The following is a 55,542-nucleotide window of genomic DNA, read 5'->3' on the forward strand; positions in this document are numbered from 1 at the left end:
AGGCAGCAGAGCTGGCCGGCATTTCCCATACCTTCCTGCGGAACATGACCGATCGCGGCGAGATACCCGTGGAATACCGCGGCAGCCACCGTCGGATTCCACGCGCAGCCATCATGAAGTGGCTGGAAGGGCAGAAGAAGGCCCAGCGCGCGCCGGAAGGCACGCAGGAACAGGACGCCTAGATCCTGGGCCGCCCCGCCCAGCGCCGCATCTTCAGTGCAGAATGAAGCTCCAGGCGGGGCATCCCCTTCAGCGGATCCACGCCGAGCAGTTGCCGGATCCTGCCCAGCCGGTTGTAGATGCTGCTGCGGTGCAGGTGCAGCCTGGTGGCCACGTCCTGGACGGAGCCGTCGTTGTCGTACAGGAGTTCCAGGACCGGAAGCAGCTCGCCGTTGCGGTCATGGTCCTCAAGCATGCGGTAGTACACAGAACCGCTGTCAGCCCAGGCGCTGGCACCTCCCCCGGCAGAGGCCAGGAGCTGGTAGACCCCGGCGGCCCGGCAGTCCACCAGCTCGCCGAGCTGCGGGTCAACCGCAGCCGCTTGGGCCGCGACCTTCGACTGCCGGTATGCCGCCGCAAGCCCCCGCGGCCGGCCAAAACCCTCGCTGATGCCCAGGATGATGCGGTCCACCGGACGGCCGGAGCGCTTGGCGAGCTCCAGCTGGTAGTGGACCAGCACCTGGGCATGGTTGGCCCTGCCGGACAATTCACGGAACAGCACCACGGAATGGGTTTCCGTCCCGGCGCTGAACAGTGCCGTGTCCACGCCGATCGTCGCCTGGAGTGCGGCTGAGCGGTGGATCAGCGTGGACGCAATGGGGTCGGATCCGCCGGCCCAGCCATCGGCGTCGAGCACTGTGACCATCTGCCAGGGACCGCGGCCCTGGATCTCCTTCCACCCGGCGACGGCGGCCACCGCGTTGGGCTCGCCGGCGCAGGCAGCCAGGAACTCCCGCTCACGCCCGCGCCGGAATTCAGACTCGGCTGTATTCGAATCCAGCAGGAGCCCGGACAGCGTTTCCAGCTCGTGGTTGACGGCCGGCAACTGGGTGAGGATCGCCGTCGGATTTTCATCGGCGGAGTCCTGCTGCACCCACAGGTATCCCACCCGGAAGCCGCGAACCATCAGCGGAACGCACACCCTGCCCAGCATGCCCAGGTCCTGGTTGGCCGGCACCACCACCGGACGGACTGCGGTGGCAATGCCGTGCGAAAGCTGCCAGGCGCTGACGTCTGCCGGGACTTTCTTGCTCAGCAGGAAGTTCACCCGGACGCGGTCCGCGTGGGACTGGTTGGAGCTGTAGGCCAGCAGCACACCGTCCAGGTCCTCCAGTGACAGGCCGCGGCCCAGCTTCTGCGCCACCTGTTCAACCAGCTGTTCCACACCCTGCTGCTGCATGGGCCAACATTACTGCTTGCACGGGTTCCGGGACGAACGGACATGAGGCGACACCTGCCGCCCCAGTGCGCGACAAACGTCTAGTCCAAGGGATCCAAAACCGCGGAATCAAGCGGTTCCCGTGCAGGCCGCTGGCCACTTCCTTGTCAGCTGGCTCACAACCGGATTTATCGTTGATACACGAAATCCTTCCGCACTTTCCGGCTCAAGAAGCCGAGAACCTGGAGCCCACGATGATCATCGGCGTCCCCAAAGAAATCAAGAACAACGAGTTCCGGGTGGCCATCACCGCCGCCGGCGTCCACGAGTTCGTTTCCCACGGCCACACCGTGCTGGTGGAGCGCGGCGCGGGGCTCGGCTCCGGCATCACCGACGAGGAATACTCCATCGCGGGTGCTGAGATCGTCAATGAGGCCGACGACGTCTGGGGCCGTGCCGACATGGTCATGAAGGTCAAGGAGCCGGTCAAGGCCGAGTACCACCGCTTCCGCAAGGGCCTGATCCTCTTCACGTACCTCCACCTGGCTGCGGAGCCCGAGCTCACCCGCGAACTCATCAACTCCGGCGTCACCGCCATCGCCTACGAGACCGTCCAGGAAGGCCGCACCCTCCCGCTGCTGGCCCCCATGTCCGAGGTAGCCGGCCGGCTCTCCGTCCAGGTGGGCGCCGCGTCCCTGATGGCACCCGCCGGCGGCAAGGGCGTCCTGCTGGGCGGCGTTCCCGGTGTCCGCCCGGCCAAGGTGGTTGTCCTCGGTGCGGGCGTGGCCGGCACGAACGCCGCAGCCATGGCGCTTGGCCTGGGCGCCGACGTCACCATCCTGGACATCAACATCAACCGGCTGCGCGAGCTGGATGCCCAGTACCAGGGACGGCTCAAGACCGTGGCGTCGAACAAGTACGAGATCGAAAAGTCCGTGGTGGACGCGGACCTGGTGATCGGTTCCGTCCTGATCCCCGGCGCCAAGGCCCCCAAGCTGGTCACCAACGACCTCGTGGCCCGCATGAAGCCCGGCTCAGTCCTGGTGGACATCGCCGTGGACCAGGGCGGCTGCTTCGAGGACACCCACCCCACCACGCACCAGGAACCCACGTACAAGGTGCACAACACCATCTTCTACTGCGTGGCCAACATGCCCGGCGCCGTGCCCAACACATCCACCTACGCGCTGACCAACGTGACCCTGCGGTACGCCGTGGCACTGGCCAACCTGGGCGTCAAGGCCGCCTTCGACCGCGACCCCGCCCTGGCCGCTGGCCTCAACATCGCCGCCGGCCACGTGGCACACCACTCCGTGTCCGAGGCCCACAACCTGCCGCTCGTCGCTGACTGGCACGAACTGGTCTCTGCGTAGCCCTCTGTGCTGCCGGAACGGCAGTCATCCAACGCGTGCTGCTTCCCCGCTCTGACGCACGCTTTCCGGATGGCTGCCGATCCGTCGTTAAGCCCTGCGGCCGGCCAGGTCGCGTGCTTCTTCTATTAGTTTGAGGGCCTCGACGGCGTCCCCCGGGTTTACGGGAAGCGGCAGGGCTGAGCCCGTGCCGCCGTCGAGGATCTTGTCCGCGAGGATCCGGTAGAACTCGGGGTAGGCGCCGCGTTCGGTGGGCAGGGCGTCGAGGTGGCCGTCGCGGCCCAGCAGCCCTGCCCACTCCGGCGCCTCCTGGCCGTATTCCGCGTCCAGGGGGCTGCCGCCCGCGGCGATGTAAGGCTCCTGCGGGTCCACGCCTTTCTTGGTGAACCCGCAGACGGAACCGAGCACGCGGAACCGCGGGCCCTGCTGGGGGCACATCATGTTCATGGTGAGGTGGCTGAAAACACCGGACTTGTGGCGCAGTACCAGGAACACGTCGTCGTCCGCACGCTCGTCAGACCTGCGTGCCTTCAACTCCGCGTGCACCACGGAAGCCGGGCCAAAGAGCTGGAGTGCCTGGTCGATCAGGTGGCTGCCCAGATCGAACAGCGTACCGCCGCCTTCCGACGCCGTGGCGCGCGCCTTCCAGGCCTTCGCAATGGCCGGCGACCACCGCTCGAAACGGGACTCGAACCGCGTGACCTTGCCCAGCGCCTCAGCGGACAGGAGTTTTTGCAGCGTCAGGAAGTCGCCGTCCCAACGCCGGTTCTGGAAGACCGTCAGTACCCGCCCCAGTTCCTCCGCCAGCGCCACCAACTCCTGGCCCTGTCCACTCGTGACGGCGAACGGCTTGTCCACCACCACATCCAGGCCCGCCTCCAGGGCCGCCTTGGCCAACGGGTAGTGGGTGGCCGGCGGTGTTCCCAGGACAACCAGGTCCACTTCATCCGCACGGGAAAGGACGGCCTGGCCGTCCGGCACCGTCCTCACCCCCGGATACCGGGCAGTGGCCGCCCGCTGCCTTTCCGCGTTGGACGTGGCGATGAGGTCCAGCGAGTAGCGGGGGTCCGTTGCCAGCAGGGGGGCGTGGAACACACTTCCGGAAAGCCCAAAACCCACGACGGCGGTGCGGATGGTGCGTGCGGCGGCTTCGGTTCCGGTCATAGGACTTACGCTACTCCCCCCAGCCGGTGAGAGAGCGTGTGGAGAAAACCCGCGTTAAGTGAGAGGGCGTGTGGGAAAAACCCGCGTTAAGTGAGAGAGCGTGTGGAATGGCAAAGGCTGGCACCTCCTGTGTCCAGGAGGTGCCAGCCTCTGCTTTAGTGGGCTGTACTGAGCCTAAGGACGGTGGGTTACTTCTTCTTTTCCCAACCGATGGTGGTCCAGTCCGGAACCTGGGAGAGGCTCTGGAACAGGGAAGGACCGTAGTTGGCCAAGCCCGTGCGGACAAAGGAGATCTGCGGGCCGTTCATGACCACACCCATGGAGAAGTACTTCGCCATGTGCTCCTTCTCCACGTCCATCGCTGCCTTGTTCCGGGCGGCGTTGTCCTCGATGGAGGCCAGATCGGCGATCTTCTTGTCCAGCTCGGCGTCGCCCAACTGGTTCTCGTTGGTCTTGGAGTCGTAGTACTGCTTGACGGCGGACGTGGCGTCCGCGCCCACGGTGTAGCCGGAGACGCTCATGTCGAACTCACGTGACCCCAGGACCTTGCCGAAATCGGCAGAGGCGCGCTGGTCGATTCCAACATCCATGCCGCCGGCCTGGAGCTGCTTCTGCAGGGTCTGCGTGAAGGCGAGCGTGGTGGGGTCGTCACCGAAGTTGCTGATCTTGAAGGCGGCCGGCTTGCCGTCCTTCTCCATGATGCCGTTTGCGTTGGCGGTGTAGCCGGCGTCCGTCAGGACCTTCTTGGCGGCGTCCGGACCGGTTTCCTTGACGGGGTAGTTGTCCTGGTAGTACTCGGAGAAGGGCAGCAGCATCATGGAACCGGAGCTGGGCTCTTCCCAGTTCAGGCCGTTGAAGCGGACCTTCCGGAGGGCCTCGCGGTCAACGGCGGCGAAGATCGCCTCGCGGACAGCCACATCGGTGATGCGCTGGGCGTTGAGGTTCATGCCGCCGGCAAACAGGCGCTGGCCGCGGCGGACCTCGGAGTCCTTGGTGCCTTCAAGCTGCTTGTAGAGCGAGATGGTGTTGGCGGACATGGCGTCGATCTCGCCGTTCTTGAAGGCGGCGATCTGGGCGCTGGTCTCAAGCTGGCGGAACACCACGTTTTCCAGGACCGGCTTGTTGCCCCACCACTTCTCGTTGGGAACCAGGGTGACGGTCTTGGCTGCGGTGTCGTACTGGTCCAGCTTGAACGGACCGGCCATCCACTCCGGGTGCAGCTCGCCGTTGAAGCCCTCGTTGAAGACCTGGGGGCTGTTCACGGCGGGGTGGATCAGGCCAAAGAACAGGTCCTCCAGCGGATACACCGGCTGGCTGGTCTTGACGATTACTTCCTTGTCGCTGCTGCCGGCCTCGACGGATTCCACGAACTCGTACGCTCCCGAGCTGACGATGTCGTACCCGGCATCGGGGCTCTTCAGGATGTTCCAGGTGTTTTGGAAGGCCTTGACGTCGATGGGGGTGCCGTCGTTGTAGGTGGCCTTCTCATTGACCTTGATGGTGATGGTCTGCTTGCCATCCTTGACGTCGTTTTCCACGGACTCGCAGAAGTCCTTGTTGGGGGACGCCTTGCCCTCGAAGTCGAGCTTCCAGCAGCCGCCGATACCGCCGCTGTTCACGGCCACCGGGTTCATCGGGATCTGCAGCGCGGAGTTGTCCGCGCTGTTGCCGTTGTTGGAGAACCCGTTGAAGTCCGGGCCGATGTTGCCCAGCGGAAGGGTGACCTTGCCGCCCTGTTCAAGATCGGCTGCAGGCTTCTCATTGATGCTGATGAGCTTGGACAGGTCGCTGCCTGCCTCCTGGCCCTTGGCCGTTTCCGGCCCGGTGGACCCGCCACCGCCGCCGCAGGCCGTCAGCGCCAGAGCCGCGGCAATGGCCGCCGCCCCGCCGATCCTGTTCAGATTCCTCATGGTGTTCCCTTCGTTGTTGCGAGTGGTGGTGCTGGTGATGGGTCGGTTAAACCTAGGGTGCGTGGTGGTCCGCAGCTTCATGGACCACCAGCATGTCCTCGTCCAGTTCCCCGTCGGGGAAGAAGCAGGCGAAGCGCTGGTCCAGGGCGGGCAGCGGGTGCGCCGCCAGCGCCTGGGCCGCTTGCGACGGCCGCACGGGTTCCAGGGGAGGTTCAAGGGTCAGGCATTTTTCCTGCTTCGCCGGGGGCAGCGCTGCGAAGACCGGGCAGCGGGTGGCGAAGTTGCAGCCTTTGGGTGCATCCAGCGGCGAGGGCAGGTCGCCCCGGAGGATGATGCGTTCCCGGGTGCGTTCCAGCTGCGGGTCCGGGACGGGGATGGCCGAGAGCAGGGCGCGGGTGTAGGGGTGGCGGGGGTTGTCGAACACGCGGTCCACCTCGCCGATTTCCACGATCTTGCCCAGGTACATGACGGCTACCCGGTTGGAGATGTGCCGGACCACCGAGAGGTCATGGGCCACCAGAAGGTAGCTGAGGCCCAGCTCAGCGCGGAGCTTGTCGAGGAGGTTGATGACGCCGGCCTGGACGGAGACATCCAGGGCGGAGACTGGCTCGTCAAGGACCACGAGTTTCGGGTTCACGGCCAGGGCCCGGGCTATGCCGATCCGCTGGCGCTGGCCGCCGGAGAACTGGTTGGGGAAGCGGTTGACGTGGTCCGGCTGCAGGCCCACCAGCTTCATGAGTTCCATGATGCGTTTCTTAATGGCCTGCCGGTCCATGCCCGCGTTCTGGAGCGGTTCGGCCAGCACTTCGTAGACCGTGAAGCGTGGATCCAGTGCCCCGGTGGGGTCCTGGAACACCATCTGGAGTTCACGGCGCATGGCGCTCTTGGTCCGGGCGTCGGCGGCCTGCTTGTTGCTGATCCCGCCAATCACCACCTCGCCGTCCTGGTCCTTGTGGAATTCCATGATTTCCAGCAGCGTGGTGGTCTTGCCGGAGCCGGACTCGCCCACAATGGAGAAGCACTCCCCCTCGCGGATATCGAAGCTCAGTCCGTCCACTGCCTTGACGGTGCCGATCCGTTTCTTGAGCAGCGCGCCCCGGGTGAGCGGGAAGTGCTTGCGCACGTCCTTGAGCTGCAGGACTGTTGAGCGCTCCTCCCGCGGTATGGCGTCGAACCGTGAGACGGGCACGGGTGGGGCGGCGAAGACGTCGCGGGCATCGACGTCGCCGCCCAGGGACTCCGACTTGATGCAGGCCGCGCTGTGGTACACGCTGCCCGGTACCGGGACGAGCGCCGGTTCGCCGTCGAGGCACGCGTCCGACGCAAGGGGGCAGCGGGGGGCGAACGAGCAGCCGGTGGGCGCGTGGACCAGGTTGGGCGGCATGCCCTCAATGGGGACCAGCGACGCCTTTTCCGCGACGTCAACGCGCGGCACGGCGCCGAGCAGGCCCATGGTGTAAGGCATCCGCGGGTTGTAGTAGAGGTCATCCACCGCGCCCGTCTCCACCGGCTTGCCGGCATACATCACCATGATGTCGTCGGCCATGCCGGCCACCACGCCGAGATCGTGCGTGATCATCACGACGGCGGCACCGGTCTCCTCCTGCGCGGTATGCAGCACCTCCAGCACCTGGGCCTGGATGGTGACGTCCAGGGCCGTCGTCGGCTCATCCGCGATAAGGACCCGCGGGTTGTTGGCGATGGCGATGGCGATCATCACGCGCTGGCGCATGCCGCCGGAGAACTCGTGCGGGAAGGCCCTGAGGCGTTCCTTGGGGCTGGGGATGCCCACCATGGCAAGGAGTTCGACGGCGCGGGCTTCTTTCGCCTGCTTGCTCATGGTGGGGTTGTGGATGGTCAGCGCTTCGATGATCTGGTTGCCGACGGTGTAGACGGGCGTCAGCGAGGACAGCGGATCCTGGAAGACCATGGCCAGCTCATTGCCGCGGTACCCGCACATCGCTTTGTCGCTGAGGCCCAGCAGCTCCTTGCCGTTCAGCCGGACGGAGCCGGTAACCCCTGCCGTCTCGGGGAGCAGGCCCATGATGGCAAGGGACGTGACCGATTTGCCGGAACCGGACTCGCCCACGATGCCCAGCGTCCTTCCGGGCATCAGGTCGAAGTCCACTCCCCGGACGGCGTGCACCACGCCGTTCTCGGTGTTGAAGCGGACGTTCAGGTCCCGGACGGACAGGACGGCGTCCGTGGGGGCGTGGAAGCCTGCGACGTGCAGCCGCTCCGCCGCTGACTGGGGCTGTCCAACCGGCCCGGCGGCAGTTTCGCTGCTCATGAGGCGTTCCCCTTCACACGGGTTTTCAGGGCGGTGCGCTTCCTGGCGCTGCCGGACGAACTGGAGCTGGGGTCGAAGGCGTCCCGCAGTCCGTCGTTCATCATGGCCAGGGATCCGGTCAGGAGGAACATAACGGTCAGCGGCACCCAGAACATCCAGGGGAAAGTCTGCACCTGGGACGTGGCTCCGCCGATCAGCACGCCGAGGCTCACGTCCGGAACCTTGATGCCGATGCCGATGAAGGAGAAGGCAACTTCCGCGAGGATGGCGCCGGTGACGCCCCGGGTGATGTCCAGGACCAGGAGTGAGCCGATGTTGGGCACCAGGTGCCGCCATACGATCCTGCCCGCCGGGACGCCCATGTACTGGGCAGCCTTGACGAAGTCCCGCTGCATCAGGGACATGGACAGCGACCGGATCAGCCTTGCCGTGCCCATCCAGCTGAAGACGAGCAGGACGATGATCAGCAGCAGCCACGAAGGCAGGTTCCGCCTGAGCCCTTCGCCTCCGCCGCTGGTGGCCACCGCCACTACCAGGAGGGCCGGCATCATAATGAGCGCTTCGAGGATGAAGAGCATCACCTTGTCCACCTTGCCGCCAAAATAGGCCATGGTGCACCCGTAGACAGCGGCGACGAGGACCGAGACGAGCCCGACAATCAGGCCAATCAGGATGGAGATCCGCGTGCCTTCCACCGTCATTGCGTAGAGGTCGATGCCCGCCTGGGAGGTGCCCAGGTAATGCTCGGCGGCCGGCGGCATGCCGATATTGAAGGGGTCGATGGTTTCCTTGTCCCACTGGGTGAAGTATCCGCCCACAAAGGAAAAGAGTGTCAGGGCAAGGAAGATGGCAAGGCCTGCCACGGCCGTCTTGTTCCGCATGAAGCGGCGGAAGATGATGGTGTTCTTGCCAATGACGACGTCGGCGTTCTCCAGGTGCGCGTCCTGGGCGACGGCGGCCGGATCCACGGCGTTGAGGTTGGTCACGGTTACTGCACCCGCACTCTCGGGTCAACAAGGGTGGTGGCGAAATCCGCCAGGATGGCTCCCAGGGCGAAAATGACCGAGCCGTACGCCAGGGTGGCGGTGGCGGCATTCACGTCCTGGAGCGAGATGGCGTCGATGCTCCACGAACCCACGCCGGGCCATGCGAAGATCTTCTCCGCGAAGAAGCCGCCGGCAAAGATGGCCGGGATGGTGAAGGCGATGCTTTGGGCCACCGGGATGAAGGAGACCCGCAGCGCATGCCGGGAGATCGCCTGGTTGCGGGTCAGGCCCTTGGCGCGGGCCGTCCGGACGAAGTCCGCGTTGACATTGTCCAGGAGGTACTGGCGCTGGGCGATCTGGTACGACCCCCAGCCCACCAGCGTGATGGCCACGGTGGGAACCGCGTAGTGCGCCAGCATGTCGATGAACTGGGCCCAGCCAGGCTCCATCCCGGGAGTGGAGATGCCGGTCACGAAGAAAATCCGCTCGCCCACGGTTTCGTTGATGTTAATGGCGCCCAGCTGCACCAGGAAGTACGCAATCGGCGCGGGCACGATGTAGGCAAGGTAGCTGTACGAGGTGATGGCCCGGTCCTGGAACTTGTACTGGCGCGCGGCCGAGTAGACGCCCAGGGCCACCCCGATCACCAGGGTCAGGATGATGGAGGCCAGGAAGAGCCGGGTGGAGATCCAGACGCGGTCCCCGAACTCGGCGTTGATGAAGGCTCCGTTGGGGCTGCGGCCCCAGTCCCAGCGCGTCACGATCGCGGTGAGCCATTCGACGTACCGTTCCCACGGGCTGAGATCCGGATCGAGGCCCTTCAGCCGCATGGAGTTTGCCACCTGCTCCGGGGTGGGACGGGGAATCCGTTCCTGCTCCAGCAGCGCGGGCTTCAGGGAGCTGACCGCCAGGAAATATCCCGCCGAGGTGGTCAGGAAGATCATGAAGATGTACGTGATGCCGCGCTTGGCGAGGTACCTGAGCATGAGGCGCTATTTCCGTTTCGCCGCCACGGGCCGGGGGAAGGAGCACAGCGGTATCCACTGGCGCGCCGGGGTGTTGGGCCTATCAACAATCACGTGCTGGATCCTTCCGTCATCCCCGGTTAAGCGGGGGTTGTGCCGCTTCATCGGGTCCTCCACCAGCGGGTAGCTGGCCTCCCGCAGCCTTGGCAGGCCAGGTCCTGGTGGACTATGTCGCGGGTCACATTCCAGAGGAAACTATCACAAGCCCGAAGCGAAAATACGGGCGCACGCGCGGAAAGTTACCCGCCCGTATCAGATCGTTATGAATAAGTTTGTGAAGTCCGTGTGACTGGACGGACGGTTCGGAAATGCCGTAATCTACGCGCCGCGGACCACCCGTGTGACAAGCTCCCGCCACGAGGCTGCCAGGCGTTCGGGCGTGACGCCGTGGACCTTGACCAGGGTCAGCAGCCGCTCCGGATCAAGGGTGGCGCTCAAGGAGCCGGCCATCAGCCAGGGCTCCGGCTCGAATCCCTCTTCCCGGAGCAGCACCTCGATGTGGCGGTGCCAGAGTGCCGCCGGGGGCGCTTCGAAGCGCCCCCTCAGTGCGTTTTCCGCGGCGAGCACCAGCTCGCCGAATTCCATCACGTATGCGATTCTTTCGGCACCGAAGGCGATGAGCCGCTCCAGTCCGGTTGCGCCCGGCCCCAGCGGCGGCGGCCCGAACATGAAGCGCGCTTGGAAGGCGGCCTCGGATTCGCTTAGGAGGGTCAGCATCAGCCCGGCCCGGCTGCCGAACCGGCGGAAAACGGTGCCTTTGCCCACACCGGCGTGTTCTGCGAGTCTGTCCATGGTCAGCCCCTGGGGGCCGCATTCCTCAATGAGCTCCTGCGCGGCCTTCAGCAGGCGCTCCCTGTTCCGGGCAGCATCGCGGCGTTCAGGGGAGGGCTCCGGGGTCAGTCCGGGCCGCAATGGGATGAAGCTCACAACAGTTATTCTACGGCCCGGGAATAATAAGCGGACCGCAGTCCGTTTAGTCTGGTGAAGGCAGCAAATGCCCCAGCTTTCAACCCGGCCGCGGCCCTCCCGCAGCCCTGACCCAGGAGTTCCCATGACCAAGAGCACCGTCCTTACCCTCGTCGGCAGCCTCCGCGCCGACTCCACCAACCAGAAACTGGCCGAAGCCATCCAGCTGAACGCACCGGAGCAGGTGGACGTGGTGATCCACGAGAGCCTGGGCAACATCCCTTTCTACAACGAGGACATCGACGTCGAGGGCCAGGTACCCGAGGCAGCGGCCGCGCTGCGCGCCGCCGCCAATGAGGCCGACACGCTGCTGCTCGTGACTCCGGAGCACAACGGCACGGTGCCCGCCGCACTGAAGAATGCCATCGACTGGCTGTCCCGCCCCTTCGGCGCCGGCGCCCTGGCCGGCAAGCCCACCGCCGTCGTCGGCACTGCCTTTGGCCAGTACGGCGGGGTCTGGGCGCAGGACGAGGCCCGTAAGGCTGCAGGCATCGCCGGCGCCCAGATCCTTGAGGACGTCAAGCTCGCCGTGCCCGGCTCCATGGTGCGCTTCGCCGAACTCCACCCCAAGGACGACGCAGAGGTAGTGGAGCAGATCAAGGGCGTTTTCGACGCCCTCGCAGCCTCCCAGCCCGCAGCCTAACCAGCTGCCCTCCGCGGTGCCCGGTGCAGGGATCTGCGCCGGGCACTTCTGTTTGCACCGGCACCTTCCACCCGCCGGCCGCGCCGGCTCTGGCTGCAGCGTACGTTCGTTGCTAGCGTGACGGAATGAGCCCGTCGAAGACCCCGGCCGAGACCCTCACCATCGCCGGCACCGAGGTCCGCATCTCCAGCCCCGACAAGATGGTATTCCCGGAACCGGGGCTGACGAAGCTGGACCTGGTGCAGTACTACCTTTCCGTCGCGGAGGGCGCACTGCGGGGTGCGGGCGGGCGGCCGATGGTCCTCAAGCGCTTCCCCAAGGGCATCGGCGCCGAGCCGTTTTTCCAGAAGCGCGTGCCGGAGAACCACCCGGACTTCATCGAGACCGCAACACTGCACTATGCGTCCGGGACGTCTGCCGAAGAGGCGGTCATCCGCGACGCCGCGGGCCTGGCCTGGGTGGTGAACCTCGGATGCCTGGACCTCAATCCGCATCCCGTGCGCGCGGAGGACCTGGAGCACCCTGACGAGCTCCGCGTGGACCTCGATCCGATGCCGGGCGTGGACTGGTCGCAGATCGTCGACGTCGCCTATGTGGCGCGGGAGGTTCTCGGCGACGCCGGCCTGGTGGGCTGGCCAAAGACCAGCGGTTCGCGCGGCCTCCACATCCTGGTGCGCCTCGCGCCGCAGTGGTCCTACCGTGACGTGCGGCTCGCCGCCGAGACCCTCGCCCGCGAGGTGGAAAACCGCGCCCCCGGCCTGGCCACCGCGCGGTGGTGGAAGGAGGAGCGCGGGGAGAGCGTGTTTGTGGATTTCAACCAGAACGCCAAGGACCGCACCGTGGCATCGGCCTACTCCGTCCGGCCCCTGCCCGACGCCCGGGTCTCCACGCCGCTGACCTGGGACGAGGTCCGCACGGCCCGCCCGGAGCAGTTCACCGTCCGAACGGTGCCGGGACGCTTTGCCGAAAGCGGTGACCCGCACGCCGGGATCGACGGTGCCGCGGGCAGCCTCGATGCGCTCCTTGCACTTGCTTCCGAGCTGGGCCCAGCCGAGAAAGCGCCGCGGGCCGGGGACGGCTCGGGCCGCCGTCAGTCCGTGATGCCGCTCATCGAGGTGGCACGGACCAGGACCAAACCCGAAGCGCTGACTGCCCTTGAGGAATGGAAATCCCGGCATGCCGGCCTCGTTCCGGCCCTCCATCCGGCAGATGTCATGGTGGACGGGATGCGCGGATCGAGCTCGCTCTGGTACCGGGTGCGGATAAACCTGCAGCACATCCCCGAGGCGGAGCGTCCGGGCCAGGAGGAACTCATCGCGGACTACGATCCCTGGGCGGGCAGGGAGTGGCCGGGCCAGCCAACTCCCTGACTGCGGCCTTGACAGCGGCCTTGAGGGCCGCAGTTCCGTGACCAACTCTTGTCCCAACCGGTACCTTCCCGGCATTCCCGCCCCAAAACCCCGGCCGTAACGTTAATCCACCGGACCGGACGATGGATTGCGGTGCAGGCATGCCAGCAGGGTGGAGCGCAGGAAGACGCAGGGCAAGGCTGCGGGCAGTAGCCGCCAGCCTGATGCTTCCGTTGTGGCTCGGCGCCTGCGTGGTCCAGGGTTCCCAGGAGTCCACACAGCCTTCATCCGCCCCGCTGCCCCTCAACGGGAGCGCGCCGGCAGCAGGCCCGCAGTCCCTCACCCCGGCACCGCAGCCCCAGGATGCCGCGGGGCAGGAGACCACTCCCGCCCCACCCGTGGACGAACCCCCTTCCAGCAACGGTGCGGGGACAGATGCGCCGGCCACACCTGCGCCCGCAACCGCCAGCACGCCCGGGAAGAGGGCAGCGAAAGGATCCCTCCCGGAAGGCCCCGCCACCGGCGAAGCGCCGGGAGGCACGGTGACGGCGTACTACGTCCTCGTGGACGACGGCGGCAGGAACGGAGTGCGTTTTGGCTGCAATGACAGCCTGGTGGGCATAGCCCAGGCGAGCTCCGCCGACGAGCCGCTTCCTTCTGCGATCGGCGCGCTGTTGGATTCTTCGGACGGAGCAATGCGGACGCACGAACCGGAGGCCTACAACGCCCTGGACCAGTCGCGGCTCAGGTTCCTTTCCGGCAGCTTCGACGGCACTACCGTCACTGTTTACCTCGCCGGGGTCCTGAGGCCCGGCGGAACCTGCGACGTGCCCCGCATGGAAGCCCAGCTCACGCAAACGGCTGTGGCTGCCACGGGCGCCATCAGGGCGGAAATCTACGTGAATGGTCGCAGCCTCGCGGAAGCCTTGAAGCTCGGCCAGGGCTGACTTACTTCCTGCGGCAACTACCCAAGGTGGCTCATAGATATACAGGTGTTGCTTTTTAGGCAACACTCCGCGGTATCCTGATGATGTGAGCCACGAAACACTTGACGCCGCAGCAGGGACGCTGCCGGCCGAAGCCATTGATGCCATTGAGCGGGCAGCAACCTCCGCCCACCGCCACGACGAGCTGTTCTCAGAGCGCGCCGCGAATATCCGCCAGTCAGCGGTGCGGGATGTCTTTGACATCTCCATGCGCCCAGGCCTCGTCTCGCTCGCTGGCGGCAGCCCCTACCTGCAGTCCCTCCCGCTGGAGCGGCTCGCCGCGACGGCCGCCCGGATCATCGCGGAAGACGGACTGACGGCCCTGCAGTACAGCAGCGGGCAAGGATCCGAGGAACTCCGCGCCCAGATCTGCGAACTGATGGCCGTCGAGGGCATCCTCGATGCCAGTCCGCAGAACGTGGTAATCACCGCCGGCTCGCAGTCCGCGCAGGATATCGCCACGAAGCTCTTCTGCAATCCCGGCGACGTGGTCCTCGTGGAGGATCCCACCTACGTGGGTGCATTGAACACCTTTGAGGCGTACCAGGTGCAGGTGGAAACCGTCGAAATGGACGAGTCCGGCCTGGTGCCGGACCTGCTGGAGGCACGGATCGCGGCGCTCCAGATGGCCGGAAAGAACATCAAGTTCCTGTACACCATCCCCAACTTCAACAACCCCTCCGGAATCACCCTGGCGAGGGACCGGCGCCAGCAGGTGGTGGATATATGCCGCAACGCGAATATCCTGGTGGTCGAGGACAACCCCTACGGCCTGCTTCGCTTCAGTGGTGAGCCGCTGCAGCCGCTCCGCGCCGAGAACCCGGACGACGTGATCTACATGGGTTCCTTCTCCAAGATTTTCGCTCCGGGACTGCGTATCGGCTGGGCCCTGGTTCCGGAGCACCTGCAGCGCCGGTACTACCTGGCGGCCGAATCCGTGACACTGTGTCCGCCGGCCTTCAACCAGATGCTCATTTCGGCGTACCTCCGCGACTACGACTGGCGGGGCCAGATCGAGACCTACCGGAGGCTCTACGCCGAACGCTGCAGCGCCATGCTCGCTGCCCTGGCGGAAGACATGCCGGCCGGAACCACGTGGACCAGCCCCGAGGGCGGGTTCTTCGTGTGGGTGACGCTGCCGGAAGGCGTGGACACCTATCCCCTGTTGCACAAGGCGATCGACGCCGGAGTGGTGTTCATCCCGGGGGCCGCCTTCACGCCGTCGGACGAGCCATCCAACAAGCTGCGGCTGGCCTTCAGCGCCGTGCCCCCGGAAGCCATCGCCGAAGGGGTGCGCCGCCTGGCGCCGGTGCTTCAGGAAGCCATCGCCGCGCTGTAGCCTTGGCCTGACCAGCGCCAACGAAACCAAGCAAAGGAGCAACATGAGCGGAATCATCGTCGTCGGTGTGGACGGCAGCGCAACTGCAAAGAAGGCCGCAGGGCAGGCCCGGGACCTCGCGGCAGCCCTCGGTGCTTCCCTCCATGTAGTGTCCGCTTTCGACAGCGACCGCACGGAGGTCTTCGGCAGCGGCAGCGACCGGTGGATCGTGTCCGACGCTGACGCCGCCGAGCATGTGGCACGGACCGTGGCGGAGTCCCTGGGCCGGGACATCAAGATCACGTACTCCGCCGCCCGCGGCAGGCCGGCCGACGCCCTCATCAAGGAAGCGCTGCGCACTGAAGCGCGGATCATCGTGGTGGGAAACCGCAGGATGCACGGGATTGGCCGCGTGCTTGGCAGCGTAGCCAACAGCGTTGCCCACAACGCCCCCTGCGACGTGTACATCGCCAACACCTACGACGCCGACTAGCAGTTACCGCCGACACTCCCCCTGGTGGCGCATATCGCCAAGGGGAGTGTCTGTTCTCACGGACTTTCCGGGGTTCCCGCCCGAGGCGCAAAGATAAAATTGGAGAAGCCCCCAATGGTGCGGACACCCCCACCCGCCACCAGCAAAGGGCTCCAATGATCACCCTCCAGCGCCGCCATCTGGCAGGCCACGACATTCTCCTGGCCCGCCACGGCAACCACATCTGCTCCATGCGGGTTGACCGGACCAATGACCGGGTGGTTGCCCTGCTGGACGACGGCAGCGTGGACAGCGCGCCGAACCTCATCGCCCCCGGCCTGAGGCTTCCCGAGACCGTGGGCAGCGTGCTGCGCGAGGACTGGAAGCTCCTCACCGCCTGGGCCGGAATGGCGGCGGCCATGGCAGTACTCCTGACGGGCGCGGCAGTGGTTCTGGGGACCACCGCGGACCCCGCCGCCCTGGAGATGCTGGCTGCGTACACGTCCTACTAGGGGCGAAACCCACCTCCTGCGGGACGTCGGCCTAGGGCACCATCCAGCCGTCCAGCGCCCACCAGATCCCGGCCATTACCACACCGCCGAACAGGGATCCGGCTATTACCTGCGCCCGCGAATGCGCCCGCAACACCACGCGGGACCAGCACACGGCAGGCACCAGGAGCAGCAGCGGAAGCCACGCCGGGCCGAGCATAAGCACCGCGATCACGGCTGAAGAGGACACCGCCGCCGCATGCCCGCTGATCTTCCAGAAGGGGCTCACGGCGGCCAGCACCACCACCCCCGCCACCACGGCAAGGACCATTGCCACCACGCTCTGCGGCGCCCCGGCCGCTTCCAGTACCAGGAGCCCGGCCAGGATAGACACCAGCGCCATCAGCAGCACAGGCGCACGCTGCCGGCGGTCACTGACGTGGTGGTCCGTCACCTTCCCCATCCGCACCAGCAGGAGAAGCAGGAACAGCGGGAGCACGCAGACAAACAGGGCGGCCAGCGCGCCGTAGCCGAGGGTTCCTGGGAATCCCGGCTGCGTCATGGGGCTGATCAGCAGCTGGAGGCTCACCACCACGGGCGGCTGGAATGCCTCCGTCAGCCATCTCGCGGCCCGGTTTTTCAGCCGGATGGTGCTGCTGTTGACGGCCATGTGGTTGCCCTAGTCCAGGAGGAGCGCCGGCTCCTCCAGGATGGCGGCGACGTCGGCCATGAAGCGGGCGGACAGGTCGCCGTCCACCACGCGGTGGTCGAAGGACCCGCCTAGGGTGGTGATCCAGCGCGGGATCACTTCCCCGTCCAGGACCCAGGGCTTCTGCTTGATGGTTCCGAAGGCCACGATGGCTACCTCGCCCGGGTTGATGATGGGTGTGCCGGTATCGATCCCGAGGGCACCGATGTTGGTGATGGTGAGCGTGCCGCCCTGCATTTCAGCGGGCTGGGTCTTCCCTGCCCTTGCGGTCAGGGCCAAATTGTTGAGCGCCAGGGCCAGTTCCTTCAGGGACAGGTCCTGCGCGTTTTTGATGTTCGGCACCATCAGCCCGCGCGGTGTTGCTGCCGCAATACCAAGGTTCATATAGTGCTTGACCTGGATTTCCGCGGCATCTGTCCCGTCCACGTTGTCCACCCACGTGGCGTTGACGCTGGGATTCCGCGCGGCTGCCCAGATCACAGCCTTGGCCAGGATGAGCAGCGGCGAGACTTTGATGCCCTCAAAGTCCCGTGAGGCCTTGAGCCGCTTGACGAATTCCATGGTGCGGCTGGCATCAACGTCCACGAAGATGCTGACGTGGGGTGCTGCGAACGCGGAGTCCACCATGGCCTTCGCCGTGGCCTTGCGGACGCCCTTGACGGGGATCCGTTCGATCCGCTGGTCCTGCGGCTTGCCGGCCTTGCCCCAGAAACCGTCCGCCTTGTCCAGTTCCGCGTCCCGCTGGGCCTGGTAGCTGACCAGGTCCTCCCGCGTGACCTCGCCGCGGGATCCTGTTGCCACCACGTCGGCCAGGTCGATGCCCAGGTCCCGGGCGATCTTGCGCACCGGCGGCTTCGCCAAAACCTTGTTCACCAGGCCGGTGATGGTGCCGCCCAGCGTAGGGCGGTTGTCCACGGCACCGCCGGCAGTTTGGCCGGGCATCTGCGTCGCACTGCCTGCCGGCGTCCCCGGCCCTGCGGACACCTCTGCCGGCGTACGGGGCTGGACCGGCTCCACCTCCGGGGCATTGACGGACAGCGAGCCCGCCGGGCCGCTGGTGGTGGAGCTCGCCGAAACCCTTGGGCGCCGCTTGACGGCGTCCGCCTTCGGTCCCGAGCCAACCAGGGGGCCCCCGGCCAACGCACTGTCCGCGCCCGTGGCACTTCCTGTTGTGCCGCCGTCGGACGCCGGAAGCTTTCCGTAGAGCGGCTGGACGGGAGTCTCAGGCGCAGGGACGTCGGCGGGCGTGGGGTCCCCGGAGACGTCGTCGCTGACGCTGATGATGGCCGTGCCGACGTCGATGGTCACCCCTTCCGGCACCAGCAGTTCCGTGACGGTCCCCGCAAAAGGGGAGGGCAGTTCCACCAGGGACTTGGCCGTCTCGATCTCGCACAGGACGTCGTTAATGGCGACGGCGTCGCCCGGCTTGACCTTCCAGGAGACGATTTCGGCCTCGGTGAGGCCCTCGCCGACGTCGGGCAGGTTGAACTTGTTGAGAGTCATGGTGTCCTCGGTTGGAGAGCCTCAGTAGGAGAGGGCGCGGTCCAGCGCCTCCAGGATGCGGTCGATGTCCGGAAGGTAGTCTTCCTCCACCTTGGCAACCGGGTACGGCATGTGGAATCCGCCCACGCGGATCACCGGGGCCTCAAGTGAATGGAAGGCGCGCTCACTGATCCTTGCCGCAATTTCGCCGCCGATGCCGCCGAAGGTGGGGGCCTCATGGGCCACGATCAGGCGGCCCGTCTTCTGCACGGAGGCCGTGACGGTATCGAAGTCCAGCGGTGAGATGGACCGGAGGTCGATCACCTCCACGCTGTGCCCGTCCTCCTCCGCCGCGTTGGCAGCGGCCAGCGCAACCGGGACGAGGGGGCCGTAAGCCACCACGGTGGCGTCCGTGCCGCTTCGGAGGACGTGGGCCTTGAAGGGGTCCCCTGCCTGGCCCGGCGCCGCGACGTCCACCTCGCCCTTAAGCCAGTAACGGCGCTTGGGCTCGAAAATAATGACCGGATCCTGGCACGCCACGGCCTGCTGGACCATCCAGTACGCGTCATGCGCATTGGACGGCGTGATGATGCGCAGGCCGGCAGTGTGCGCGAACAATGCTTCCGGGGACTCCGAGTGGTGCTCAACCGAGCCGATGCCGCCGCCGTACGGGATGCGGATGACCACCGGGACGGTGAGGTTGCCGTTGCTGCGGGCGTGCATCTTGGCCAACTGCGTGGTGATCTGGTTGAAGCCGGGGAACACGAATCCGTCGAACTGGATTTCGCAGACCGGCCGGTAGCCGCGCAGCGCAAGGCCGATGGCGGTTCCGATGATCCCGGATTCCGCCAGCGGGGTATCAACCACCCTGTCCGGGCCGAACTCGCCGATCAGTCCGTCCGTCACCCTGTAGACGCCGCCCAGGGGCCCGATGTCTTCACCCATCAGCAGTGATTTGGGATTTTGGGTGAGGGTCGCGCGGAGGCCTTCGTTGATGGCCTTGGCGATGGTCATGGTGGTCATCAGTGGCCTGCCTTTGCTGCTGCCCGGGCCTCTTCGCCAGGTTCCCCGTCTGCGAACCCTGCGCTGTATTGCTCAAACCATGCAAGTTCCTCCGCCACCAGGGGGTGGGCTTCGGCGTAGGTGTTGGCGAACGCGGAGCGGATGTCCGGGGTTTCGAGGTCGTGGGTGGTGCGCCGGACGTAGGCGGCGAGTTCATCGCCGTCGGCCTTCACCTTCGCGAAGAAGGCGTCGTCCGCCAGGCCCTCCGAGCGGAGGTATTTCTCCACGCGGGCCAGCGGGTCCTTGGCCCGCCAGGCGTCCTCTTCTGAGGACTGGCGGTACTTGGTGGGGTCGTCGGCAGTGGTGTGGGCGCCCACGCGGTAGGTGAAGGCCTCGATCAGGACCGGGCCCTTGCCTTGGCGGGCGTGCTCCAGGGCCCATTCCGTGACGGCGTGGACGGCGATCACGTCATTGCCGTCCACGCGGATTCCCGGGAAGCCGTATCCCTTGGCGCGGTTGGACAGCGGCACGCGGGTCTGGACGTTGGTGGGCACCGAAATTGCCCAGTGGTTGTTCTGGCAGAAGAACACCACCGGGGCGTTGTAGGAGGACGCGAAAACCATGGATTCGTGGACGTCGCCCTCGGAGCTGGCGCCGTCGCCGAAGTAGGCGATGACGGCGGCGTCCTCCCCCGCACCGGCCGCGCCCGTTGCTGCTGCCAGCTTCTGGTCGCGCTGGATGCCCATGGCATAGCCGACGGCGTGAAGCGTCTGGGCGGCAAGGACCAGTGTGTAGAGGTGGAAGTTGGTGTCCTTCGGGTTCCAGCCGCCGTTGGAGACTCCGCGGAACTGCCTGAGGAGTTCGGCCAGGTCCACGTCGCGGGTCAGGGCCACGCCGTGCTCGCGGTAGGTGGGGAAGATGTAGTCCTGCGGCTGGCTGGCACGGCCGGAACCGATCTGCGCCGCTTCCTGTCCGGTCAGCGGGACCCAGAGTGCCAACTGCCCCTGGCGCTGCAGGGCCGTTGCCTCGACGTCGAACCGGCGGATGGCCGCCATGTCCGCGTACAGGCCGCGGAGGGCCTCCGGAGTGATCTTCTTCGCATACTCGGTGAAGACGGGATCGAAACCCAGCTTTCCGTCCGGGCCCAGGAGTTGGACCATCTGCGCCGGAGGCTCGCCCATGACTGCCTCGGCATCAGCCTCGCGCTGGTCGTCTACCGCTGTTTCGTCGAACTCGGTGGAAGGCAGATGTGTGCCCATACCGTCTCCTCGCTTGCCGCATGCGGATGCAGTGCAATGTCGCTGGGATATATGCCTCAAGAGGAATAGATTCCCGGCGCGGCATATATATTGCTGTACTGATCCTAACTTTATCTTCAGTAGGTAGCCGCAGAGCTACTTGTTAAGCGCTAGGAACCCCGTGGCGCCTTTGTATAGTTCGCACACAGCTGGAGGAACCGGGTGTTCGCCTCGACCTCGCCGATGCTCACCCTGACCCCTTCGCCGGGGAATGCGCGGACGGAAAGGGCCCGAGACCCGGCCAGCTCGGCGAACTCGGCACTATCGGCGCCCATGTCGAGCCAGACGAAGTTCCCCTGGGCGTCGGGAACAGCCCAACCCAGGCTCCGCAGTCCTGCCGTGACCCGCTCGCGCTCATCAACCAGGCTTTGTACCCTTTCTACAACCTGGGGGTAGTTCTGCAGCGAAACAATCGCGGCCTTTTCGGCAATCTGCGACACGGCAAAGGGGGTTGCGGCCACCCTGAGGTGCTGCGTCAGCCCGGGGTTGGCCACGCTGTAGCCCACCCGCAGCCCGGCCAGCCCGTGCGCCTTGGAGAAGGTCCGGAGTACCACCACGTTGGGGTACTTGCGGTACATGTCGAGTCCGTCCACCGCTTCGTCGTCCCGCACGAACTCCTGGTAGGCCTCGTCAATCACCACCACCACGTGGGGTGGGACGAGCCGGATGAATTCCTCGGTCTCGGCTGTGCGGAGGGCTGGGCCGGTGGGGTTGTTGGGTGTGCAGAGGAGGACCATCTTGGTCCGGGCTGTCACTGCCGCGGCCATCGCGGGGAGGTCGTGGCGGCCGTCCGGGGTGACGGGGATGCGCACGCTTTCCGCGCCGGAGAGGCCCACGCTGATGGGGTAGGCCTCAAAAGAGCGCCAGGCGTAGACCACCTCGTCCGGCGTGCCGTCGTCGTTCCGTCCCGCGAACGTGGCCAGGAGCTGGTTCAGGGCGCCAAGGCTGCCCGCGCCGGTGACGATGTCCTCCGCGGGGACCCCCAGGAACGTGGACAGCTCGCCGCGCAGCCTGCTGCTGAGCGGGTCCGGGTACCGGTTGAAATCGGTCTGGTGGGCAATGGCTTCCAGGACCGCGGGAAGCGGGGGCAGCGGATTCTCATTGGAGGACAGCTTGTAACTGGCCAGCCCGTCAACGGCGGCGGGGGGCTTTCCGGCGGCGTACCGGGGCAACCGGGCCACCACCGGACGGGGCTGGACACCGCCCGTCACAGTCTCAGATGACGTCATGCAGACCAGCCTACTTCGCAGCACCCGCCTCCCGAGGGCCCTCCGGGGTTCACCGCCCCTTAACCGCTGGGTCATCCGTCACTGGTGGGCTGGGAATCCCACGTGGACCAAGCAGAAAGACAACCTCAATGATGCGAAAACTTGCCGCAACGCTCTCCGCGGCCGCTCTGGCCGTCACTGGCATACTCAGCGCCGGCTTATCTGCCACTGCCGCCGAGGACGAGGTGAAAAGGACCGGGCTTAGCGATCTCCGGGTCATGTCCTACAACATCCACCACGGTGCCAGCGGCCGTGACGTGCTCGACCTGGACCGGATTGCGGAGGAGATCGAATCCAGTGGCGCGCAGATCGTCGGCCTCCAGGAAGTGGACAGGCACTGGTCCGCTCGCAGCAATTACCAGGACCAGGCCGCGTGGCTCGCTGAGCGCCTCGACATGCACTATGCCTACGCAGCGAACCTGGACCTTGGCCCGGAGCCGGGACGTACTGACCGGCGGCAGTACGGCACGGCCGTCCTCAGCAAATACCCAATTCTCAGTTCGCAAAACCACCTGCTCACCAACATCCAGTACGCAGAGAAGCCGACAGAGCAAAGGGGCCTGCTGGAAACGGTCATCAATGTCGAGGGAAACCACATCGGCTTTTACAACACGCACCTGGACCACCGCCGGAGCGAGCAGCGCCAACTGCAGGTCAAGGAAATCCTGGACATCACATCCGAATCCGCCCGTCCCTCGTTACTCGTGGGTGACCTGAACGCCGTTCCGGCCTCCACCGAGATGCAGCAGCTTATGACACGCTTCACGGACGTTTTCGCAGCGCTCGGCCAGGACCAGGCCTACACGATGCCAGTGGAGAATCCTGACCGGCGGATCGACTACATCCTCGGCAGCGGTGACATCCAGCCTCGTTCCGCAGAGGTCATCAGCAGCATGGCGTCCGACCACCTGCCAATAGTCGCCGACGTTTCGGTGGCACAGAAGCCGAACGGCCTGATGCGCTAACAACGGGTTGCATGGCAGGGCCACGACGCTCGCCCGGTGGTGTGGCCGTCCGCGCCACCGGGCGTTTCCGTTTGTGGGCGCGGCTCACACGCTGGTGCTGTGACAGCATAGGACCATGCGTTCATTCATTGGCCGGGTCCTTATCAACGCACTCGCTTTGTGGATTGCCAGCTGGGTTCTTCCCGGCTTGGACATCACCACCTCGGCCGCCACAGACGCGGTAGCCAAAACCGGTGTTGCAGAAGGAACGGACGTCGCAGGAACTGCCCTGGCGTACTTGTTCATCGGCCTGATCTTCGGATTAGTCAATGCGTTCATCCGCCCCTTGGTGAGTTTCCTGTCCCTCCCGATCACCATCCTGACGCTGGGCCTCTTTACCATCGTCATCAGCGCCGCGATGCTGTATGTGACGTCTTGGATCAGCAGTTTCACGCCCGTGCATTTCACCATTGATTCGTTCTTCTGGACAGCAGTGCTCGCGGCCATCATCATTACCCTGATCTCGCTGGTGGCCGGGCGGCTTACCGGCATCCGCCGGTAGCCGGCACTCTCCCTTGCCGAACCCGGCGCACCTAGCGCCCGGCATAACCACGTGCTGGTTTTTTGTCATCAGCGGGAGCCGGGGCAGGACCCGGTGCCGGGGCGGCCTTCATCCGCGACAGGGAAAACCGGGTGGCCGTGGCGGCGCCTCCCGTGCCGAGTATGGCGCCGAGAGCGGCGGTGGACTCCACAAGCGAAGGGTCGCCACTATGTGACACCAGCCGGGCACCGTCCTGGTAGGTGCTGAGCGCGTGGCCGGGTCCGATCCCGCCCTCCCCCTCCGCGACCCTTGGGGTGTTGGTCAGGGTAACTGTCACACGGTCCTTCGTGTCCGGATTAGGCGCCCCGTCCGAACCCGGCACCCAGTCGCCACGGTGCTCAAGATGCAGCGACTGCACCCCCGGCACGGGAGTGATCCCAGCCACGGGGGAACCGGCGGTCAGGACATACTGAAGGTCGTAGTTGCCGAGGAAACGGGGATCCGCTGCGAGGTTCATGGCATGGATGCCGCCCTGGCTGTAACCTACTGCCACCACGGCAGATCCGTGCTCCGCCCCAGCTGCCTGGAGGGCCTGGAGCGTCGCAACGCTCACTTCGTCGGAGTTGTACACCATTGCCTCCGTTATGCCCACCTCATCAAACGGGTTCTCCCCACCGGCGCCGTAAAGGGCAGGCTGGGTGCCGGGCACCAAAAGCACATACGCTTTGTTGCCGCCATTGGAGATTTCGACAATCTCAATAAATCCTGCACCCCGCGCATCCAATTGCCGGATGCGCTCAAGCAGGCCGGCCGGAGAGGAGTCCAGGTCCACTTGCACTGACTCTTCCTGATGCACGGCCAAGGGGCGGCTGAAGACACCGGCCTGCTCTAGAGCGTCCCAAGCCCAGGGTTCCATCTCAGCCCGCCGCTTCACATCTGCGGCCTGAAGACCAAGACTGGCCACGATGGTTTCCGTCATCTTGCCGTCGGGGAAGCGGGTGGCGGCTATATCGGTCATGGAATGATGGATATCTTCGAAGCTGACTATTCCAAGCGACCGCGCAGCGCCCGCCAACCACTCCGCCATTTCATACTCGTGCTTGGAAGCCCGGACCTGGCTGCTGATGCGCTGCAGTTCGGTCCGGACCGCCCGGACGCTCCGCTCGGCTTCCCCCACCGCGGTCAGGGCCATGGTTCCCGTCCACCTGGGCAGGTCCTGGTAAGGAGTGAGGTCCTCCCAGATGCGGCGGACCTGAACCTCGATCCCGGCCAGCCTGCCTGCGAGGCCATCCAGCTTCTCGGCACCTCCGGCGAGCTCCTCCAGCTGGAAGCTGATACCGCCCACACCTCCCCGGATGGCCAGGGCTCCATCGTCTGCCGGCCCGGAAACCCGGATGGGGCCGCCGCTGCCTGAAGGGGTTGCCTCGGCCATTACGGCGTGCCGCCGTAGGAACAGGCAGCCACCAAGGTCTCCTGGCTGTGCCTGGCCACGGCGGACCTTGCCTCAACAAGGGATTCGAGCGAACGGCGCAGGGCAGCGGCCTGGAGTGATACAGAGTCCCGGTATGCCCGGCCAGCCGGTGATTCCCACTGCAGCAACTGGATATCCCTGAACCCTGCAAGGACTTCCTCTGCGCCGACCAGGCAGGCCGCCACGCGATCCGCCAGCTGGTCCACCTGGGAAGCGCGCAGCATGCCCGCCCGCAGGTCGGTGCCTGCCAGTTCGCTGCTCATTGTCCTTCCCACCACACCTTTGCCCGTTGCATCGATGAGTCCCCCGTTCCGCCCGGCGTTGCCCTTCCCTGCTCCGACGCTACGGAGGGACTGCCCCTGACCTGAAGAACCGCCGTCGGCTATGTGGACAAGTAACGCGGAGGCAGCCGCTTAAGGGGCTGCCGGACTTCGTGAAAGAATCAGCACATGCCTGAAACTGCCGCCACAGCTGACACCCGTACGCCCTCAGGACGCCTGGCCCTTGCCGCGTCCCCGGAAAGAATTGCGCTCGGCCCGCTGGACGGCCGCTACCAGTCGGCTGTCGCACACTTGGTTGACTACCTCTCGGAGGCTGCCCTCAACCGGGACCGCGTGGCAGTGGAAGTTGAGTGGCTCATCCACCTGACCAGCAACAGCGTCCTTCCCGGCGCCGGCCCGCTCACCCCGGAACAGCAGGAGCAGCTGCGTGCGATCGTCACCGAATTCGACGCTGCCTCCGTGGCCGAACTTGCTGAAATCGAAGCCGTCACGGTCCACGACGTCAAGGCCGTGGAGTACTACATCGGCCGGCGCCTGCCCGCCATCGGGATCGAAAACCTGACCGCCATGGTCCACTTCGGCTGCACGTCGGAGGACATCAACAACCTTTCCTACGCCCTGGGCATCAAGGGGGCTGTGGAGGACGTGTGGCTGCCCGCCGCCCGTGCCCTGGTGGCCCAGATCAGCAAGATGGCTGAGGAAAACCGGGCCGTTCCCATGCTGTCCCGCACCCACGGCCAGCCTGCCACCCCCACCACCCTGGGCAAGGAGCTGGCGGTCATCGCGCACCGCCTCACCCGCCAGCTGGACCGGATCGCCAAAACCGAATACCTCGGCAAGATCAACGGCGCCACCGGAACCTACGCCGCGCACGTGGCATCGGTCCCCGGCGCCGACTGGCAGCAGGTGTCCAAGTCCTTCGTCGAAGGGCTGGGGCTGGCCTGGAACCCGCTGACCACGCAGATCGAAAGCCACGACTGGCAGGCAGAACTGTACGCCGACGTTGCGCGCTTCAACCGCATCCTGCACAACGTCTGCACGGACATCTGGAGCTACATCTCCATCGGCTACTTCGCGCAGATCCCGGTGGCCGGCGCCACCGGTTCCTCCACCATGCCGCACAAGGTGAACCCGATCCGCTTCGAGAACGCGGAGGCCAACCTGGAGATCTCCAGCGGGTTGCTGGACGTCCTGGGCTCCACCCTGGTCACTTCCCGCTGGCAGCGCGACCTCACCGACTCCTCGTCCCAGCGCAACATCGGCGTGGCGTTCGGCCACTCCCTGCTGGCCATCTCCAACGTCGCCAAGGGCCTGGAGCGCCTGGATGTGGCCGAGGACGTCCTGGCCGGGGACCTGGACACCAACTGGGAAGTGCTGGGCGAGGCGATCCAGATGGTCATGCGCGCCGAGGCGATTGCCGGCGTCGAAGGCATGGAGAACCCCTACGAGCGGCTCAAGGACCTCACGCGGGGCCAGCGGGTGGACGCCGCCCGCATGCAGGAATTCGTGCAAAGCCTCGGCCTGTCACCGGAAGCCGAGGCCCGGCTGCTCGCCCTGACGCCCGGGAAGTACACCGGCATCGCGGAGCAGTTGGTGGACCACCTTAAGTAAAAGTACGACGACGGCGCCGGCACCGAAGGGGTCCGGCGCCTTTGTTTATGGTCATCCGGGCCCGCCGGGAGTGCGAAACTGGAACCATGAAGCTGCTGCTCATCCGCCACGGCCAGACTCCCGGCAACGTGCTGGGCCAACTCGATACGGCGCATCCGGGCCCCGGGCTTACGGAACTCGGCGAACGGCAGGCCGAGGCCATGGCCCGCTCGCTGGCGAACGAGCCCATCGGTGCCCTGTACGCGTCCACGCTGATCAGGACCCAGATCACGGCCGCACCGCTGGGCCGGGTGCACAGCCTGGACGTTGAGATACTGGACGGCCTGCACGAAATCGAAGCCGGCTCCCTTGAGAAGCTGACGGACCAGGAAGCCCACAAGCGCTACATGGGGACCGTCTTCTCCTGGGCCGCCGGGGACCTGGACCGGCGGATGCCGGCAGGTCCGGACGGGCACACATTTTTTGACCGTTTCGACGCTGCCATCCGCCAGGTTGTGGACCGGGCACTGGACCAGCGGCATGAAGCCGCTGCCGTTGTCAGCCACGGCGCGGCGATCCGCACTTGGGCGGGACGCCGGGCCGAGGATGCGGACCACGAATTCGCCGCGCGGCATGTGCTGGCCAATACCGGGATCGTGGCGCTGGAAGGCGATCCGGACCGCGGGTGGAAGCTTATCCACTGGGACGGAAGCCCGGTGGGCGGACTTTCCCTCGCGGACCCAACCGCGGAAGACCCCACGGGCCGGGACGTGGCCTAGGCCAGCTGGCGGATCCGCCGGGCCGGGAAAACCGCCATCCCGCGGCAGGGGATGGCCGCTTCGCCGGCGGGAACGGGAACGAGTCGAGCGGCCATGCCCGCCGCCTCCCCCGCCGTCGGACGTTCTCCGCTGTCCATGGCCGTCAGGGACCGGAGGAAGGAACACCAGCCGGGACCCAGGGACTCCGGCACTTGCGGACTGCGGAGGGTCCTGGCCACAAGGGACTCGATGGCAGTGCCGGGAAACGCCTTGGCTCCGGTGAGCAGCTCCAGCAGGACCAGTCCCATGGCGTAGACGTCCCAGGAGGCCCGCGCCGGCCCTCCCGATGCCTGCTCCGGGCTCATGTAGTGCACAGTTCCTGATGAGATGCCTGGTTCCGGCGCCGAGCCGGCAGGCGCCACGATGCCGAAATCGATGATGCGGACAGGGCTCCGCCGCAGGCCGCTCAGCATCAGGTTGGCGGGCTTGATGTCGCGGTGCACCAGCCCCTGCCCGTGCAGGTGGGCCAAGGCTTCGAAGAGTCCCCGGGCCCACCCCGCAACAACGTCGGGGTGGTACTGGCTGGTGCGGGCAGCCTCCGAGAGGCTGGGTCCCAGGGCAAGTTCCTCAACAAGGAAAGGGCGCCCGGCGAGGGCAGAGCTGCCGGGCACCACGCCCTGGCCGATGAACCGGACAATTGAAGGATGCTGCAGGGATGCCAGGATGGCCGCCTCGGTGTGGATCCTCTCAAAGTGTTTGGCTGACACGCCCACTGCCACCTTCACCGCCACATCGGCCCCGCCTTCGAGGTCCGCAGCGCGGAAAACCTGCGCGAGCGCACCGCGGCCCAGCAGGTCCCTGAGTTCGTAGCGTCCCGCCACCACGGGCTTGGCGGCGTGGAGTGCCGCAGCCGATCGAAGGAGCACGGGCGCGGTCATGCGGGGAGCGCCGCGGAATGTGCTGGGCCCGCCACTGTCCCGTCCTGCGAACCGTAGGCATAAGGGGACTGGATCCAGGCATCCAGCTGGAAACCGCACCCGCACCGCCACACGGGCGGCAGGTACACGGGGCCGCCGTCCTCGGCTTCGAAGGAATAGCCGACGGCGGCCGGCCCCACGGCGGGGGTGACAAGGTCCATGGCGGAGCCGCAGTGGGTGGCGGGGTCGCCGACGGCCGCGCCGTCGCGGGGCGATGGGTGGAAGGACGCGCTGGGCGGAAGGGGTTCCAACGGGAACAGCTCAGTAAAGGTAACCAACACGCTCACGACTCCGGTGTAAGGATGACGGGGAATAATCGTAAGCATACATATTGCTAGCCGGTCTAGCTAGCTAGCCTAGTTACTTTTCTTCGTGTTGCGCCCGTTGCAGGGCGTCGGTCATCCGCTCGAGGAACTTGACCACCACGCGCGCCTCCTCCGCCGTCAGTCCTTCCGCCACGGACATCATCTCCCGGTGCATGGCGCCGAGCGTTACGCGGACTTCCTTGTCAGACTCGACGGTGGGAACCACCACCACTGAGCGCCTGTCCGTGGGATGCGCCTCCCGGCGCACATGTCCGCTGGCCACAAGCCTGTCGATAAGGGACGTGGTGGAGGCGCTGGTGATGCCCAGGAACTGGCTGATGTCTTTGGGAACCACGGCCTTGCCGGATGCCTGGACGCGCAGCAGGTAGCGCAGGGCGAGGATATCCGTTTCGCCCATCCCCATGGAGTCCCGGGTGGACCTCCGGACGGCCGTTTCAGCGGTCCGGTAGTCCCGCAACGACTTCAGCACCGCCGCGCTGTAATCCAGTTGACCGTCCGGCCCATACCAATACCCGGAGCCTTCGTTACCCGTAGAGCGCATGGAATCATACTAGACCAGCTGATAACTAGACAGCCAAGTGACTTGCCCTGGCCGGCGTGAACGGGACGTTATCCCGGAGCTAACCGGCAAGAAACACCGGCGTAACGGCTGCCTCTTACTCTAGGTTTGCATAACCCTTCGGCGAATCGAGGCAGAATGCAGACCAACCCCCGCCTTAACATCAGGCAGGTCCCCTGGTCCAACCCCGTGGGCGCCGACCTGCGCCGGGCCCAGCAGGCCGAACTGGACGCCCGCTTCGGCACCCCGGACCACGAACCGGGGCCGCCGCCGTCGGGCGCCGACTGCGCAGTGTTCCTGGTGGCGTACGACAAGGGCTCGGGCCAGCCGGTGGGTTGCGGCGGACTGCGGATGCTGGACTCGACCACGGCGGAGATCAAGCGGCTGTACGTCCTTCCCTACACCCGGGGTTCGGGCGTGGCCAGTTCAATCCTGGCAGCCCTTGAGGCGGAGGCCTTCAAGCAGGGGATCACGCGGATCAAGGCGGAAGCAGGGTCGGCGCAGCCGGACGGGCGGAACTTCTACGAAAACTCAGGCTTTGAGGCAGTTCCGAACTTCGGACCCTACATCGGGGTTGCGCACTCCTACTGCTACGCGAAGAGCATCAACGCGCGCAGCGCAGCCCACACCGCCATGGCCTAGGCCGCGCCGGTCCCCTGCCGGATTCCCCGGCAGGGTGCGGCTGCGTCACACTCGGTGCGCCTGCGCTGCCTTCCGCTAACCTCGCCCTATGGAAACAGCAGACATCACTTTCCGCACACGCAAGTGGGTCCGGCCCGAGGACCTCAACGCGAACGGGACGCTGTTCGGGGGCAGCCTGCTGAAGTGGATTGACGAGGAAGCGGCCATCTACGCCATCCTCCAGCTCGGCAACGGCCGTGCCGTCACCAAGTACATCTCGGAAATCAACTTCGTCAGCTCCGCGGTGCAGGGCGACCTGATCGAGATGGGGCTGACCGCCACGCGCTTCGGCCGGACCTCCCTGACCATGCGCGCCGAAGTCCGCAACATGATCACCCGCCAAAGCATCCTCACCATCGAGGAGATCGTCTTCGTGAACCTCAACCCGTCCGGCAAGCCGGAGCCGCACGGGTACACCGAGATCACGTACGACCGGGACAGGATCCCCACGCACCACCTCACGGAGACCCTGAGCCAGGACTGACCGGGCAACTTTTACTGCCCGTTCACCCGCAAACCCCCGATCGTTTTCCCATCTGGACCAGAGTGGACAGCCGGGCTGTTTATCGAATCGATAGCCATAACAGCCGTGAATTCCGCATGCCCGGCGTTAGGCTTGCCGGACATGCTCCGATTCCAGTCCAGAAATGAGTCCTGATCGTGCGTAAATTCCAAGCTTTGGTCGCCGCCGCCGTCGCCGCCACCCTCCTTGCCGGATGCGGCGGAGGATCAGCTACCCCCGCCGCTTCGGGCGACGCCTCCTCGGCGCCTGCCGCCAGCGGCGAAACCCTGGTTGTTTACACCAACTCCAACGGCGAGGGCCGCGGGGACTGGCTGACCGCTAAGGCAGCCGAGGCGGGCTTCAAAATCGAGATCGTCGGTGCCGGCGGCGCAGATGCCACCAACAAGCTGATTGCCGAGAAGAACAACCCGATCGCCGACGTCGCGTTCGGACTGAACAACATGTACTTCTCGCAGGTCAAGGCTGCAGACGCCCTGGAACCCTACGAACCGGCCTGGGCTGGCGATGTGGACAAAGAACTGGGCGACGGCGAGGCCTACTGGCCCCTGGTAAAGCAGGCTATTCTCCTTGGCTACAACTCGGACAAGATCTCCAAGGACAAGGCCCCGCAGGACTGGACCGACCTGTGGACCAAGGACGAGTTCAAGTCGCGCTACGAGCGGGTGACCGGCCTTGGCACAGCAACGGCACAGCTCGTCTTTGCAGGGATCCTGAGCCGCTACCGGGACGATTCCGGCGACCTTGGCATCTCCGATGAGGGCTGGAAGCAGGTGGAGCAGTACTTCCAGAACGGCAGCCCGGCGGTGGCAAAGACGGACCTCTTTGCCCGGATTGCTTCCGGCGAAGTGGACATGGGCCAGATGCCGTCCTCGATCATCGCCGAGCGCGAGAAGTCCTTCAAGGTGAACGTCGAAGCAGTGGTCCCGTCCGTGGGTGTCCCCCTGGCCGTGGAACAGATCGCCCTGGTGAAGGGAACGAAGAAGGAGGAGCAGGCCAAGAAGTTCATCGACTGGTTCGGCAGTGCCCAGGTCCAGGGCGAGTTTGCCAAGCAGTTCAACTCCATGCCGGTCAACAAGCAGGCCGAAGCCCAGGCAAACCCCGAGGTGGTGGACTTCTTCGCAAGCGTCAAGCAGCAGGACATCGACTGGGAGTTCGTGCGGGAGAACATGGGCGCCTGGGTGGAGAAGATCGAGCTCGAATACATGACGTAACCGGTCCGCTCCCGGCCCCGTCAACCCGATCCTCGCTTCCCCAGACAGGTTTGCCATGATCCGCTTGGACAACATCGAAGTTTCCTTTGGTGATTTCACCGCCATCCCCAACCTTGACCTGCACGTGCGCCCGGGGGAGTTTTTTACTCTCCTGGGGCCGTCCGGCTGCGGGAAAACGACGGCGCTCCGCACCCTGGCGGGATTCATCCAGCCCACCAGGGGTACGGTGCACGTGGACGGCAAGGATGTCACCCGGCTTCCCAGCGACAAGCGGCAGGTGGGCATGGTGTTCCAGAACTATGCCCTCTTCCCCAGCATGAGCGTGTGGGAAAATATCGCCTTTGGCCTCCGGGTCCGGAAGGAGAAGCCGGCGGACAGTGACCGCCTGGTCCGGGACATCGCGCGGCGGGTAGAGCTCAGCGATGAGCAGTTGTCCAAGAATGTGGCGGAGCTGTCCGGCGGGCAGCAGCAGAGAGTCGCAGTGGCCCGGGCGCTGGTGCTGCGGCCCAAGATCCTCCTGCTGGACGAGCCGCTGTCCAACCTGGACGCCAAACTGCGCCACCAGCTCCGGCAACAGCTCAAGGACCTGCAGAGCGAGTTTGGGATCACCACTGTGTACGTCACCCATGACCAGGACGAAGCCCTGGCCATGAGCGACCGTGTGGCCGTGTTCAACAAGGGCGTGGTGGAACAAGTGGGGACGCCGCAGGAAATCTACGACCACTCCGCCACTGAGTTCGTCTGCAACTTCATCGGTGACAGCTCGGCCCTGACGCCGGAATTCGTGGCCGAACTCAACCGGCTCGCCGGGGCGGACCTTAGCACCGATGCAAAGTCCTACCTTCGGGTGGAAAAGGCGTCCCTGGCCCGTGGGGCTGAAGGAGGCGGCGCCGTCGGACTTTCCGGCGCGGTAATCTCACGCACCTACCATGGCCTGCACAGCCGCTATGTGGTGCGCAGCCATGGCGCGGAGATCCGCCTGCTGGTGAAGGAGGACGGGGCTGCCCACCCGGAACCGGGCACAAACACCACGGTCTACCTCCAGCCTGGGCACGTCCTGCAGTACCACCCGGAAACGGGCGCCGCCCTTCGGCAGCAGGACCCGGCAGCAGTCCTGCCATGAGCGGCACCGGAGTCCGGAGCATGGCCCGCTCCCCGTTCGTCCTGGTGGTCGGCGCGGTCCTGACCTGGTTCATTGCGGCGTTCCTGGTATGGCCCAACATCAACGTCCTGATCGCCACGTTCTTTCCGGACGGCAGCTTCTCCGGGCGGGCAGCAGAAAAGCTCTTCACGTCCCAGCGGGCCATGAAGGCGCTCGGCAACAGCTTCCTGCTGGCGCTGGCCCTGTCCATCACCGTGAACCTGGTGGGCGTGTTCATCGTCCTGGTGACGCACTATTTCCGGATCCGGGGTTCGCGGATCCTGTTCCTGGGTTATGCGTCCACTTTCATCTACGGCGGCATTGTCCTTGCTGCCGGGTACAAGTTCATCTACGGGGACAAGGGAATCGTCACGTCACTGCTGGTGAGGGTGTTCCCCGGGATGGACCCGGGCTGGTTCTCCGGATTCTTGGCCGTCCTGGTGGTGATGACCTTCGCCACCACCACCAACCACATGCTGTTCGTGGCCAACGCGCTGAAGGGCATCGACTACCAGACCATTGAAGCGGCCCGGAACCTGGGGGCCTCAACCTGGACCATCCTCCGGCGGATCGTGCTGCCCATGCTCACGCCCACCCTGTTCGCCGTCACCATCCTGTCCTTCCTCACTGGGCTGGGTGCCCTGAGTGCACCCCAAGTGCTCGGGGGGCGCGACTTCCAGACCATCACCCCGATGATCCTGACCTTCACCAACAGCCCCACCTCACGGGACCTGGCCGCCCTGCTGGCCGTGATCCTGGGCCTGGCCACCATCCTCATGCTCGCCGTCATGTCCCGCCTGGAAAAGGGCGGCACCTACTTCTCGGTATCCAAGGTGTCCTCCGCACTGCAGAAGCAGGAGATCACCAACCCCATGGTCAATGTGGTGGTGCACGTCGTGGCTTACCTGCTGTTTGCTGTGTACACACTGCCTGTAGTGCTGATTGTGCTGTACTCCTTCGCGGACGGTGCCGCTATCCAAACCGGCCAGCTCTCGCTCGGCAGCCTGACGCTGGAGAACTATGAGCGGGTTCTCACCCAACAATCGGGACTGCGGCCGTTCATCGTGAGCGTGGTGTACAGCGCCCTGGCTGCAGTGATCGCCGTGGGCGGCCTGCTGTTTGTGGCCCGGCTCCTGCAGAAGTACAAGAACTGGGTGGCTGCGGCCTTCGAATACCTGCTCCACATTCCGTGGATCCTGCCGTCCGCACTGCTGGCCCTGGGCCTGATCATCAGTTACGACCATCCCAATCCGCTGGTGGGCGGCGCTGTACTGACCGGAACCACAGTGATCCTGCTGATTGCCTTCGTGACGGTGAAGATCCCCTTTACCCTGCGCATGCTCAAAGCGTCCTTCGCCTCAGTGAACTCCTCGTTGGAGGAAGCAGCGGCCATCATGGGCGCCAAGACGCTGTATGTGTTCCGGCGGATCCTGCTGCCGCTGGTACTGCCGGCCGCCGCTGCCATCACTGCCCTGAACTTCAACAGCCTGCTGGACGACTACGACACCGCAATCTTCCTGGCCCACCCCCTGGTTCAGCCGCTGGGCCTGGTGATCAAGGCGAACACGGACGGCGCGGAAGGCGTTGACGGGATTGCCAACACGTTCGTCTACACCGTGCTCTTGATGGTCATCACCGGCGTGACCATGTACCTCGTCTACGGACGCTCCAGCAGGGGCCGCTCCAAGCGGAAGCGGCTGCCTGCCGTTCCACCGGCCGCCCCGGTTCCCGGTCCGGGGCTTGCCGGAACGCCGGTTTCCGGGGAGGACGCCGCGCAGCCTGCAGCTCCCGTCCGCTGATCAGCCGGCGGAACCGCTGACGACGGCGGCACGGCGGTTCCGCCGTCGGGCCAGCTTCAGGAGGCCGTCACGGAGCGGCTGGGCGCCGTCCGCGAAGGCGATGCGCCCCATCGCCGAGGAGGCCAGGCTCAAGGCCCGGGTCCGCATCCGCCGCTGCCGGTCGTAGGCGCGCAGCGCCTGCTCCTCCGGCAGCGTGTTGAGAAGGTCAGCCAGTGTTACGGCATCCACCAGCGACTCGCAGGCGCCACGCCCCAGGGTGGGCAGCATGGCGTGGGCGGCATCGCCGATGAGCACGGTCCGCCCGCGGACGTAGGAGCCCAGATGCGGAACTGTCCAGATCCGCTGGACCAGGCATGCTTCGGGCGTGGCTGCGGCCAGCGTGCGGCGGATGGCGGGCGCGTGGCCGGCATACCGCTTCCGGGCGTATTCCAGGGCTGATGCTGCGTCAATCCCGTACGGGCCCATGCCGGAACGGTAGCTGGCCCACCAGAAGGACCCTCCCCGGGCGGCAGCCATGCCGAACAGGTCGCCGCGGCCCCAGTATTCGCCCACCTCGTCGTGGCTGACCGGAACAGGCAGGATCCCTCGAAGGGCAAGGTACGGGGTCAGGCGGGCGTCCGTTCCGGCGCCCCAGACCTCTCTGCGCACGGCGCTGTGCACGCCGTCAGCGCCGACCACCAGGCTACCGTCGTCGGGGCGTGACCGGACGTTGCGGGTGACCCGGCGGACTGTTGCCGGGACGGCCCCGTCCAGCAGCCCCAGCAGGTCAACCCGGGAGATGCCGAACATCTCCCCCGCGTTCACAGTGACCCAGGGCTCACCTTGGGCGTCACGGACCGACCCGCTGCCGATCACCGGGCTGACAGCCCGTGCCTGCTCAAGGATTCCCAGCCGCGCCAGCGCACGCTGGGCGTTGGGCCACATCCCCAGCGCGTGGCCCACGGCCGGCAGCTCGGGCCGCTTCTCGTACATTGTCACCTGGAAGCGGCTGGGGTCCAGGCTGGCGGCCAGCGCCAGGCCGGCAATACCGCCGCCAACAATCGAGATTGTTTCCATACAGGCGATTTTACTACTTTTGTAGTGATCCGGAAGGGTTCAATTACACTGGGCCCATGCCTGACCGCCGGACCCAACTCCTAGATGCCGCCCTGGCCGTCGTGGCGGATAAGGGCATGAAAGGCCTTACCCACCGGTCCGTGGACGCCGCCGCCCAGGTGGCGGAAGGCACCACCTCCAACTACTTCCGCAGCCGCGCCGCCCTCGTTGAAGCGGTGCTGGAGCGCCTGGAACGCCTTGACGGCCAGCTGCTCCGGGACCAGGGAATGGGTGGTCCGCCACGCACCCTTGAGGAACTTGCCGGCCAGCTGGCCGGCATGGTGCTGGCGCTGGCCGGCGAGCACGCGGGCCTGACCCGCGCCCGGCTGGCCCTCTCGCTGGACCGGCCGGAGTCGGTGACGGCCGGGCATTTCCGGCTGGTGGGCGGCCTGGAGCAGGCCCTCACCGCTTTGGGGGTTGCGGACGGGTCCGCCCGCGCCCGGGACGTTGCGGACTACGGCGACGGCGTCCTGCTCCACCTGCTCACCGTCAGGCGGGACGAACAGCCCGACGCCGCGGCCATCGCCGCAGCGGTCCGGCGGCTGCTTGCGCCCTGAGGCCAAAGTCGCCTTCAACCCCCGGCACGACGGCGGCCTGCCGCCTCAGCCGGCGCCGCACCGCCGTCGTACTCCCGGCAGTCCTTGTCAGGGCTGTCCCGGCCAGCCGGTGTAGGCCTCGGCAAGGTAAGCCATGCCGTGCCTGGATGATACCACCGAGTTCAGCTCACCCAACTGCCGGGCACGGGAGAAGTCATCCGCATCCGCAGGGGTGTGCAGCATGGTGGTCATCCAGTAGGAGAACTGCTGCGCTTTCCACACCCGCTCCAGGGCGCGGTCGCTGAAGGTATCCAGCAGATGGTCAGAGCCGGAGTTGTAGTGGGTGTCCAGCCCCTCGAAGAGCATTTTGACGTCATGGATGGCCAGGTTGAGGCCTTTGGCACCGGTGGGCGGGACCGTGTGGGCGGCGTCGCCGGCCAGGAACAGGTTGCCGTGGCGCATGGGCGTGTGGACGAAGCTCCGGAAGGGCAGGACCATCTTGTCGATGACGGGGCCTTCCTTGAGTTCAAACCCGTTGCCGTTCACCCGGCTGCGGAACTCGGCCCAGATCCTGTCGTCATCCCACTCCGCCACGTTCTCCTTGGGATCGCACTGGAAGTACATCCGCTGGACCGTCTCGGTGCGCTGGCTGATCAGGGCAAAACCGTTCGCGGAGTTGGCGTAGATGAGCTCGTCCGCGCTGCGCGGGGCCTCGGCCAGGATCCCGAACCAGGCGAAGGGGTACTCGTGGAAGTACCATTTGCGGTGCGCCTCCGGGATCTGGAAGCGGCAGTGGCTGCGGGAACCGTCGGCCCCCACCAGGAAGTCGGCCTGGATCTCGAACTCCACGCCGTCCGCGTCCGTGAACCAGACCTTCGGCCTGCCCTCAAGGTCATGCACTGTGGTGTCCGTGACGCTGTACCGGACGTCCCCGCCGTCGGCCTTCCTGCGGGCGGCGAGGTCCAGGAAAACGTCCGTCTGCGGGTAGAGCCACACGGATTCGCCCACGAGGTCCTTGAAGTCCACGCGGTGGCTCTCGCCGTTAAATCGCAGCTCAATGCCGTCGTGCCGGTCGCCGTCGCGCAGCACGCGGTCCGAGACGCCGCTTTCCACCAGCAGGTTGACGGTGCCGTGTTCCAGGATGCCGGCCCGGACGGTCTCGGAGATCTCCTTGTGGCTGCGGACTTCGACGACACTGGACTCGATCCCGGCCTTTGCCAGCAGGTGGGACAGCATCAGGCCGGCCGGGCCTGCGCCCATGATGGCCACCTGGGTGGTGATGATCTTCCGTGGCATGGCATTCTCGCTTCGTTGCGGGGCCGCTGCCGGCCCGTGGGTGCTTCTGCCTCCAGTGTGCGCGCGGGCCGTTCAGCGCGGTACATCGATTCCGTTGAACGGAATCAAGATTCCTCCGCTTTACCGTTCCGCAAGCCTCCGGGCAATGCCCCTGGCAGCTGTCTGCAGGGCGGGCACCAGGGCCTGCAGGCGCATCTCCTGCAGGGGAACCACGACGCCTAGCGAGGCCACCGCACGCTGGCGCGGGTCAAGGACGGGGACGGCGATGCCCCAGGTGTCCGGATCCACAACGCCCTTCAGCTGCGCAAAGCCCTGGTGGAAGGTCTCGCTGAGCAGCATCCGGACGGCGTCGGTGCTGACCTTCCCTTCGGGGTCTTCGAACTGGTCGAGATACAGGCTTTGCAGCAGCTTGTCCTGGTGCGCCATCAGCGCCAGGCCGGCGGACGAGGTGTGGACGGGCATCCGGCCCGCCACCTTTGCCCGGTTGGCGACCGAGCCGCGCCGGGACAGCCGCTCGACGAACAGGGCTTCCCAGCCATCCAGCACGGCCAGGTTCACGTTTTGGTTGAGGACCTGCTGGATATCCTCCATGAACGGCATGGCCGCCTGGCGCAGGGCAAGGGTGGGGGCGGTGCGGTTGACCAGCTCCCACAGCCGCAGGCCGGGCCGCACCAACCCTCCCGGAGCAGCCTCCAGCAGGCCGTGGCCGGCAAGCTGGCGGACCAGCCGGTGGGCGGTGGTAAGCGGCAAGCCCGCGCGTTCGGCGAGGTCCGCCAACTGCAGGGCGCTGACGTCCTCGGGAAAGGCGGAGATCAACCGGACAATCCGGTCCACCACCGAGTCACCCGAGGCAGAATTGGCCACCGCACACCGCTCTTCCGTTGAATGGGTAGTACAAGCCTACCCATGCCGCGGTTCAGGTGGGCCGCGCGCCCCTGCCAGGCGCCGTCGTCGTGCGTTCCCTTAAGCGGCGCCACGCTCCGGGGGCAAGCACCACGGCAATGCCGACGACGGCTCCGATCACCGTCTCGACGATGCGGTCGCGGAGGAGGATGCCGGGCGAGGACGGGACCACCAGCAGCGTGGACACCAGTGCGAGCGGCGTGACGAAGACTTGGGCCAGCAGGTACTGGCGGATGATGAACATCTCGGCGCCGAACTGGCACAGGGCCATGACCAGCACGGTCTGCCACGGCTGTAGGCCCAGCACCAGGATCCCAGCCATCAGCACCAGCCCGAGCACGGTGCCGATGATCCTCTGGACGCCACGGCGGACGCGGTGCCGCGTGGTGTGCCCCACGAGCGGAACGACGGCGGCAACCATGGCCCAGTAGTTGTGGCCAAACCCGAGGCGGCTGCCTGCCCAGGTGGCAAGTGCGCCGGCCAACCCGGCGGCCACCAGGTAGCCGAGGCCCTCAAGCCGGGCCGCACGCTTTTCTTCCGCGGTGCGGCGGATGGGCCGCGGCCGCACCCACGGCGTGCGTCGGCTGGGCAGCACCCGTGAGGAGAAGCCGACCAGCAGGGAAAAAGCCGTGGTGGCGACGGCGACCAGCATGCCCTCCCACAGCGGCGGCTGGTTGGGGATCGAGGCAATGGCCGCGAAGGCGAAGATGTGGAAGAGGGATCCCGCGGGCCGCAGCCGGAACCAGGAAATGGCAACGGAGCAGCCGCCGGCCACCAGCGTGGTGGCAAGGACCAGGAGCCAGGTGGCGCCGGCGTCATCCAGCCCCCAAGCCGCGCCGGCGCGGGCAGCGAGCGCAGCGAGGAGGATCACCAGCAGCATGAGCACGCCCGCCCGCAGCTGCAGCGCAAAACGGGTGCCGTGCGGTTCGCCGCGGCCGTAAATCCCGGTGAAGGCACCAAAGGACGCGAAAATGGCCAGGTCCAGCCGGCCCAGCAGCACCAGGGTGAAGAGCGGAACGAAGACGCCCACCGCGCACCTCAGGGCCGGCTGGTGGTCCTTATTGCCGGGAGCAATGCTGAACATCTCAGCGAGCAGCTTCACGTGGAATAGCGCCTTTCCTGCGGGACAGTGTGCCTGGGGAGGCCCAGTTTCCGGTTTGACGGGCGGCCGCGCTGACGTTCCTCCAGAATCCTACGCCCGGCACGCGTCGCGAAATCGGAACGGCCGGGCAACACCCCTGAAACAGCGCCGCGCAATCCTTGGACCATGAAGTCCCCTGCAAGGACCACCCCCGAGGCTGAGCTGAGTTGCGAGGTCTGCGGCCTGATGCCGGAGCCGACCCGGACGCGGCTGACCTTGGCCAACGTGGCCGTGATGCTTCCGATCGAGCTCCTGGTCCATGCCCTGGTGGTGGGCACCGAGCTTCCCTACCTGGCCAAGGTGCTGGTGCTGACTGTCACCGCCACCGTCCTGGTCATCTGGGTGGCGGAGCCCTCCGCCGCCCGGGTGCTCCGCGGATGGCTGCATGCTCCGGCCCTGCGGCAGCGGCGGCGGCTCGCCGTGGCCCCCGCGTTGTGGCGGGCCCGCACCGTCCTGCGGGATGAGCCGGGATCATTGCAGAAGGTCACCAAGGCTCTGGCCCGGCTGGACACGAATATCCTGAGCATCCACGTGCACCCGGTGGCCGGCGGCGTGCTGGACGAGTTTGTTCTGTCCACGCCCGGCGACGTGGATGAATACCAGCTGCTCGAGGCGCTGCAGCAGGCCGGCGGTACCCGGTCCCGCGCCTGGCCCACAACAGCGCTGGCCATGGCGGACGGGCAGACGAAGGCGCTGAGCCTCGCGGCCCGGATCGCCGACGCGCCGGATGAGCTTCCGCTCGCGGTGGCGGAACTGCTGCGGGCACGGATCCTTTCCCCGTCGGAGGCGCTGTTGGAAAGGCACGACGCCGGCACGCGGCTCAAGATTCCCACGGCCTGGCACGGCCCCATCACCTTTGCGCGTCCCGGGGAGCCGTTCACCCCGGCGGAATCCGCCCGCGCCCACCGGCTGGCCGAGCTCGCCGAGATCCTGGCTCACCGCCCGGCCCCGGGCCTCCCCAGTTAGGTAGCGCAGTTCCGGGCGGGGGCTACATGCGGACGGTCAGCGCGGACGGGTCCATGGTCATCAGGACGTGCTTGCCCTGGCCTTCGTGGTCGCCGTCCAGCTGGTAGTCGTCGTTGTGCTCGAGGGTGATCTCCACGGTCTTGCCCTGGAAATACTCCACCGCCGTGTCCTTGCCACGGCCCTTGCCGATCATCCCGGCAACCACGGAGAGCCAGCCCAGTTTTCCGTGGTGCGGGGCCAGCACGGCCACATCCAGCAGGCCGTCGTCCATTTTGGCTTCGGGGAAGATCTCCAGGCCGCCCTGGACCTTGCCACAGTTGCCCACCATGACGCTGCGCACCCCGCGGTGCACGGCAGTCTTCCCGTCAATCACAATGGTGGCCTTCACCGGTTTGCCCGGAAGGTTGCGGATGCCCGCGTCCACATAGGCCAGCCAGCCCACTTTGTCCTTCAGGTCCTCGTTGGTGTCGGCCATGATGGTGGCGTCGTATCCAACCCCGGCCATGACCAGGAACAGCTGCTCCTTGTCGGGGTCGCTGCGGCGGGCCCGGACGACGTCGATCTTCCGCTCGGTCCCAATCAGGGCACCGGCCATGGCGCCGTCGTAGTCCGTGACGTCCATGCCCAGGTTGCGGGCCAGGAGGTTGCCCGTGCCGAGCGGGAGCAGGCCCATCGGGACGTCGCCACCGGACAGGACCTCGGCGACGCACCGCACGGTTCCGTCGCCGCCGGCCGCGATGACAATATCGGCACCCTGGGCGAGTGCTTCCTTGGCCTGGCCGACGCCGGGATCCTCCTTGGTGGTTTCGAACCAGAGCGGTTCGCCCCAGCCGTTTTCCACGCAGTGCTTTGCCACCAGGCCGCGCACGTCGATGTCCACGGGCTTGGCAGGATTGACGATGATTGCGGCGCGCTGGAGTGAAGTGGAGCTGTTGGCAGTCATGGCGTCCTTTGGTGGCGAATGGAAAGGCTACTTCTGAAAGAAGACTAGCCTGCCCCGCGGCGGGTTCGAAGCAGGCGGGCAGCGGGACGGTAGCTACAGCGCCTTGACCGCCCCGAGCACCTGCGCCAGTGAGTCCTTGGCGTCGCCGAACAGCAGCGAGGTCTGGGGCTCGTACAGCAGGTCGTTCTCGATCCCGGCGAAACCCGGCCGCATGGACCGCTTGAGGAAAATCACCTGACGGGCCTCGGCCACTTCCAGGATGGGCATGCCGTAGATGGGGGATCCCTGGGACGTCTTGGCCGCGGGGTTCACCACGTCGTTGGCACCCACCACCAGGGCAACGTCCGCGGTTTTGAACTCCGGATTGATCTCGCCCATTTCCTTGAGCGACTCGTACGGCACGTTCGCCTCGGCCAACAGCACGTTCATGTGCCCGGGCATCCGGCCCGCCACGGGATGGATGGCGAAGTCCACCTCGATGCCCCGCCCCTCCAGGGCCAGAGCCAGTTCGGCGGCGGTGTGCTGGCCCTGCGCCACCGCCAGGCCGTAGCCCGGAACAATGATCACCCGCTGCGCGTAGCCCAGGAGCACCGCCACGTCCTCGGCGCTGGAGGACCGCACCGGACGCTCGCTCACGGCGGTGGATCCCGCCGTCGAACCTCCCCGGAAGGCACCGAACAGGACGCCCGCGACGCTCCGGCCCATGGCGGCGGCCATGGCACGGGTGAGGATGGTACCCGACGCGCCCACCAGGGTGCCGGCGACCACCAGCAGCACGTTGCCGAGCACCACGCCGGAGGCCGCCACAGCCAGGCCCGTGAAGGCGTTCAGCAGCGAGATGACGATCGGGACGTCGGCCCCGCCCACGGGCAGCACCAGCAGGATGCCCGCCGCGAGGCCAAGCACCAGCAGCAGCACCGCCAGCGCCAGCGAGCCGGTGACAACGACGGCAGCGGCGGACGCGACAGCGGCGAGCAGCACCGCGGCCATCACCACGGGGAGGCCCGGGAACAGTACCGGGCGGGTGGTCATCAGTTCCTGCAGCTTGGCGAACGTGACCCCCGACCCTGCGAAGGACACGGCGCCCACCAGGAGCGTGAAGACAATTGCCAGCCGCATCCAGGGGTCACCGGCATGGCTGAGTTCCAGGAGCGCCACCAGCGCCGCCGCCCCGCCGCCCACGCCGTTGAACAGCGCCACAAGCTGCGGCATCTGGGTCATCTTGACCCGCCGCGCCACCGGGGCGGCAACGGCTGACCCCACGGCGATCGCAGCGATGATCCACGGGATGTTCTCCAGCCGCGCGGACAGGAACACCGTGACGACGGCGATCAGGGCGCCCGCGGCACCGACCAGGTTGCCGCGGCGGGCCGTCCGGGGGGAGCTGAGCCCGCGCAGCGCCAGGATGAAGAAGACGGCGGCAATGAGGTACAGGAGCGAGGTCCAGACGGGATCGAGGAGGCTCATCTGCCGTCCACCTTCCCCGCTGCTTCTTTGGTGTCCACCTGTTTCTTCGCGTGGAACATGTGCAACATCCGGTCCGTCACCACGAAGCCGCCCACCAGGTTGGCAGTAGCGAGGACGACGGCGAGGAGGGCCACCGCGAGCACCCACGGGTCCGCTGCCTGGCCGGCCACAATGATGGCGCCCACCAGGATGATCCCGTGGATGGCGTTGGCGCCGGACATCAGGGGCGTGTGCAGGGTGCTGGAGACCTTGGAAACCACCTCGAAACCGACGAACACGGCCAGTACGGTAATGGTCAGCAGACTGATTCCGTCCATCAGAGCACCCCTTCCCGCCGGCTGCCGGCCCGCTCCGCCAGCAGATCCGCCGTCGGCCGGTGCCGCACTTCCCCGTCGTGCGTCAGGCAGGCGCCGGCCAGCACTTCGTCCCCAAAGTCGGGGACCAGGGCCCCTTCCCGGACCAGGAGCGCCACCAGGTTGGCAACGTTCTTGGCGTAGAGGCGGGAGGCGTCGGAGGCCATGGCCGAGGGGGCGTCCTTCAGGCCCACCAGCGTGACGAAGCCGGAACCGTCCGCCGTGGGCACCGGGATGTCCTGGCCTGGAACCACTGACTCCACGTTGCCGCCGGACTCTGCGGCGAGGTCCACGACGACGGATCCGGCCCGCATGCCCTGGACCATCTCGGTGGTGACCAGGAGGGGTGCGCGCCTGCCCGGGACGGCCGCCGTCGTAATCAGCACGTCCGCCTGGGCCACATGCGGGGCGATCAGCTGCCTCTGCCGGGTGCCGGCGTCCGAACTGAGCTGGCGGGCATAACCACCGGCTGCTTCCGCGGTTTCCAGGTCCAGCCGGATGAAGGTGCCGCCCATGGAGGCCACCTCGTCCGCTGAGGCGGGGCGGATGTCGTTGGCGAAGACGCGGGCGCCCAGGCGTTTGGCGGTGCCGATGGCCTGCAGGCCGGCCACGCCGGCGCCGAGCACCAAGACCCGGGCGGGCGGGACGGTGCCGGCGGCGGTCATGTACAGCGGGAAAAACCTGGGCAGCCGGATGGCCGCTTCCAGGACGCAGCGGTAGCCGGCCACCAGGGCCTGGGAACTGAGGGCGTCCATGGACTGGGCGCGGGAGATGCGGGGCACCAGTTCCAGGGCGAAGGCCGTGACGCCGGCGTCTGCGAGCGCCTCCACCGTTGGGAGTTCGGACGACGGCGACGCGAGCCCCACGGTGACGGCGCCCCTTTTCAGGGACCGGGCGGTTTCCGGGTCGAGGGGCCGGACGTGGGCGAGGACGTCCAGTTGGGCGAGGTCGAGGTCATGGACGAGGTGCGCCCCGGCCTGGGTGTATGCCAGGTCCGGGTATCCCGCCGCCGCGCCGGCGTCTTCCTCCAGGAGTATCTCGACGCCGAGCGCTGCCAGTTGCTTCACCGTTTCCGGTGTGGCGGCCACGCGGCGTTCGCCCTCCCGCCGTTCCCGCGGTATGCCCAGTTTCACCCGCCGTCTCCCCTCGTTGCACGGGTGCGGCAGCGCCGCCCTGCTGGGACGTTGGCCTGTGTGGACCGTGGGTCTTCGCGGAGCGGCGCTGCTGCACGTAGTTGGCTAGAGTCTATGGCCCGCACCGCTGCCGCGGGAGTGGGGCGGCATTCTTGGTGGTAAACAGTTACCTTACGGGTCCCCCGCGTGCCGGCGGCTGCCTTGTTCCCCGCCCGCCAGCCGGTAGGAATCCTGGAGCAGTTCCGCCAGCAGCTTCCCGTCGATCCGGTCCAGCCGCACCAGCACCAGTTGGGGAGAGCGTTCGTGATGCGGGGTCCAAAAGAAGGTTTCCGGCTCCGTTCCTGCCAGGGCCTCGCGTTCTTCGGTCTTGACGGTGAGGACTCCCGGTTCCCAGATCCGGCCCATCAGGGTCTTGGCGAACCAGGCGGGCCGGCCCCAGCTCAGCCGCTCCGTGACGCCCGGGAGTGCCAGGGAAATCCTGCGGACGTCGTCTTCCGTTGCCATGGGCCACAGTCTGCCTGCGCGCCAGCCGCCGGACAAGAGCCGGCGTGGCAAAGCGTTTTTGTCCAGATATGCCGGCTTCCGCACGTCTGAGGCCTGCATACGTGCACAAAACCCCAGCAGACCCGCCTACCCCCGGGCGGTCAGGTCGGCCGAGACGAGTTCCGCCGTCGCCACAATCTCCTGCGCCACCGAAGCCAGGAAGGCTTCCGGGTCCGGCTTGGCGGCCACGGCCTGCGCCTGCAGGGAAACGTTCACGGCGGCCACCACCTTGGATCCGTCATAGACCGGCGCGGCCACGGACATGAGCCCGAGCTCCAGCTCCTGGTCCAGCAGGCACCAGCCCTGGGCCCGGACCGTGTCCAGGACGGCCAGGAGTTCTTTGGCGCTGCCCAACGCGCGTGGGGTGAGCGGCTTGATCTCCGCCTCCGCCAGGTACGCCTTGAGGTCGGCAGGAGGCAGCCCGGCAAGCAGTACCCGGCCCATCGACGTGGCATAGGCGGGGAAGCGCGTGCCCACCGTAATGCCCACGTTCATGATCCGGCGCGTGGTCACCCGGGCGATGTAGGCGATGTCCGTCCCGTCGAGCACGGCCGCGGAGGTGGATTCGCCCAGCTTCAGTGACAGTTCCTCGAGGTGCGGCTGGGCAAGCTGCGGCAGCGACAGCCCGGACAGGTACGCATACCCGAGCTGGAGCACCTTCGCCGTCAGCGCGAATGTCTTGCCGTCGGTCCTGACATAGCCCAGCTCCACCAGGGTGTGCAGGAACCGCCGGGCTGTGGCCCGCGTCAGCCCAGTGCGCGCAGCCACTTCCGTCAGGGTCATGACCGGATGGACCGTGTCGAACGCACGGATCACGGCGAGCCCGCGGGCCAGGGACTGGACATACTGGTCACTGGCCTGCGGGGCAGGCTGGCTGTCTGAACTGACGGCGTCGGTCATGGTTACCAATCCTAGGGCCGCCGGCTATGGCGTGGCAGCCGCCGCCTTGAGCGGGACGGGCACAAGTTCCTGCAGCTCTTCCAGGGTGCAGCCGAAGGTCTCGCGGACGGTGACGCCCTCGGGTCCGGTGAGGAACACGGCCTTGTCCGTGTAGACGCGGGTGACGCAGCCGACGCCGGTGAGCGGGTAGGTGCAGGACTCCACGAGCTTGGAGGCGCCTTCGCGGGTGAGGAGGGTCATCATGACGAAGACGTCCTTGGCGCCGGTGGCGAGGTCCATGGCGCCTCCGACAGCGGGGATCGCCCCGGGTGCGCCGGTGTGCCAGTTGGCGAGGTCGCCGGTGACTGATACCTGGAACGCGCCGAGCACGCAGATGTCCAGGTGCCCGCCGCGCATCATCGCGAAGGAGTCGGCGTGGTGGAAGTACGAGGCACCGGGGAGCTCCGTGACGGGGATCTTGCCGGCGTTGATGAGGTCCTCGTCGATCTGGTCCCCCTTGGCTTCGGGGCCCATGCCGAGCATCCCGTTCTCCGTGTGCAGCGTGATGTTCTGCTCCTCGGTGAGGTAATTGGAGACAAGGGTGGGCTGGCCGATGCCCAGGTTCACAAAGGATCCCGGTGCGATGTCCCGGGCCACCAAACGGGCGAGGTCGTCCCGGCCCAGCGGGGTGGCGGAGGTCTGGAGGGTTGTTGCGGTGCTCATTGTCAGGCCACCTTCTCGCTCGTGCCGGCGGTGCTGCCGGCGGCGGTGTTGTCGGCGGCCACGCGGACCACTGTGTTGACGTAGATGCCGGGGGTGACTACGTTTTCCGGATCCAGCGCCCCGACGGGGACAATCTCGGAGACCTGGACGATGGTCTGCTTCGCTGCAGCGGCCATGATCGGGCCGAAGTTCCGGGCCGTCTTCCGGTAGACCAGGTTGCCCTTGCCGTCGGCCTTGAGCGCCTTGATCAGGGCGACGTCGGCGTGGATGGGCGTTTCGAAGACCTGGCCGCGGCCGTCAATGATGCGGGTTTCCTTGCCCTCGGCGAGCATGGTGCCGTACCCGGTGGGGGTGAAGAACCCGCCGATCCCGGCCCCTGCCGCGCGGATCCGCTCCGCCAGGTTGCCCTGCGGTACGAGTTCCAGTTCGATCTCGCCGGCCTTGTACTTGGCATCAAAGTGCCAGGAATCGGACTGGCGCGGGAAGGAGCAGATCATCTTCTTCACCCGGCCTTCCTTGATCAGCAGGGCCAGGCCCTGGTCGCCCTGCCCGGCGTTGTTGTTCACCACCGTCAGGTCCGTGGCGCCGCATTCCAGCAGTGCGTCGATCAGTTCAAACGGTTGCCCGGCGTTGCCGAACCCGCCGATCATCACGGTGGAGCCGTCCTTGATGCCGGACACGGCCTCCCGGACAGTATCTACAAAAGTCAGCATTCGCTTAGGCCTTTCCTGTGTTGTTTCCGGAGGCGGTGACGTTTTCGAGGACCACGGCCAGCCCCTGCCCGACGCCGATGCAGATCGCAGCGACACCCCAGCGTTCGCCGGAGGCCTGCAGCGACCGCGCCAAAGTGCCCAGGATCCGGGTGCCGGACGCGCCGAGCGGGTGGCCCATGGCGATGGCCCCGCCATGCCGGTTCACGATCGAGGGATCGATGCCCCAGGCGTTGATGCAGGCCAGGGACTGGGCGGCGAACGCTTCGTTAAGTTCGACGGCGCCCACCTGGTCCCAGCCAATCCCCGCCTTTGCGAGGGCTTTGTTCGCCGCCTCGACCGGCGCGTAGCCGAAGTACTGCGGATCGTTCGCGTGCGCCCCGCGTCCGGCGATGCGGGCCAGGGGCTCCAGCCCCAGCAGCCCGGCGGCAGCCTCGGACCCCACCCAGGCCGCGGAGGCGCCGTCGGACAGCGGCGAAGCATTGCCCGCAGTGACGGTCCCGTCCTCGGTCCGGAAGACCGTCTTCAGCCCGGCGAGCTTCTCTGCCGACGAACCTGCCCGGATGCCTTCGTCCCGGACCAGGTCCGTGCCCGGAACCGGGGCCACGAGGTTGTCGTAGAAGCCCTCATCCCAGGCGGCGGCGGACAGGTTGTGGGAGTTCGCGGCGAACTCGTCCTGGGCCTCACGGGTCACACCGTACTTCTCCCGCAGCCGTTCGGTGGCCTCGCCCAGGGAAATGGTCCACTCCTTCGGCATGGCCTTGTTCACCAGACGCCAGCCGAGCGTGGTGGAAGCCAGGGTCATGTCCCCGGCCGGGTAGGGCTTCTCCGTCTTGGGCAACACCCAAGGGGCCCGGGACATCGACTCCGCCCCGCCCACCAGCATCAGGTCGGCGTCGCCGGCGTTGATCTGGCGGGAGGCGATGATCGCGGCGTCCAGCGAGGAGCCGCAGAGCCGGTTCACCGTGGTGCCCGGGATGGACACCGGCAGGCCGGCCAGCAGGGTGCCCATCCGGGCGATGTTCCGGTTCTCCTCGCCGGCGCCGTTGGCGTTGCCGAACACCACCTCGTCAATCCGCTCCGGATCCAGCGCCGGGGCGCGCTTCACGGATTCCTTGATCACGTGCGCGGCAAGGTCGTCGGGGCGGACGGCGGCAAGGCCGGAGCCGAATTTGCCGAACGGGGTGCGCACGGCGTCGTACACAAAAGCCTGGTTCATGGTGCTCCTCTTAATTCTGTCGGTGCCCCTCCCAACTAGGTAGCGCTAAGTGTCGTTTTGGAGGCTCATAACGACACTTGGCGCTACCTAGTTGGGCGGGCGGGGTTTAGTCGGTGTGGGTTGTGTCCAGCTCGCGGAAGACTTCTTGGGCTGTTTTGAAGGCGGTGTTGGCCGAGGGCACTCCGCAGTAGATGGCGGTCTGGAGCAGGATTTCCTTGATCTCGTCCCGGCTCAGGCCGTTCCGGACGGCGGCGCGGATGTGCATGGCCAGCTCTTCCCAGTGCCCGTGGGCTACCATCGCCGTGATGGTGACGGCGGAGCGCATCTGGCGGGTCAGGCCGGGCCTGGTCCAGATGCCACCCCACGCGATCCGCGTGATCATGTCCTGGAAGTCCTCGGTGAACTCGTCCTTGTTGGCGTTGGCCCGGTCAACGTGAGCATCGCCCAGGACTTCGCGCCGGACCTTCATGCCGCCGTCGTAAATGTCCTGGCTGGTGGCGTCCGGCCGGACCACACCGTGCCGCTCCGCGCCCGCCTGTCCAAAGCTGCTCACTTGGCTGCCCCCTGCGATTCGGCCCAGGAGATGAGGCCGCGCATCAGTTCCGCCACGTGGGCCGGCGCCTCGGCGGGGGCCAGGTGCGCCACGCCCTCCAGCGTGACGGCGGTTGCGGTGCCGCCCCCTGCGGTGATGCCCGCGGCCACTTCCTCCGCGAAAGACGGCGGGGCCACCCCGTCCAGCGCGCCGGCTATGACCTGGGTTGGGACCTGGATGCTGCCCAGTTCGCCACGCACGTCAAAGGCGGCAAGGGCCTCGCAGCAGAACGCGTAGCTGAAACGGTCGGCGTCGCGCAGGGCGTGCAGGAGCCGGCTGCTGAGTTCGGGCTCGCGCTCCATGAAGCCCGGCGCGAACCAGCGCTCCGCCGAGCCCTGGATCATCACGGGTGTGCCCTGGCTGCGGACGGTTTCGGCGCGCTCCAGCCACCCCTCCGGGGTGCCCAGCTTGGCGCCGCTGCACTGCACGGAAAGGCTCTTGAGCCGCTCGCCATGCTTGATGCCCAGCTGCAGGCCGGTGGCGCCGCCCAGGGAGACGCCGGCGTAGTGGAAGGACGCGCCGGGGGCGATGGAATCGACGAGGTCCACCACGGCGTCAGCCAGCGCGGCGACGTCGAACGTTTCGGTGGCGGCGGGCGAGACGCCGTGGCCGGGCAGGTCCCAGGCCACCACGTCGTAGTCGTCGCCCAGCACGGAAGCAGTGCGGTTCCAGAGGATGGTGGAAGTGCCCAGGGACGGACCCACCACCAGCAAGGGGTGGTCTCCAAGGGGACGTTGGGGTGACAGCAGCGCTGCCTTCAGGGCCGGCTTAGCCACGGGAAGCTCCATTCGGATCGGTGTCTGCAGATGGGTTGGCGGCGAAGTCCGGGTAGGCGGCCAGGATCCGCCGGGAAATCTCCGGAGCCTCGCCGAGGTAGCTGCCCGGGTTGAGGAGTTCCTCGAGCCGGAGGTCGCTCAGGATCCCGGCTGGAACGGCTTCGCGGAGCAGCTTGCGGTACGTGGCGGCCTGGTCCGCGGGCGGCGCCTGGAGCGTCCGGTCCACAACAGCCTGGAGCTGCTGCTTCCCGCTGGTCCCGCCCTTGTCCGAAAGCAGCGGGGCCACAGCGGCACCCACGCCTTCCGCCAGCAGCAGCGGACCGGCAAGGTCCAGGTTCCGGCGCATCGCGTCCGGGAAGACCTGCAGGCCCTCGGCCAGCTCACGGATATGGCCGGCCGCGCCGAGCGCCAGTGCCAGGAGCTGCCGGAGCGCAGGCCACTCGGTGTGCCACGCGGCGTCCGGGCGTTCATCGTTGAAGCTGGCGGCGGCCAGGTGCAGCTGGGCGGCCAGCGCCGGGGCCTGCAGCGCCGCGCTGCGGACCAGCACGGACAGTACCGGGTTCTGCTTCTGCGGCATGGCCGAGGAAACCCCCCGGCCGGCGGCCCGCGGCTCAGCCAGCTCGCCGACCTCGGGCCGGCTCAGGAACAGGACATCCGCCGCGATCTTGCCGAAGGCGTCCAGCACCGCAGCCAGGGCGTTGCCCAGCGACGTCACGGCCAGCCGGTTGGTGTGCCACGGTGCGGGCGCTGAAGCGAGGCCCAGCTGGGATGCCAGGGCGCCCGCGAGTCCAAACGGAGTGGCGGATGAGCCCGATGTCAGGACAGTTCCCGCAGCCAGCGTTCCCGCCGCGCCGCCGAACTGGACCGGGAAGTCCAGGCCCGCCAGCTGCCGGCCCGCAGCGGCCGTGCCGTGGAACCACTGGGCGGCCCGCAGGCCAAACGTGAAGGGCAGGGAATGCTGCGTCAGGCTCCTGCCCACGCACAGCGTGTCCGCATGCCGTTCCGCCAGGGCCGCGAGCGCCGCCGTCGCGCCTCTTAAGTCACCCAGCACCGCCTCCCCGGTGTTGCGGGCCACCAGCATCAGCGCCGTGTCCAGGACGTCCTGGCTGGTCAGGGACGTGTGCACCGCTTTTCCTGCCCCGACATTGGCCGCATCCAGCGCCGCGACCTGCGTCCGCAGGTCCGCCAGCAGCGGGATGACCGGGTTGCCGCCGCCCTGGGCACGCCGGGCGATGGCTGCCACGCTGTACCGGCCGGGCTCCGCGGCAGCGGACACGACGGCGGCGGAACCGGCAGGTGCCAGGCCCGCCTTCTCCAGCACGGCGGCCCAGCCGGACTCGACGGCGAGGATCGCCGCCAGGACAGCGCGGTCCCCCGTCAGTGCCCCCACAAGGGGCGACGCTGAGACGGGACTCAGCAATCCGGCGTCGCCCTCCATCTCGAAAGCGGACGGGGATCCCAGGCTGGCGGCTCCGGTCACTGGAAGTCCAGGAAGACTGTCTCGCCCTGACCCTGCAGGCGGATGTCCCAGGTGAGGCCGCCATCGGGGTCGCGGCGGGCGATCAGCGTCTTGCGGCGCTGCGGATCCAGGGAACTCAGCAGGGGATCGTTGGCCAGCGCCTCGGTGTCCTCCGGGAGGTAGATCCGGCTGAAGAGGCGGTTGGTCAGCCCGCGGGCAAAAAGCGCCACGGAAATGAACGGTGCCGCCGCTCGTTTTCCAGGGACCGGCCTGGTGGGCCCCGGGTTGACGGTGGTGAAGGTGAAGACGCCCGTGTTCCCGACGGCGCCGCGGCCCCAGCCAGTGAAGGTGTAGCCGTCCCGGACCAGGGAACCGGTCTTTTGGACCACGTTGCCCTCGGCGTCGGGCTGCCAGATTTCCAGGATGGCGTCGGGGATGGTGTGGCCGGCTCCGTCATAGACGGTGCCCTGGAGCCGGATGGAGCCGGGCGAGCCCGGGGCCACAAGCTCGTTGTCCTTCTCGAAGGGCAGGGCGTAGCCGTAGAACGGGCCGACGGTCTGGCCGGGCGTGGGTACCAGTTTGGTGCTCATCTTTCCTACTCCTCGTCGCCTGCGGCGCCGAGCGCCTCGTTTTCGGTCCAGGTGCGCTTTGGCCCGGTGAGGACGATGTCCCAGTTGTAGCCCAGGGCCCACTCCGGCTCCGTGATGCTGTGGTCGTACGTGGCCACGAGCCGGTCGCGGGCGTCCTGGTCCACGATGGTCTGGTAGATCGGGTCCAGCGGGAAGAGCTGGTCGCCGGGGAAGTACATCTGGGTGATGATGCGCTGGGTGAACTCGGTGCCGAACAGGGAGAAGTGGATGTGCGCGGGGCGCCAGGCGTTCAGGTGGTTCTTCCACGGGTACGCGCCGGGCTTGATGGTGATGAACCGGTAGGAGCCGTCCGGGCCGGTGATGCAGCGGCCGATGCCCGTGAAGTTGGGATCGATCGGCGCGGGGTGCTGGTCACGCTTGTGGATGTAGCGGCCGGAGGCGTTGGCCTGCCAGATCTCCACCAGCTGGCCTGCCACCGGGCGGCCGTCGCCGTCCAGGACCTTGCCGGTCACGATGATCCGTTCACCCTGGGGCTCGCCGTTGTGCTGGATGGTGAGGTCGGACTCGAGTGCGTGCACGTCCTGGTGGCCGAACGCGGGCGAGTAGAGCTCGATGGTCTCCGGGTCCGCGTGCTGCAGGCTCTTGGTGGGGTGCCGCAGGATGCTGGAGCGGTAGGGCGGATAGTCCAGCCGGGGCTGGGTCTCGGCGGACGCACCGTCTTTGAGGGCCCGCGCGTAGGCCTCGCCCAGGGCATTGATCTCCGCGCTGAGGTCGGCCTGGGTTTCGATGGCGAGGTCCAGGGGCAGGTGGGCGGCCTTCGGCTCGGCGGGCGGTACGAATTCGTCCGTTTCGAGCTCGGCGCTGGTGTCTTCCGGCACGGCTGGCTCCTTTCTGGTTTTTCGGATGGATGGGGTTGTCAGGTGTACAGGGAGCGATTCAGGTGCGGTGCAGCGAGTCGTACTGCACTGCGTGGCGGACCGGGGCGTTGGGCGCCCCGTAGCCGTCGTAGCTGCCGCGGCGCTCCACCATCTCGAAGAACACGCTGCCAACCGTGGCGGTGTAGAAGTGGAGGAATTCGCCGTCGGCGTCGCGGTCGTACAGGAGGTTGAGGTCCTTGAGGGTGGCCAGGAATCCGGGGTCGAGGTCGAAGCGGGCGTCCAGGTCCTCGTAGTAGTTCGCGGGGATCTGCAGGAATTCCAGTCCCCGGTCCCGGGCGGCCAGGGCGGCAGCCACGAGGTCGTCCACGGCGAAGGCGATGTGCTCCTGGTAGGTCTTGCGGACGCTCTGCGGACCCTGTTCGGCGGCCTGCTGCACCGGTGCCAGGTTCAGCACCAGCCGCACGGCGGCGTCGGACGTCTGCATGACCTGCGAGCGCACCAGCCCGCTGGGGCTGGGAACCTCCGCGAACGGCTGCGGCTCAAGTGCCAGGGCGCTGGTGTAGAAGAGGACGGCTTCGTCGAAGTGCTGCCAGGGCTGGGCCAGGTTTACGTGGTCGATCACGGCGGCAGCGGCGGCGGACGGGTGTTCCAGCCCTTCCCCGGAGTCCCGCGCCTGGCCGAATTCAGCAGTCCACGCGGCGGTGCCGTCCGGGCTGCCCTGGCAGAGGAAGATCTCGGTGGAGTCCGGGGCCGAGATGCCCTGGAACACCTCCTCGTCGGCCTGCACCTTGCGGGCCACCACAGGCGCCTTCAGCTGCTGCGCCCGGGCTGAGGCAATTACGGGGGAATCGACGTCGAACCCCAAAGCGGCGATGGCAGGCTCGGCGTGCTGCGCCGCCTGCTCGTTGATGATCACGCGGGCCTGGCCCATGGTCCACAGCTGGACGTCCTTGGTGCGGTGCCGGCCCTCGAATCCGAAGCCGAGCTGGCCCAGGAGCTTCTCGAGCTGCGCCGTGTCGTCCGCCTTGACCTCGGCGAAGTTGAAGCCGGCGGGTTCGTTCACCTTGGGCAAGGTGGCCAGTTCCATGGGATAACGACGGCGGCGCGCGGCGACGCTGCCCTCCGTACCGTCCGTGTCGTTCACGGCCAGCCATGTGGCGCTCTGCTCCTCGAGCCAGATCAGCGAACGCATGGCGTCAACGGCTGTCCGTTCGACGTCGGACTGGCGGAAGACGTCATTGAAGACTTCCAGGGAGACCGGCCCGGTGTAGCCGGCGCGGACCACGTGGCCCATGAACTTGGCGAGCTCGAACTGCCCTTCGCCGGGGAACACGCGGTAGTGCCGGCTCCAGGACAGGACGTCCATGGAGAGCTTGGGGGCGTCTGCCACCTGGACAAAAAAGATTTTCTCCGCGTTGATCTTCTCGATGGGAGCCGTGTCCCAGTCGCGGGAGAGGATGTGGAAGGAGTCCAGGCAGGTGCCGAAGTTGGGGTGGTCCACCATCTCCACCAGCCGGTAGGCGTGCTCGTAGTCGTTGACGTACTTGCCCCAGGCCAGGGCCTCGTAGGCCACCTTGACGCCGTGGTCCCCGGCGAGGTTGGCAAGTTCGGCAAGCTGGGAGGCGCGGAGGCCGTCGTCGTCGATTGTTGCCGTGGCCACGTTCGAGCAGACGAGGATGGTGTCCATGCCCAGCCGGGACATCAGCTTGAACTTTGCCTCGGCCCGGCGGAGGTTGGCTTTGAGCAGGTCCGGCGTGACGCCGTCGAAATCCCGGAACGGCTGGTAGAGGTCCAGCCCCAGGCCGAGGTCGGCGGCCATCTTGCGGACGTCCTCGGGGCTCAGTGGCGAGGTGACCAGGTCCTGCTCGAAGATCTCGATGCCGTCGAAGCCCGCGATGGCGCAGGCCTGCATCTTTTCCTTCAGGGTGCCGGAGAGGCAGACCGTCGCGATTCCGGTGCGCATCAGGCGGCCACCTCCTCGGCGGCCACAAGTTCCAGGAAGTGGCTCCGCATGCGGTCCGGGTCCGCTTCGAGGCCGGTGAAGATGCGGAAGGCGTCGGCGGCCTGGCCCACGGCCATCCGGCCGCCGTCCAGCACGTCGCAGCCCCTGGCGCGGGCACCGCGGACCAGTTCGGTGTCGATGGGGCGGTAGACGATGTCCGCAACCCAGTGCCGGGGCTCCAGCAGGTCCAGGTCCAGGGGGACGCCGGGGTGCGCGGCCATGCCCACCGGGGTGCAGTGCACCAGTCCGTCAGCCAGCCGCATCAGCTGCGGCAGCTCCGTCGTCGTCCGTGCCGCCACGGTGCTGTCCGGAAAGAAGCCGGCCAGTTCAGCCGCGCGGGCGGCGCCGCGCGCTGCGTCCATGTCCACGAGGTCCAGGTGGCGGACGCCTGCGGTGAGCAGGGCGTAGGCGACGGCGGACCCGGCACCG

Annotated in this window: 56 protein-coding genes (2 of these 56 only partly in view); 19 read left to right on the top strand and 37 right to left on the bottom strand. The window is 66.9% G+C overall.

Going from position 1 to position 55,542, the window contains the following annotated elements; genetic code table 11:
• Positions 1-182: the end of a helix-turn-helix domain-containing protein gene (locus tag FHJ30_RS19580; protein WP_120692758.1), read on the top strand. 223 nt of this gene lie to the left of the window's left edge; 182 of the gene's 405 nt are visible here — the last part of the coding sequence; its start codon lies off the left edge, out of view; the stop codon is at positions 180-182.
• On the opposite strand, the gene FHJ30_RS19585 is transcribed toward FHJ30_RS19580, so the two are convergent.
• Positions 179-1,399, bottom strand: coding sequence for a CdaR family transcriptional regulator (locus FHJ30_RS19585; protein WP_139030927.1), 1,221 nt, complete (start codon positions 1,397-1,399; stop codon positions 179-181). The genes FHJ30_RS19580 and FHJ30_RS19585 overlap by 4 nt on opposite strands.
• 233 nt (positions 1,400-1,632) lie before the next feature.
• Here FHJ30_RS19585 and ald point away from each other — a divergent pair, with 233 nt between their 5' ends.
• Positions 1,633-2,751: an alanine dehydrogenase gene (gene ald, locus FHJ30_RS19590; RefSeq protein WP_139031018.1), complete on the top strand. Its 1,119-nt coding sequence runs from the start codon at positions 1,633-1,635 to the stop codon at positions 2,749-2,751.
• 87 nt (positions 2,752-2,838) lie between these two features.
• Here the strand turns inward: ald and FHJ30_RS19595 are convergent, their stop codons facing one another.
• From FHJ30_RS19595 to FHJ30_RS19620, 6 genes are all read right to left on the bottom strand, one after another.
• A complete protein-coding gene (locus FHJ30_RS19595; protein WP_139030928.1) occupies positions 2,839-3,912 on the bottom strand; it encodes a Gfo/Idh/MocA family oxidoreductase in 1,074 nt (357 codons plus the stop codon).
• Between the two features lie 188 nt (positions 3,913-4,100).
• Positions 4,101-5,822 (bottom strand): ABC transporter family substrate-binding protein, encoded by a 1,722-nt coding sequence (locus FHJ30_RS19600; RefSeq protein WP_139030929.1) that lies wholly within the window; start codon positions 5,820-5,822, stop codon positions 4,101-4,103.
• Between the two features lie 52 nt (positions 5,823-5,874).
• Positions 5,875-8,112 carry an ABC transporter ATP-binding protein gene (locus FHJ30_RS19605; protein ID WP_139030930.1) on the bottom strand — a complete coding sequence of 746 codons (2,238 nt, stop codon included), beginning with the start codon at positions 8,110-8,112 and terminating at the stop codon, positions 5,875-5,877.
• Positions 8,109-9,098: an ABC transporter permease gene (locus tag FHJ30_RS19610; RefSeq protein WP_139030931.1), complete on the bottom strand. Its 990-nt coding sequence runs from the start codon at positions 9,096-9,098 to the stop codon at positions 8,109-8,111. The genes FHJ30_RS19605 and FHJ30_RS19610 overlap by 4 nt, the downstream gene beginning before the upstream one ends.
• Positions 9,099-9,100: 2 nt before the next feature.
• Positions 9,101-10,084: an ABC transporter permease gene (locus FHJ30_RS19615; RefSeq protein WP_139030932.1), complete on the bottom strand. Its 984-nt coding sequence runs from the start codon at positions 10,082-10,084 to the stop codon at positions 9,101-9,103.
• A 357-nt stretch (positions 10,085-10,441) separates the two neighbouring features.
• Positions 10,442-11,050, bottom strand: coding sequence for a TetR/AcrR family transcriptional regulator (locus FHJ30_RS19620; protein ID WP_139030933.1), 609 nt, complete (start codon positions 11,048-11,050; stop codon positions 10,442-10,444).
• A gap of 124 nt (positions 11,051-11,174) precedes the next feature.
• Here FHJ30_RS19620 and FHJ30_RS19625 point away from each other — a divergent pair, with 124 nt between their 5' ends.
• The 6 genes from FHJ30_RS19625 to FHJ30_RS19650 all read left to right on the top strand — a co-directional run bounded on the left by FHJ30_RS19625 (position 11,175) and on the right by FHJ30_RS19650 (position 16,369).
• Positions 11,175-11,732: an NAD(P)H-dependent oxidoreductase gene (locus FHJ30_RS19625; protein WP_139030934.1), complete on the top strand. Its 558-nt coding sequence runs from the start codon at positions 11,175-11,177 to the stop codon at positions 11,730-11,732.
• Positions 11,733-11,857: 125 nt separating this feature from the next.
• A complete protein-coding gene (gene ligD, locus FHJ30_RS19630; protein WP_139030935.1) occupies positions 11,858-13,102 on the top strand; it encodes a non-homologous end-joining DNA ligase in 1,245 nt (414 codons plus the stop codon).
• Positions 13,103-13,242: 140 nt separating this feature from the next.
• Entirely contained in the window at positions 13,243-14,028 is a 786-nt protein-coding gene (locus FHJ30_RS21790; RefSeq protein ID WP_240793772.1) for a hypothetical protein, read from the top strand.
• 85 nt (positions 14,029-14,113) lie between these two features.
• Positions 14,114-15,406: a PLP-dependent aminotransferase family protein gene (locus FHJ30_RS19640; RefSeq protein WP_139030936.1), complete on the top strand. Its 1,293-nt coding sequence runs from the start codon at positions 14,114-14,116 to the stop codon at positions 15,404-15,406.
• Between the two features lie 43 nt (positions 15,407-15,449).
• Positions 15,450-15,878, top strand: a complete 429-nt coding sequence (locus tag FHJ30_RS19645) for a universal stress protein (RefSeq protein WP_139030937.1) — start codon at positions 15,450-15,452, stop codon at positions 15,876-15,878.
• Positions 15,879-16,033: 155 nt separating this feature from the next.
• The gene (locus tag FHJ30_RS19650; RefSeq protein WP_139030938.1) at positions 16,034-16,369 is read left to right on the top strand and encodes a hypothetical protein; all 336 of its coding nucleotides are present in this window, start codon (positions 16,034-16,036) and stop codon (positions 16,367-16,369) included.
• Positions 16,370-16,400: 31 nt separating this feature from the next.
• Here FHJ30_RS19650 and FHJ30_RS19655 read toward each other — a convergent pair whose 3' ends face one another.
• The 5 genes from FHJ30_RS19655 to FHJ30_RS19675 all read right to left on the bottom strand — a co-directional run bounded on the left by FHJ30_RS19655 (position 16,401) and on the right by FHJ30_RS19675 (position 22,068).
• Entirely contained in the window at positions 16,401-17,018 is a 618-nt protein-coding gene (locus FHJ30_RS19655) for a phosphatase PAP2 family protein (RefSeq protein ID WP_139030939.1), read from the bottom strand.
• A gap of 9 nt (positions 17,019-17,027) precedes the next feature.
• A complete protein-coding gene (locus FHJ30_RS19660) occupies positions 17,028-18,560 on the bottom strand; it encodes a dihydrolipoamide acetyltransferase family protein (protein ID WP_139030940.1) in 1,533 nt (510 codons plus the stop codon).
• Positions 18,561-18,581: 21 nt separating this feature from the next.
• A complete protein-coding gene (locus FHJ30_RS19665; protein WP_139030941.1) occupies positions 18,582-19,562 on the bottom strand; it encodes an alpha-ketoacid dehydrogenase subunit beta in 981 nt (326 codons plus the stop codon).
• On the bottom strand, positions 19,562-20,800 hold the full coding sequence (gene pdhA / locus FHJ30_RS19670) for a pyruvate dehydrogenase (acetyl-transferring) E1 component subunit alpha (protein WP_139030942.1): 1,239 nt from the start codon (positions 20,798-20,800) through the stop codon (positions 19,562-19,564). The genes FHJ30_RS19665 and pdhA overlap by 1 nt, the downstream gene beginning before the upstream one ends.
• Positions 20,801-20,949: 149 nt before the next feature.
• Complete coding sequence (locus tag FHJ30_RS19675; RefSeq protein ID WP_139030943.1) at positions 20,950-22,068, bottom strand: histidinol-phosphate transaminase; 1,119 nt, start codon at positions 22,066-22,068, stop codon at positions 20,950-20,952.
• Between the two features lie 128 nt (positions 22,069-22,196).
• Here FHJ30_RS19675 and FHJ30_RS19680 point away from each other — a divergent pair, with 128 nt between their 5' ends.
• Both FHJ30_RS19680 and FHJ30_RS19685 read left to right on the top strand, forming a co-directional pair.
• On the top strand, positions 22,197-23,072 hold the full coding sequence (locus FHJ30_RS19680) for an endonuclease/exonuclease/phosphatase family protein (RefSeq protein ID WP_139030944.1): 876 nt from the start codon (positions 22,197-22,199) through the stop codon (positions 23,070-23,072).
• Between the two features lie 115 nt (positions 23,073-23,187).
• Entirely contained in the window at positions 23,188-23,613 is a 426-nt protein-coding gene (locus FHJ30_RS19685) for a phage holin family protein (protein ID WP_139030945.1), read from the top strand.
• Between the two features lie 31 nt (positions 23,614-23,644).
• Here FHJ30_RS19685 and FHJ30_RS19690 read toward each other — a convergent pair whose 3' ends face one another.
• Together FHJ30_RS19690 and FHJ30_RS19695 are read right to left on the bottom strand one after the other, a co-directional pair.
• On the bottom strand, positions 23,645-25,024 hold the full coding sequence (locus FHJ30_RS19690; protein ID WP_179997650.1) for a hypothetical protein: 1,380 nt from the start codon (positions 25,022-25,024) through the stop codon (positions 23,645-23,647).
• A complete protein-coding gene (locus tag FHJ30_RS19695) occupies positions 25,024-25,326 on the bottom strand; it encodes a hypothetical protein (RefSeq protein ID WP_139030946.1) in 303 nt (100 codons plus the stop codon). Before FHJ30_RS19695 ends, FHJ30_RS19690 begins: the two co-directional genes overlap by 1 nt.
• 186 nt (positions 25,327-25,512) lie before the next feature.
• Here FHJ30_RS19695 and purB point away from each other — a divergent pair, with 186 nt between their 5' ends.
• Positions 25,513-26,955 (top strand): adenylosuccinate lyase, encoded by a 1,443-nt coding sequence (gene purB, locus FHJ30_RS19700; RefSeq protein ID WP_139030947.1) that lies wholly within the window; start codon positions 25,513-25,515, stop codon positions 26,953-26,955.
• A gap of 86 nt (positions 26,956-27,041) precedes the next feature.
• Positions 27,042-27,713, top strand: coding sequence for a histidine phosphatase family protein (locus FHJ30_RS19705; RefSeq protein WP_139030948.1), 672 nt, complete (start codon positions 27,042-27,044; stop codon positions 27,711-27,713).
• Here the strand turns inward: FHJ30_RS19705 and FHJ30_RS19710 are convergent.
• The 3 genes from FHJ30_RS19710 to FHJ30_RS19720 form a co-directional block, all read right to left on the bottom strand.
• Positions 27,710-28,630: a serine/threonine-protein kinase gene (locus FHJ30_RS19710; RefSeq protein WP_139030949.1), complete on the bottom strand. Its 921-nt coding sequence runs from the start codon at positions 28,628-28,630 to the stop codon at positions 27,710-27,712. The genes FHJ30_RS19705 and FHJ30_RS19710 overlap by 4 nt on opposite strands.
• Entirely contained in the window at positions 28,627-28,956 is a 330-nt protein-coding gene (locus FHJ30_RS21795) for a hypothetical protein (protein ID WP_240793773.1), read from the bottom strand. Before FHJ30_RS21795 ends, FHJ30_RS19710 begins: the two co-directional genes overlap by 4 nt.
• A 73-nt stretch (positions 28,957-29,029) precedes the next feature.
• Entirely contained in the window at positions 29,030-29,536 is a 507-nt protein-coding gene (locus tag FHJ30_RS19720) for a MarR family winged helix-turn-helix transcriptional regulator (RefSeq protein WP_139030950.1), read from the bottom strand.
• Positions 29,537-29,692: 156 nt separating this feature from the next.
• Between FHJ30_RS19720 and FHJ30_RS19725 the strand changes: the two genes are divergently transcribed.
• The 5 genes from FHJ30_RS19725 to FHJ30_RS19745 all read left to right on the top strand — a co-directional run bounded on the left by FHJ30_RS19725 (position 29,693) and on the right by FHJ30_RS19745 (position 34,909).
• Positions 29,693-30,196, top strand: a complete 504-nt coding sequence (locus FHJ30_RS19725) for a GNAT family N-acetyltransferase (protein ID WP_139030951.1) — start codon at positions 29,693-29,695, stop codon at positions 30,194-30,196.
• Positions 30,197-30,284: 88 nt separating this feature from the next.
• Positions 30,285-30,719, top strand: a complete 435-nt coding sequence (locus FHJ30_RS19730; protein WP_139030952.1) for an acyl-CoA thioesterase — start codon at positions 30,285-30,287, stop codon at positions 30,717-30,719.
• A 176-nt stretch (positions 30,720-30,895) separates the two neighbouring features.
• Positions 30,896-31,969, top strand: coding sequence for an extracellular solute-binding protein (locus tag FHJ30_RS19735; RefSeq protein WP_139030953.1), 1,074 nt, complete (start codon positions 30,896-30,898; stop codon positions 31,967-31,969).
• 55 nt (positions 31,970-32,024) lie between these two features.
• Positions 32,025-33,092, top strand: a complete 1,068-nt coding sequence (locus FHJ30_RS19740; RefSeq protein ID WP_139030954.1) for an ABC transporter ATP-binding protein — start codon at positions 32,025-32,027, stop codon at positions 33,090-33,092.
• Entirely contained in the window at positions 33,089-34,909 is a 1,821-nt protein-coding gene (locus FHJ30_RS19745; RefSeq protein WP_139030955.1) for an iron ABC transporter permease, read from the top strand. Before FHJ30_RS19740 ends, FHJ30_RS19745 begins: the two co-directional genes overlap by 4 nt.
• On the opposite strand, the gene FHJ30_RS19750 is transcribed toward FHJ30_RS19745, so the two are convergent.
• Positions 34,910-35,965: an FAD-dependent monooxygenase gene (locus tag FHJ30_RS19750; RefSeq protein ID WP_139030956.1), complete on the bottom strand. Its 1,056-nt coding sequence runs from the start codon at positions 35,963-35,965 to the stop codon at positions 34,910-34,912. It lies immediately after the preceding gene.
• 56 nt (positions 35,966-36,021) lie between these two features.
• On the opposite strand from FHJ30_RS19750, the gene FHJ30_RS19755 reads away from it, so the two are divergent.
• Entirely contained in the window at positions 36,022-36,561 is a 540-nt protein-coding gene (locus tag FHJ30_RS19755) for a TetR/AcrR family transcriptional regulator (RefSeq protein ID WP_139030957.1), read from the top strand.
• 87 nt (positions 36,562-36,648) lie between these two features.
• Here FHJ30_RS19755 and FHJ30_RS19760 read toward each other — a convergent pair whose 3' ends face one another.
• From FHJ30_RS19760 to FHJ30_RS19770, 3 genes are all read right to left on the bottom strand, one after another.
• Positions 36,649-37,836: a 4-hydroxybenzoate 3-monooxygenase gene (locus FHJ30_RS19760; RefSeq protein ID WP_139030958.1), complete on the bottom strand. Its 1,188-nt coding sequence runs from the start codon at positions 37,834-37,836 to the stop codon at positions 36,649-36,651.
• Positions 37,837-37,956: 120 nt separating this feature from the next.
• Entirely contained in the window at positions 37,957-38,700 is a 744-nt protein-coding gene (locus tag FHJ30_RS19765; protein WP_139030959.1) for an IclR family transcriptional regulator, read from the bottom strand.
• Between the two features lie 52 nt (positions 38,701-38,752).
• Positions 38,753-39,841, bottom strand: coding sequence for an FUSC family protein (locus tag FHJ30_RS19770; RefSeq protein ID WP_139030960.1), 1,089 nt, complete (start codon positions 39,839-39,841; stop codon positions 38,753-38,755).
• Between the two features lie 165 nt (positions 39,842-40,006).
• Between FHJ30_RS19770 and FHJ30_RS19775 the strand changes: the two genes are divergently transcribed.
• Positions 40,007-40,846 carry an ACT domain-containing protein gene (locus tag FHJ30_RS19775; protein ID WP_139030961.1) on the top strand — a complete coding sequence of 280 codons (840 nt, stop codon included), beginning with the start codon at positions 40,007-40,009 and terminating at the stop codon, positions 40,844-40,846.
• A gap of 22 nt (positions 40,847-40,868) precedes the next feature.
• Here the strand turns inward: FHJ30_RS19775 and FHJ30_RS19780 are convergent, their stop codons facing one another.
• From FHJ30_RS19780 to FHJ30_RS19855, 16 genes are all read right to left on the bottom strand, one after another.
• Positions 40,869-41,789, bottom strand: a complete 921-nt coding sequence (locus tag FHJ30_RS19780) for a diacylglycerol kinase family protein (protein WP_139030962.1) — start codon at positions 41,787-41,789, stop codon at positions 40,869-40,871.
• Positions 41,790-41,882: 93 nt separating this feature from the next.
• Positions 41,883-43,256, bottom strand: coding sequence for an NAD(P)(+) transhydrogenase (Re/Si-specific) subunit beta (locus FHJ30_RS19785; protein ID WP_139030963.1), 1,374 nt, complete (start codon positions 43,254-43,256; stop codon positions 41,883-41,885).
• Complete coding sequence (locus FHJ30_RS19790; protein ID WP_139030964.1) at positions 43,253-43,573, bottom strand: NAD(P) transhydrogenase subunit alpha; 321 nt, start codon at positions 43,571-43,573, stop codon at positions 43,253-43,255. The genes FHJ30_RS19785 and FHJ30_RS19790 overlap by 4 nt, the downstream gene beginning before the upstream one ends.
• On the bottom strand, positions 43,573-44,742 hold the full coding sequence (locus FHJ30_RS19795; RefSeq protein ID WP_139030965.1) for a Re/Si-specific NAD(P)(+) transhydrogenase subunit alpha: 1,170 nt from the start codon (positions 44,740-44,742) through the stop codon (positions 43,573-43,575). The genes FHJ30_RS19790 and FHJ30_RS19795 overlap by 1 nt, the downstream gene beginning before the upstream one ends.
• A gap of 171 nt (positions 44,743-44,913) precedes the next feature.
• A complete protein-coding gene (locus tag FHJ30_RS19800; RefSeq protein ID WP_139030966.1) occupies positions 44,914-45,246 on the bottom strand; it encodes an MmcQ/YjbR family DNA-binding protein in 333 nt (110 codons plus the stop codon).
• Between the two features lie 126 nt (positions 45,247-45,372).
• Positions 45,373-46,185, bottom strand: coding sequence for an IclR family transcriptional regulator C-terminal domain-containing protein (locus FHJ30_RS19805; protein WP_139030967.1), 813 nt, complete (start codon positions 46,183-46,185; stop codon positions 45,373-45,375).
• Between the two features lie 24 nt (positions 46,186-46,209).
• On the bottom strand, positions 46,210-46,887 hold the full coding sequence (locus FHJ30_RS19810; protein ID WP_139030968.1) for a 3-oxoacid CoA-transferase subunit B: 678 nt from the start codon (positions 46,885-46,887) through the stop codon (positions 46,210-46,212).
• A 2-nt stretch (positions 46,888-46,889) separates the two neighbouring features.
• Positions 46,890-47,600, bottom strand: coding sequence for a 3-oxoacid CoA-transferase subunit A (locus FHJ30_RS19815; RefSeq protein WP_139030969.1), 711 nt, complete (start codon positions 47,598-47,600; stop codon positions 46,890-46,892).
• Positions 47,601-47,604: 4 nt separating this feature from the next.
• Positions 47,605-48,816, bottom strand: a complete 1,212-nt coding sequence (locus FHJ30_RS19820; RefSeq protein ID WP_139030970.1) for a thiolase family protein — start codon at positions 48,814-48,816, stop codon at positions 47,605-47,607.
• A gap of 106 nt (positions 48,817-48,922) precedes the next feature.
• Positions 48,923-49,369 carry a 4-carboxymuconolactone decarboxylase gene (gene pcaC / locus FHJ30_RS19825; RefSeq protein ID WP_139030971.1) on the bottom strand — a complete coding sequence of 149 codons (447 nt, stop codon included), beginning with the start codon at positions 49,367-49,369 and terminating at the stop codon, positions 48,923-48,925.
• Entirely contained in the window at positions 49,366-50,184 is an 819-nt protein-coding gene (locus FHJ30_RS19830) for an alpha/beta fold hydrolase (RefSeq protein WP_139030972.1), read from the bottom strand. Before FHJ30_RS19830 ends, pcaC begins: the two co-directional genes overlap by 4 nt.
• Entirely contained in the window at positions 50,177-51,622 is a 1,446-nt protein-coding gene (locus FHJ30_RS19835; RefSeq protein WP_139031021.1) for a lyase family protein, read from the bottom strand. The genes FHJ30_RS19830 and FHJ30_RS19835 overlap by 8 nt, the downstream gene beginning before the upstream one ends.
• A 38-nt stretch (positions 51,623-51,660) precedes the next feature.
• Positions 51,661-52,233, bottom strand: coding sequence for a protocatechuate 3,4-dioxygenase subunit alpha (gene pcaG, locus FHJ30_RS19840; protein ID WP_139030973.1), 573 nt, complete (start codon positions 52,231-52,233; stop codon positions 51,661-51,663).
• 5 nt (positions 52,234-52,238) lie between these two features.
• A complete protein-coding gene (gene pcaH, locus FHJ30_RS19845) occupies positions 52,239-53,111 on the bottom strand; it encodes a protocatechuate 3,4-dioxygenase subunit beta (protein WP_139030974.1) in 873 nt (290 codons plus the stop codon).
• Positions 53,112-53,169: 58 nt separating this feature from the next.
• Positions 53,170-55,074, bottom strand: a complete 1,905-nt coding sequence (locus FHJ30_RS19850; RefSeq protein WP_139030975.1) for a sugar phosphate isomerase/epimerase and 4-hydroxyphenylpyruvate domain-containing protein — start codon at positions 55,072-55,074, stop codon at positions 53,170-53,172.
• Positions 55,074-55,542, bottom strand: partial view of a shikimate dehydrogenase gene (locus FHJ30_RS19855; protein WP_139030976.1) — the 3' portion only. Its footprint extends 413 nt past the window's final position; only the last 469 of its 882 coding nucleotides appear in the window; the start codon falls outside the window, past its right edge; the stop codon is at positions 55,074-55,076. The genes FHJ30_RS19850 and FHJ30_RS19855 overlap by 1 nt, the downstream gene beginning before the upstream one ends.

Source organism: Arthrobacter sp. BB-1, assembly GCF_006151685.1.
Lineage (GTDB): Bacteria > Actinomycetota > Actinomycetes > Actinomycetales > Micrococcaceae > Arthrobacter.

What these genes read in the sequence shown, in the direction of transcription:
- FHJ30_RS19585 (WP_139030927.1), bottom strand. Translation starts at nt 1,399, where the DNA reads ATGCAGCAGCAGGGTGTGGAACAGCTGGTTGAACAGGTGGCGCAGAAG.
- ald (WP_139031018.1), top strand. Translation starts at nt 1,633, where the DNA reads ATGATCATCGGCGTCCCCAAAGAAATCAAGAACAACGAGTTCCGGGTG.
- FHJ30_RS19595 (WP_139030928.1), bottom strand. Translation starts at nt 3,912, where the DNA reads ATGACCGGAACCGAAGCCGCCGCACGCACCATCCGCACCGCCGTCGTG.
- FHJ30_RS19600 (WP_139030929.1), bottom strand. Translation starts at nt 5,822, where the DNA reads ATGAGGAATCTGAACAGGATCGGCGGGGCGGCGGCCATTGCCGCGGCT.
- FHJ30_RS19605 (WP_139030930.1), bottom strand. Translation starts at nt 8,112, where the DNA reads ATGAGCAGCGAAACTGCCGCCGGGCCGGTTGGACAGCCCCAGTCAGCG.
- FHJ30_RS19615 (WP_139030932.1), bottom strand. Translation starts at nt 10,084, where the DNA reads ATGCTCAGGTACCTCGCCAAGCGCGGCATCACGTACATCTTCATGATC.
- FHJ30_RS19625 (WP_139030934.1), top strand. Translation starts at nt 11,175, where the DNA reads ATGACCAAGAGCACCGTCCTTACCCTCGTCGGCAGCCTCCGCGCCGAC.
- ligD (WP_139030935.1), top strand. Translation starts at nt 11,858, where the DNA reads ATGAGCCCGTCGAAGACCCCGGCCGAGACCCTCACCATCGCCGGCACC.
- FHJ30_RS21790 (WP_240793772.1), top strand. Translation starts at nt 13,243, where the DNA reads ATGCCAGCAGGGTGGAGCGCAGGAAGACGCAGGGCAAGGCTGCGGGCA.
- FHJ30_RS19645 (WP_139030937.1), top strand. Translation starts at nt 15,450, where the DNA reads ATGAGCGGAATCATCGTCGTCGGTGTGGACGGCAGCGCAACTGCAAAG.
- FHJ30_RS19650 (WP_139030938.1), top strand. Translation starts at nt 16,034, where the DNA reads ATGATCACCCTCCAGCGCCGCCATCTGGCAGGCCACGACATTCTCCTG.
- FHJ30_RS19655 (WP_139030939.1), bottom strand. Translation starts at nt 17,018, where the DNA reads ATGGCCGTCAACAGCAGCACCATCCGGCTGAAAAACCGGGCCGCGAGA.
- FHJ30_RS19660 (WP_139030940.1), bottom strand. Translation starts at nt 18,560, where the DNA reads ATGACTCTCAACAAGTTCAACCTGCCCGACGTCGGCGAGGGCCTCACC.
- FHJ30_RS19665 (WP_139030941.1), bottom strand. Translation starts at nt 19,562, where the DNA reads ATGACCACCATGACCATCGCCAAGGCCATCAACGAAGGCCTCCGCGCG.
- pdhA (WP_139030942.1), bottom strand. Translation starts at nt 20,800, where the DNA reads ATGGGCACACATCTGCCTTCCACCGAGTTCGACGAAACAGCGGTAGAC.
- FHJ30_RS19675 (WP_139030943.1), bottom strand. Translation starts at nt 22,068, where the DNA reads ATGACGTCATCTGAGACTGTGACGGGCGGTGTCCAGCCCCGTCCGGTG.
- FHJ30_RS19680 (WP_139030944.1), top strand. Translation starts at nt 22,197, where the DNA reads ATGATGCGAAAACTTGCCGCAACGCTCTCCGCGGCCGCTCTGGCCGTC.
- FHJ30_RS19685 (WP_139030945.1), top strand. Translation starts at nt 23,188, where the DNA reads ATGCGTTCATTCATTGGCCGGGTCCTTATCAACGCACTCGCTTTGTGG.
- FHJ30_RS19690 (WP_179997650.1), bottom strand. Translation starts at nt 25,024, where the DNA reads ATGGCCGAGGCAACCCCTTCAGGCAGCGGCGGCCCCATCCGGGTTTCC.
- FHJ30_RS19695 (WP_139030946.1), bottom strand. Translation starts at nt 25,326, where the DNA reads ATGAGCAGCGAACTGGCAGGCACCGACCTGCGGGCGGGCATGCTGCGC.
- purB (WP_139030947.1), top strand. Translation starts at nt 25,513, where the DNA reads ATGCCTGAAACTGCCGCCACAGCTGACACCCGTACGCCCTCAGGACGC.
- FHJ30_RS19705 (WP_139030948.1), top strand. Translation starts at nt 27,042, where the DNA reads ATGAAGCTGCTGCTCATCCGCCACGGCCAGACTCCCGGCAACGTGCTG.
- FHJ30_RS19710 (WP_139030949.1), bottom strand. Translation starts at nt 28,630, where the DNA reads ATGACCGCGCCCGTGCTCCTTCGATCGGCTGCGGCACTCCACGCCGCC.
- FHJ30_RS19720 (WP_139030950.1), bottom strand. Translation starts at nt 29,536, where the DNA reads ATGCGCTCTACGGGTAACGAAGGCTCCGGGTATTGGTATGGGCCGGAC.
- FHJ30_RS19725 (WP_139030951.1), top strand. Translation starts at nt 29,693, where the DNA reads ATGCAGACCAACCCCCGCCTTAACATCAGGCAGGTCCCCTGGTCCAAC.
- FHJ30_RS19730 (WP_139030952.1), top strand. Translation starts at nt 30,285, where the DNA reads ATGGAAACAGCAGACATCACTTTCCGCACACGCAAGTGGGTCCGGCCC.
- FHJ30_RS19740 (WP_139030954.1), top strand. Translation starts at nt 32,025, where the DNA reads ATGATCCGCTTGGACAACATCGAAGTTTCCTTTGGTGATTTCACCGCC.
- FHJ30_RS19745 (WP_139030955.1), top strand. Translation starts at nt 33,089, where the DNA reads ATGAGCGGCACCGGAGTCCGGAGCATGGCCCGCTCCCCGTTCGTCCTG.
- FHJ30_RS19750 (WP_139030956.1), bottom strand. Translation starts at nt 35,965, where the DNA reads ATGGAAACAATCTCGATTGTTGGCGGCGGTATTGCCGGCCTGGCGCTG.
- FHJ30_RS19755 (WP_139030957.1), top strand. Translation starts at nt 36,022, where the DNA reads ATGCCTGACCGCCGGACCCAACTCCTAGATGCCGCCCTGGCCGTCGTG.
- FHJ30_RS19760 (WP_139030958.1), bottom strand. Translation starts at nt 37,836, where the DNA reads ATGCCACGGAAGATCATCACCACCCAGGTGGCCATCATGGGCGCAGGC.
- FHJ30_RS19775 (WP_139030961.1), top strand. Translation starts at nt 40,007, where the DNA reads ATGAAGTCCCCTGCAAGGACCACCCCCGAGGCTGAGCTGAGTTGCGAG.
- FHJ30_RS19780 (WP_139030962.1), bottom strand. Translation starts at nt 41,789, where the DNA reads ATGACTGCCAACAGCTCCACTTCACTCCAGCGCGCCGCAATCATCGTC.
- FHJ30_RS19785 (WP_139030963.1), bottom strand. Translation starts at nt 43,256, where the DNA reads ATGAGCCTCCTCGATCCCGTCTGGACCTCGCTCCTGTACCTCATTGCC.
- FHJ30_RS19790 (WP_139030964.1), bottom strand. Translation starts at nt 43,573, where the DNA reads ATGGACGGAATCAGTCTGCTGACCATTACCGTACTGGCCGTGTTCGTC.
- FHJ30_RS19800 (WP_139030966.1), bottom strand. Translation starts at nt 45,246, where the DNA reads ATGGCAACGGAAGACGACGTCCGCAGGATTTCCCTGGCACTCCCGGGC.
- FHJ30_RS19805 (WP_139030967.1), bottom strand. Translation starts at nt 46,185, where the DNA reads ATGACCGACGCCGTCAGTTCAGACAGCCAGCCTGCCCCGCAGGCCAGT.
- FHJ30_RS19810 (WP_139030968.1), bottom strand. Translation starts at nt 46,887, where the DNA reads ATGAGCACCGCAACAACCCTCCAGACCTCCGCCACCCCGCTGGGCCGG.
- FHJ30_RS19815 (WP_139030969.1), bottom strand. Translation starts at nt 47,600, where the DNA reads ATGCTGACTTTTGTAGATACTGTCCGGGAGGCCGTGTCCGGCATCAAG.
- FHJ30_RS19820 (WP_139030970.1), bottom strand. Translation starts at nt 48,816, where the DNA reads ATGAACCAGGCTTTTGTGTACGACGCCGTGCGCACCCCGTTCGGCAAA.
- FHJ30_RS19835 (WP_139031021.1), bottom strand. Translation starts at nt 51,622, where the DNA reads ATGGAGGGCGACGCCGGATTGCTGAGTCCCGTCTCAGCGTCGCCCCTT.
- pcaG (WP_139030973.1), bottom strand. Translation starts at nt 52,233, where the DNA reads ATGAGCACCAAACTGGTACCCACGCCCGGCCAGACCGTCGGCCCGTTC.
- FHJ30_RS19850 (WP_139030975.1), bottom strand. Translation starts at nt 55,074, where the DNA reads ATGCGCACCGGAATCGCGACGGTCTGCCTCTCCGGCACCCTGAAGGAA.